Raw genomic sequence first — 40,624 nt, 5'->3', positions numbered from 1 at the left:
GTGGCTCAAGTAGTAGGCTTTATAAAGGGGAAGAGTGCAATAAGCATTGCAAGGAATTATGGTGGCCGGAAAAAGAATTTTACTGGTCAGAATTTTTGGGCAAGAGGCTATTATGTCTCGACAGTTGGCAAAGATGAGCTGGCGGTTCGAGAGTATATTAGAAAACAAGAATATGAGGACCGCAGAATTGAACAGTTAAGACTGTTTGATTAATCACCTTTAGGTGATCCCCATTTTTTACCGCTTTGAGCGGTTCAGAATTCCATGCCACCGGCTTTGCCGGTGGTCGGTGACTGCGGGCCACTCCTGTTAATACCTGGGATTTTTATTTGACAGGGCCGCAAAAGGTCAGATTTCCGTCATGCCGGCGAAGGCCTGAATCCAGAAGTTTCTGAAATACTGGATGCCGGATAAATCCCGGCATGACGCAACCTCCTTATTTTGAGTTTTTGCGAGACCATCAATTGTGGCTTTAGTCATTGAACCGTAATGGTGGGAAGGCTTTTGGCATGCGTACCCCGCGTTGTGATAATCAGGCATTAATAAAAAAACAGAGAGCTTATGAAACGACTCAATGGATTATTTGATTTTCTGGGCAGATGGAGAAGTTCACGGGACATGCTCCCGTTTCTCGTTCTTTTCAGAAAGTTCAGAAGCATACTCGAGAGGAACAACAAAATCCTCGAACTGATGAGCGACATGGGCGACAAGCTTGGCGGCGAGTATGTTTTTGACAGGCAATACATTAAGGATGCCTGTGAAATGGCCAGTGACAATGTTTTTAAACTGATTTCAGATCTTTGCATTCTGACGAAATCAGACAATGTCGAGCTTTTTGTCGCATTTGAGCGCATACAGCATGAACTTCATGAAGAATTATCCGGCCGCAGGGTTGTTCCGACTGTAAGCCCTGTCATTTCCATAGACAATGTGAACGGTGATTTTAAGGAGGAGGTTGGCAACAAGTTTGCCGTGATTGGTGATATAAAAAGTTTTTTGGGACTTCCAACTCCTGATGGGTTTGTGTTTACGACCAAAGCGTTTTTTGATTTCATGGAATACGGCGGGCATTTGAAATACGCGCAAAAACTTCTTGCCTCATGGAGGAATGAAGAACTGCCTTTTGATGCCATATGCGATGAAATTGTAAAACGAATTCTGTCATCACCTATACCAAAAGATATTATCGCAGGAATGAATTCTGCTCTTAAAGCTATTTCAAAAAAGCATAAGGGCGAAGAGCTGATGTTCGCCGTCAGAAGCAGCGCCTGGGGAGAGGACAGCGGCTTCAGCTTTGCGGGGCAGTATGAAAGCGTTTTGAACGTGTCCAAGGATGGGATTCCTGACGCTTACAGAAAGGTTGTTGCCAGTGCGTATACCCATGAGGCCTGGCATTACAGGCTTCACAGGGGATTTCGGGAACATGAGATGGCAATGGCTGTGGGATGCCAGTTAATGGTTTCTGCTGTTGCAAGCGGAGCAATGTATACTTACGCTCCTCTTCCGCTTGAAAAAGAAGCAATGGTAATAAGCTCTGCATGGGGACTTGGCCCGGCAGTGGTGCAGGGAACAGCTGAATCTGACATGTTTATCCTTGACAGGATGCCGCCCCACAAGGTCCTTTCCGAGGAAGTTGATCTTCACAAGGACAAAATGCTTGTTTCCGATTCCTCAGGTGGGACTGTATGGAAAGATACGCCTGAAAGGCTGCGAAGAAGGTCTTCGCTTTCTCCTTATCAGATAGAGTATCTTGCCCAGTCTGCGATGAACATAGAGAGATATTATAAAAGGCCCCAGGACGTGGAATGGGCGTTTGATGACAAGGGAGAGCTATACATCCTCCAGGCAAGGCCTCTCAATATAAGGCCTGAGATTCCGCAGGCAAGAACCGATGTCGGTCTTGCCACAAGGTCTGCCGAGATAATATTTTCAGGTAAGGGCACTGTGGTTCAGCAGGGTGTGGCATCAGGGAAAGTATATATTGCGCTTAAAGATGATGATCTTAATGATTTTCCTTACGGTTCCATTCTCGTTACAAGGCATACGTCTCCCAAATATGGACGCGTTATGCCGAGGGCTCATGGAATCATAACAGACATAGGTTCTCCGACAGGACATATGGCTACCCTTGCAAGGGAGTACCGCATCCCGGCTATTGTGGGAACTGATGTAGCGACCGGTCTTCTTGAGACAGGAGACGAGATTACCATGGACGCAACTAGGAATACCATATACCGGGGCTCGGTCAAGGAGCTTACCAGGTTCGAACTGGCCGAGCAGGAAGTTTTTGAGGAAACATATGAGTACAGGCTTCTTAAAAGACTGCTCAGGAAAATTTATCCACTTCATCTTGTGGATTCAAGAACCAGGGATTTTAGACCGGAAAAATGCCTGACTTTTCATGATATTACAAGATACGTCCATGAAAAGGCTGTGGAAAAGCTCATTGATCTAAGTGAAAATTATCAGAAATATCATGACAGGGTTCCCAAACGTTTCAAATCGAAACTGCCGCTTGGCCTAATGGTCATAGACATTGATGGCGGTCTTGATGCCCCCCAGGAAGCAAAAACAGTGGCTCTTGAAAATATTGCCTCCATGCCTTTAAAGGCTCTTTTGGAAGGCCTTGTAAATTCAGGCATGTGGGGAACTGAGCCTGTTTCAATGGATATAGGCAGTTTCATGTCAAGTCTCACCCGAACCCTTGTTTCAACGCACTCCTCCCAGAATAGTTCGACTGAGCGTAATCTTGCCGTTGTTTCAAGGGAGTACATGAACCTTAATCTCAAGCTGGGATATCATTATACGGTTGTTAATGCCTTTATCGATGATGAGCCCAATGATAATTATGTTTTTTTCAGATTCATGGGCGGAGTCACGGATTTCGGACGAAGATCAAGGCGGGCAAGATTTATTGCAGGAATTCTGGAGCACCTCGATTTCCTTGTTGAGCTTCACGGGGATCTTGTGGCCGGGCGTCTGAAAAAAATGTCAAAAGAGAGAATGTGTTCAAGAACAATGATAATAGGCGCACTTATAGGATACACCCGCCAGCTTGATGTTGAAATGGCCACTGACAGCCATATAGCGCATTTTCATTCTGATTTTCTGGAGAAAGTTAAACCAATGATGGAGGCATTCAATGGCAGAGCATAATATTTCCGTTAGCGGATCACAAAAGACCAGAATTTTGATTCTGGACGACGAGGCGATAGTCTGCAAGCGTCTGTCTCCGGCATTTCAGAAAGCCGGATATTCTGTCGAAACATTCAATGACAGTGCTTCGGCAAAGGCGAGAATCGACACCGACCGTTTTGATATTGTAATAACAGATCTCAAAATGGAAGGGTTGGATGGCATGAAATTCCTTGAGCATGTGAAGGAAACATGGCCCGAGACTTCTGTCATTGTAATCACAGGTTTTGCGACGCCTGATACAGCCAAGGAATCCTTCCGTAAAGGAGCTTTTGACTTTGTTGCAAAACCTTTCAAGCTGGGTGAGATTCTGGATACAGTTAAAAGACTTGAGGCAAAAATAAAGGGATAGCAGAAAGCGGGATTGTGGCTGAACATTACAGAAGCAGGATTTAAAAAACGTCGCTGCTTTTTTATAAAAATCCCAAACCCCAAAATTGATAAGATCGCAAAAAGTCCAATCCTCGTCATTCCGGCACAGGCCGGACCAGAAGTGGTTGAAATTACTGGATGCCGTATCAAGTCCTGCATGACGCCGATGCCTTTTGGGGGCTTTTTGCGAGTTCATCAAAATTCAAATTCGAATATTAGAAATTGACCATACAAGGCATGACTCATGTTCTTTCCGTTCAAAAAACAAAAAAATCAGCCTGTTGCAAATGATTTTCCTGAATCTGTGAGGGCGCTCTTCCTGAAATTCAGGCGTATACAGAAGCTGAATACCAAAGCGCTCGAAATAATGGCGGAAATGGACAGGGTTCTTGGCGGGGAATATATTTTTGACAGGGCTTTCATGGAAAGCTCGATCAGGAGGCTTGGAGAGCTTGTTTATCATATCGTCTACTGCATCAACGCAATGTCCGGAAACAGGTATATAAGGCTCTACGACCGCTTTCAGGAGATAAGGGATATTCTTGATGACATCCTTGGCGGAGGAATGGGGCCTTTTGCACAAAAGTTTGCGCTTTCATACGGAAATATCGGTTGGGAGCTGGAACCGATCGTCGGTTCTCTGAATATATGCCTCGCAGAAGCCCGTTATCATCTTGATATCCCAGCTCCTGACGGTTTTGCGGTCACAATGTCGGGATGTGATAATTTTTTCAGGCACGCAAGGCAGAATGATAAAGAGTTTATGAGCTCTGATCTTGGAAATGCAATTATCGAGGAATTTGAAGTCTTTTTACAAAGAAACAGCAAGGTTACCGAAGTACAGATCCGGGCAATTCATCTTGCCGGAGAAGATAATGAATTTCATGAAATATCAAGTATATGCCAAGCGACGCCTGAAAAGGTTCTTGCAACGTGCTGTAGAGTTCTTTTGGATTATAAAGAAAAAAATACTAAAAACGGCAACGATGAAATGCGTGTCGCTCTTGCAGTTCATGAACATATTGATGCAGGAATTGCAGGCAAGGTAAGAGCTGAGACCATGCATGGATTCCCTGCCGGAGTCATAAGAATTACTGCATCAAATCCAGGCGGGCCTGAAAATCCTTTCAAAGATACGGAAAACTATATTGTCAAAAAAATCTTTCCGTATGGTCTTATAAGGTCAGAAATCATTCCAAAGTCTGAAGATACTCCTTTTGTTTCCGCCTCAAAAGGCTTTCAGCTTACCAGCAATGGACTCCAGCGTGGCCATGCTCTTCTCAGGCCCGAATTTCTTAAATCTCTTGCTGAAAATGCCGTGAAATTCTGGAGGATGACCGGAGAAAACCATGAATTTGCATGGATAAAAAGAGAATCCGGCGGCCCTGTTTTCATTGATATTAAAACAGTAGATCCTTTGCGTGAAAAAACACTTTCAGCCTCGCAGACATTTTCAGAAGCTTATGAAGCCGAAATAATCATTTCAGGAGGAGAAACCGTTCAGTCAGGAGCTTCAGCCGGAATTATCAGTCATGTCAGGGAGGATGACAGCCTGGATTCGTTTCCTCATGGGGCAATAGCCGTTGCAAAAACGGCGAGTCCGAGACTTTTCCCCTTTTTAAGAAAGGCCTCGGCATTTATTACAGAAATAGGAAGCCCCATAGGACATCTTGCGACGGTTGCAAGGGAGCTTCGGGTTCCCTCGATTTTTGGCCTTGAAAGAGCCCTTGAAATGCTTCCTCCAGGGTTGGAAGCGACTGTTGATGCATCAGGAAAAACCATCTACAGGGGCATAGTAGAAAGCGTAATGGTCGAAGCTGGCCTTGATACAGGGCTTATGCCAGGAGATGAGGAATATGCCTCCCTAAGACGTCTCCTGAGGTGGATAACTCCGCTCGGACTTACGGATCCAAACACAGACGACTATTCAGCCTCGGGCTGCCGTACCTACCACGACATCATTCATTTTGCCCATGAATGCTCTGTGGCAAGACTCCTTGGCATAAAGTATCCTGGGGCAGGGGATTTGAGATCATATGCCCAAAAAATTGAACTCAGCGTGCCGCTTGATCTTTTTCTGATTGATCTTGGAGGCGCCATCGCATCGGAATGTTCAGACAGAATAAGGATAGACCAGATTGAGTCTGTACCTCTGAAGGCTTTCCTGTCCGGGATAAACGACAGGGAAATGTGGCTGGATTCCCCGGTTCCCATAAGTTTTTCAGACATTGTTTCAGGCATGGCAAAAATGCCTTCAGCAACAGGGGCTTCAACCGGTATTCCAAAATATTCTGGAACAAATCATGTCATCGCAGCGGACAGTTATATGAATCTCGGCTTACTGCTCGGCTATCACTACACCATCGTAGACAGTTATTTCGGCAGCTTGCCCAGCCAGAACTACATATATTTCAGGTTTGCTGGAGGTTTTGCCGACGATACTCGCAAAAATATCAGGGCAGGATTCATAAAAGCTGTTCTTGAAGAAATGGACTTCAAGGTGGATATCAAGGCTGATCTTGTAATCGGAAAACTGAAAATGGCAAAACCTGATGAAATGAAACACTGTCTTATAAGACTCGGACAGCTTTCCGCTTTCACCAGGCAGATGGATGTAGTGATGACAGATTCAGGAATCATGGAAAATCTTCTTGATGAATTCAGAAAGCTGGGTGCGCAATGAAAAAGATCATCGGTTTTCTACATTCAAAATGGACAAGATGGCGCCTGAAAAAAATAACGGCAGCCCTTTATGAGCTGAAGGCAAGATATCATACGTTCAGGATAATTCTTTCAAATAATGAAACTGCCCTTGAACTTCTTAAGTCCATTGACCAGACAATGAGATCCTCGGCAATGTCGTGGGACAGCCTTTCATCGGAAATTGATGAGCTTCTTGAGACAACTTATGAACTTGTTGACGGTCTTGTCAGAATCGGAAAGGGTTCCCATGCAGCCCTTTATGCAAGGCACAGTTCCCTGTCAGCAGAAATCAGAAAACAGCTTGAGTCAGCAATAAACTCTCACAGGGCTTCTTTCTGTGTCTTTCTTGACGATTTTCAGTCTGACATGGCAGGGGTCGCAGGCTCCAAGGCCTCAAATCTCGCATTTCTGAAAAAAGCCGGTTTTCAGGTTCCCGATGGCTTTGTACTTACTGCACCAGCATGCTCTGAGATACTTTCGTCCAATGGAATTGATTCCTTCATAAAACAGAGGCTTCAGAGAATGGAGAATGCTCCGTCCCTGAATGCTGCGGAACTTGATGCAGATTCTGCTGAAATCAGAAAGCGGATAATGGATGCAAGAATTCCTGTGGAGCTTGAAAATGAACTTCGTGTTTTCCATGAAAGACTGACCGGCAATTCAGGCAATGCAATGTCTGTCAGGAGCAGCGCCCTTGCCGAGGACAAAGCCGATCATTCCTTTGCAGGACAGTTCAAGAGTATTCTCAACGTCATTTTTTTCGAAAGCCTGAAAAATGCGATTCTGGATGTTATCGCAAGCAGTTTCAGTCCAAGGGCCATTATTTACAGGATGAACGCAGGCCTTCCGCTCGTAGGCAGCGATATGGCCGTTCTGTGCCAGCTCATGGCTGATGCGAGGGCTGCCGGTGTTATGTTCACGGTTAATCCGTCAGATAATCAGGCCGATAATCAGGCCGATAATACATCCGGGCCTGAAAAAGGAAGAATGCTCATAAGCGCGGTTCCTGGCCTTGGAATATCAGCTGTGGGCGGGAGCGCTCCGGCCGATCTTTACATGCCCTTGAGGGACAGGCCCGAGGATATTCCTTTTTCAGAATGGTCAAAACTTGCTTTTAAAAACAGGCGCTGCGTGGCTTCTTCCGGGGAAGGCATTATGAGTGAAGAGATTTCCTTTGATGCCGGAGAGATGTCGGTTCTGTCCTTTGACGAGGCATGCAGACTGGCAAGATGCGGCCGCATGGTGGAAAGCCTTTACGGAAAGCCCCAGGATATTGAATGGGCAATTGATGAATGCGGCGGGATTTCTCTTCTCCAGTCAAGGGAAATAAGGCTTGGCCCTAAAAAGAGTCAAAAGTTTGATCCTTCTCAAGGTGGGGTTCTGCTATCCGGGGGTGTCTGCGCGTCAAACGGAAGATGCGCTGGAAAGGCTGTGCTTGTGAGCTCAGCCGAAGATGTCAAGGCAGTGAAAAAAGATATTGAGACTCCCTATATTATGGTTCTTCGCCAGAGCATGGTTGATGCTGCTGCCTGGCTTGATTGCTTTGAGGGGATTGTGGTTGACCTTGGAAATCCTGCGGATCATCTTTCTTGTGTGGCAAGGGAGTATGGCATTCCTATGCTGACATCAACCGGAATCGCCTCTTCTACTCTGAAAGACGGTGACTGGATAATTCTTGATGCAGATTCCGCATCGGTCCGCAGGGCTCCTGAAGGAATAACATCATACACAAGGAGAAAAAAGACGGTCGTAAAAGCGCCGGAAGATTCTGTTTCAACTCATTTTCCGGCCCTTGCCAGACTTCGTAAAATGATTGAGCCCCTGAATCTTACGGATAGCTATGGCCCGACATTTTCGATTAAGGAGTGCAGATCCGTTCACGATATTATCCGCTACGTCCATGAAATGGCTGTGCTTTCCATGTTTGATGCCGGCGATGCCCTTCTTGAGGATGCAGGTTCCATGGTTCACCGGCTTGACGAGGGGATTCCGTTTCATTTTCTGATTCTTGACCTTGGTGGCGGTATTTCACCTGGAAAAAAAGGCATGAAAATACGACCCTCAGATATTTATTCATCGCCTTTCCTTTCTCTCTGGGAAGGAATCTCAACTCCTGGACTGCGCTGGAATCAGGCTCCGCCTGCTCCGGCCATATCCGGGCTTTTCACCAAGGCAATGCTCGATGAAAGAAGCGCAAGGCCGGTTGGTAACCAGAATTACGCCATGATCACCAGGGATTATCTGAATCTGAACGCAAGGGTGGATTTCCATTTTGCGATGGTCGACGCTGTATGCGGAATCAATCCACGGGGGAATCATATCAGATTCAGATTCAAGGGAGGAGGCACCACTGCTGTTCAGAGGGAACGCAGGGCCCGGTTTGTTGTTCAGGTAATGAAGGAATACGGATTCTCATGCCAGCAGCATGAAGATCTTGTGACGGCCTCAATTTTTGAACTCAGGGCAGAGGATATAAGGGAAAGACTCGTAATGACAGGCAGGCTGCTCGGATTCAGCCGTCTTCTTGACGCTGTCATGGATGATGACGAGGCCCCTGCAAAGGTCGCAGATGCTTTTATGAAAGGTGATTACGCTCTGGGTGGAATGCACGGAGATCAAGAAGCTCAAAAAACAGCTGAATGAATATAAACAAAACATTTTTCCAGTCAGAAAGGAGGATCTCATGGCAATTATTAGTATTTCAAGAGCGTATTGCAGCAAGGGCAAACTTATTGCGGAAAAGGTTGCGGAACGGCTCAAATATGAATGCATTTCAAGCGAAATCATTCTTGAAGCCTCTGACACCTTCAACGTGACGGAAATAAAACTGTCCGAGGCAATGTATAAAGGCCCTTCCTTTCTTGAAAAAGTTACGAGGAGTAAAGAGATCTATATCGCATATATAAGAGCGGCGCTTCTCAATTATATGAAAAGAGGCAATGTTGTTTATCATGGTGTGGCAGGCCATTTTTTTCTACAGGGAATAAGCCATGCCATCAAGGCAAGGATAATCGCAGATTTTGACAGCAGGGTTTCTGAACTGATGGCAAGGGAAAAAACAACAGAATTCCAGGCAATGAAGACCCTTGTCTGTTACGACAAAGAAAGGCGCAGATGGTCTAAATCCATATATGACATAGATACGACAGACCCAAGCCTTTATGATCTGATACTGAATATCAATCATATTTCAATTGATGACTGTGTGAACATGATATGTCATGCAGCTGCATTTTCTTCTTTCCAGCCAACTGCCGAGTCTAAAAAGAATTTGAACGATCTTAGTATGGCAGCTACGGCAAAAGCGCTGATAATTAACAAATATTTTGACGCCGTGGTCAGCTCAGATGATGGCCACCTGACTGTTTTATTTCCCAAAAGGGTTTCAAACAGGAAACAGGTTGTGGCCGGAATCGAAAATCTCCTTAAAAATATGTCCGGCATAAACAAGATGGACATAATGGTCGAAGAGGAAGTCACGGCAGGCTCGCTGATGTATATGGCAAACCGCTGATTTGAAATGGCTGTGCTTCGGTTAAATGCTGAAATCTATAAATAAATTATTTTTGACAAGGTCTCAAAAAGTCAGACTTCCGTCATTCCGGCGGGGCCTGTCCCGGTGAAAACCGAGAGCCGGAATACGGAAATAATTGAAATACTGGATGCCGGATCAAGTCCGGCATGGCCCTGAAGCTTTTTTTCGGGTTTTTGCGAGAGCATCAACGTCGGAGGCAATCCTTATTCGAATGTTTTTATGATGCCTATTTTTTCATATACCGGTCTGATCATTTTCCGTATGTCAGGAAGTTTTCTTGCAAAGACCGCAGCACAGATAATGCAGCAGAGCCCTCCTATGAAAAGTGTCTCAGGGGCGCCGATATGACTTGCAAGCGTACCGGCCCAGAGGCTTCCGAATGGAGCCATGCCTATGAAGGCCATGGTGAAAAAGCTCATTACCCTGCCGCGTTTGTCATCATCGACAATGGTCTGAAGTATCGTGTTGCTTGCAGCCATCTGCACCATCATTCCGAATCCTGACAGAAACAGCATCGTCATTGAAAACCATAAAACCTTGGACATGGAAAAAAATAATAGGCCGCAGCCAAAGAGAAATGTTGCTGAAGCTATAATTTTTCCAAGTCCGAAAACATTTTTTCGTGATGCAAGGAACAGGGCTCCGCAGAGAGCTCCGACCCCTGAAGCTGCCATGAGAAAACCGAGGGTGTGGGGCCCGCCATGAAGGATGTCACTTGCGAAAACAGGCAGAAGCACCATGAATGGCACACCGGTTAAACTTACAATGCCAAGCTGAAGAATTATCGCCTTGATCGGCATAAAACCGAAGGCATAATTAAATCCTTCTCTAAGACCTTTCAGGGCTGACTTATGTTCAGAACTAATTCTGCTCTTTATGTTTTTCATGAGTACCAGGGAAAAAATCACTGCCACATAACTGCCCGCATTTAAGAAAAAACAGATCCCTTCGCCAAAAGCGGCAATCATTATGCCTGCTATTGTAGGGCCTATCATGCGGGCAATATTAACCATCGAGGAGTTAAGCGCAATGGCATTTCCAAGGAGAGATTTGTCGTCCACCATTTCTATAACAAAAGACTGGCGAGTCGGGATGTCAAATGCATTCACCAGTCCTATAAAAAGGCTGAGAGCCGGAATATGCCAAACCTTGATGGAGTCTGTGAGAATGAGAATACCCAAAAATAGAGCCTGAAGCATGGAAAGCGCCTGGGTCAGAATTATCAGCCTGTGCTTGTTTATTCTGTCAGCCAGAACGCCTGCAAAAGGAGCGATAAAAAACGAGGGGATCTGGCTACAGAAGCCGACAACGCCTAAAAGCGCGGCTGAATGTGTCATCCTGTAAACCAGCCAGCTCATGGCTGTCTGCTGCACCCAGGTTCCTATAAGGGATACTCCCTGGCCAGCCATGAAAAGTCTGTAGTTTTTTGAAGACAGGGCGCGGAAAGTTGTTTTTGTCCGGTTCAATTCAAATTCGCCTTTTTTATTACCAAACACATTGGCCATACTCATGGCAGTCAAGTTTGACAAAGTCGCAAAAAGTCCGATTTTCGTCATTCCAGCGAAGTCCGGAATCCAGAAGTGTCTGAAAATACTATATGCAGGATAAAGTCCTGTCTGACGCCGTTGCCATTTTTAAGTTTTTGCGAGTCCATCAAGTTTATATTAATCAGGAATAATCATAAGTGCAATCAGTGTAAGAAATATATAAAGAATATAAAAATGAAGATGACCGTGCTGTAGTTTTCTGATTGCAGTGAGTCTGTCGCTTACCAGGTGAAGTAGCGGAAGATATATTTTTTCAAGGACAGTTTCAGGAACATGGCTTGAGAATCTTGAGCTTTTTGGGAAAACAGACTTTATTTCCGGCTTATGGATTGTTGGCCAGAGAACTCCGGCAAACAGCCCTATTATCGTATCTGCAAATGAAGAAGCTGTGTATTGCATTCGGGGCGTAGGTTCGGTATAGCCGCATCCCCATGTCGTGCTCTTTTCGGAAGAAGCCTTTCTTATCCTCGCAAAATATAGACAAACAATGACAGATATAAGCGCAATCGCCATGATTGATATCCATTTAAAGGGAACAGCTTCGGCAAGGGCAATGTCAATCGCGGCTGAATGGTTCCAAACCCTGACAGCTGATTCCAGAACAGGCACAAGCATAAATGGTACAACGCCGATGAATACGCATATTGACGCAAGTACGGCCATGGGTATGCGCATGCTTAGGCCCGCTTCATGATCATGTTCTTGAAGCTGAAAACGTTCGGTTCCCAGAAAAACCACACCAAAAACCTTTACAAAACAGGCAAGCGCGAGTCCTCCGATAAGGGCAAGACATGGCGCAGCAAGAGCGCATGCTGCGGCAGATGCACCGTTCCCGCGTGCGGCGCTGCTGAAAAGCCCCAGATAAATAAAAAATTCGCTCACAAAACCATTCAGGGGAGGAAGCCCGCATATGGCAACTGCTCCGGTCAGAAAAAATGCGGCTGTCCAGGGCATTTTGCGCAGGAGTCCTCCCATCCGGTCAATCTCTCTTGTACCGACAGCGTGGATGACAGAACCTGCCCCAAAAAAGAGCAGCGCCTTGAATATAGCGTGGTTCATGACGTGCAGCAGGGCTCCTGCCATTCCAAGTATAATGAGTATTGACGATTTTTCTGATATTCCGATCAGGGAAAGTCCGATTCCCATCATGATAATTCCGATGTTTTCTATACTGTGATAGGCAAGAAGACGTTTTAAATCGTGCTGGGCTATGGCGAAAACCACCCCGAGAACACCTGAAACCACACCGACAGTCAGTATGGTAATTCCCCACCAGAGAGGAATGGCTTTGAAGAATGAAAGCAGGCGTAAAATACCATAAATACCGATTTTAAGAATGATCCCTGACATTACGGCCGAAACATGACTCGGAGCGTTTGCATGTGCAGATGGCAGCCATACATGGAAAGGCATTATTCCAGCCTTGATGCCGAATCCGAAAATACCGAGAAAAAAAAGGACTGTTGCCATGAAATTTCCTGCTTCTATGGATCCTGAACCAGGGAAAGCAAATGAACCAGAGGCATAATTAAGCATTGCGAAGAGTACAAACAGAGCAAGGGTGCCAATATGTGTGCAGATCAGATACAGGATACCTGCTTCACGAACTTCTGTGTCCGAATCATCTGCTGTTAAAACAAAAAATGCAGATATGGCCATTATTTCCCAGGCAAAAAGAAAAAGAGCCGCGGACCCGGCCATTACAACCCAGAGAATGGCTGAAGCCAGGGCTCCGAAAAAAAAAGTGAGTCGCCGGATGTTTTGCAAATTATCTTTGGCCGGCCAGTATTCGATGGAATAAATGCTGGCGCAAGCAGTTATTATGAAAACAGGAATCATGAAAAATGCTGAAAGGGAATCAACGGAACATATCATGGGACCCAGCGGCAAATGCCAGTTCAATTTGATGACTGTTTCAGTTTGGCTGGCAAGAACAGATATTGCTCCTGTCAGTCCTGTCAAGGCTGACAGCACCATCAGGCCCGCAGAAATACGCTGTCCGGCAGCCGGAGCAATAATCCCGAAAAGAATTGGAATGCCAGAGGCCAAAGAAATAAATGAAGACAAAATAATAAGTAAGACAGGCCATGATTCAATACTGGTTTCCATCATTTTGGCCTCCCTGGAGAACTGTCTATTTCCTTAAAAACGGCCATGATTGTTTCCTTGCTATCCTGATTTTGAAGAACGCTCCTCAAACGTTTTTCACGCAGCGCAAAGGCAAGTCGTGATAAAAGATGCAGATGTACTTTTACTGTGGGGCTTGTCAACGTAAACAGGATATTAACAGGCTTGGCGTCAAAGGCCTCGAAATCAATCGGCGTTTCAAGAAAACAGAGCGCAATCTTGGGTTTTGGGATCCGGAGCATGATGGGATTGCGGACGTGGGGTATTGCGATCCCGTCGCCGATGGCGGTTGTCCCCATGGCTTCCCTTGTTAAAAGTACCTGAAGGATAAATTCAGGATCCAGTTTATCCGGCAGATTGAGGCATTCCACAACATTTCTGAGAACAGTCTCCTTGTCATTCCCCTTGACTCCGAAATGAATGCCTCCTGATTCAATTGCTTCCATGAGGGTTGGCATGTGAATGTTTTCGTCATCATTTACTTTGAAAATTTCAGGATCTACCTTTAATCCTCTTTCTGTTGCCCATTCCAGAAGATCTGTCCTGTTTATCATTAGCTCGCCGCTTATCATTTCCGCCGGAAGGCCGTCCTTTTTTATCCAGCTCTGAATGACATTTTCAGTGACATTTATGGCTATGGCCGCATCCGATGTTTTTAACAGCATTAGAGATTCCTGAAGGATTAGATTGATGCGCCGTCTTGAAAGCATCCTAACTCATAACAAATCAAGCTGAAGGCGCAGAGTCTTGTCTATTTTTGCCATGATCGCTTTGGGTAAAAAACCTATACGTTCACCGATCACTCTGGATTTGTTGATGGTTATAATTATATGGGAGCTTACCTTTGCATCTTTCCCAAGTCCGTTTGAAACAGCAGGGATAAATGTCTCGAATTCATAAATTCTATCGAGATTGGAAAAGGCAAGCGGCAGAATGGTGACAACTGGTGAAAATTCGTTGCTTATATTGTTGCTGACCACAAGACAGGGGCAGAGATTTTTATTGTCTTTTTCAATATTTGGAAGGCTGACCTGGTATATTCCGCAACGTTTAAACATCAGGCTTCTCCATAAAAGCGGATTCGAATTTCTTGAGGACATCCACTGTCTCTTCGACAGTAGCCATGTATCCCTCAATGAGTTTCAGATGAGCTCTGTTTTTTATTTCCGAGAGTTTCTCGTCCGCCGCATCTTCAAGAAACTGACTCAGACCGAGCTGTCCATAGAGGGCCTTGATGTCATCCGCAATGTGGGTGGGAAGGGTGATATTGAGTCTGGTATTCACCATATAAAACTCCTGGATGTCTGATATTCTTATTGACGTATAAAAAAGTATAACATATTCTTTAGTAACATGTCATTAATATTCTAAATTCTGTCAGCCAGTGAATCTTTACATGGCCTTATGGTCATGCCAAATCCTAAAGTCTTTTCGGGCAAACCGCAGGCAAATAGCATAAAGGGGGCAGCCTCATGACAGATACCATAATACATTGCCTTGTTTTGCTGACGATGCCGCTTCTGCTTCCAGGAGTCATCGCTAAAACCAAGGCCGTATTCGCAGGACGCACAGGTTCTCCATGCTTTCAGTATTATTATGATTTTTTCAAGCTGCTCCGCAAAAATTCGGTTTTCAGCGAAACAACGACCTGGGTTTTCAAGGCCGGGCCTGTCATCAATCTGGCAGCAACTATCATTGCTGCCATGCTTGTGCCGTTCGGACGCCATCATTCTCCTGTGTCATTCAGCGGAGACATTATCCTCTTCGCCTATCTTTGGGGTCTGGCACGTTTTTTCACGACAATAGCGGCCCTTGATACAGGCTCAAGTTTCGAGGGAATGGGCGCTGCCCGCGAAGTTACTTTTTCATGTCTTGCCGAGCCGACATTATTTTTCGTCATGCTGACCATGTCCAGGTTGAGTGATTCTCTCTCTCTTTCCGAAATGCTTGGTTTCGCCACTCCGGCTATATGGTTCAAGGCTGGATCAACCATGGTTCTGATAGTTATTTCCCTGTTCATTATTCTGCTTGCCGAAAACTGCCGTATTCCTTTTGATGATCCGAACACACATCTTGAGCTGACAATGATCCATGAAGTCATGGTGCTTGACCACAGCGGGCCTGATTTTGGTTATATTATATACGGGGCAGCCATGAAGCTTTTCATAATAGGATCCATATTCATGAATATTGTAATGCCGGTCAAGACAGGTAATGCATATTCGGACTGGGGGCTGTTTATAATCGAAATGCTGTTTCTGGCCGTTGTAATCGGGTGCGTTGAATCAATGATGGCAAGACTGCGTATGATTCGTATACCCCAACTTCTGATTGCGGCAACGATTCTATCCGCTTTTTCCATTATGCTGATATTGAGGTGACAGATGGTCGGATTACAAGACGGAAGTTTTTTGGTTATTTTTGCAGATAAATTTCTTGTTGCAGTTATGCTTATTAATTTCGTTATGCTCGGATCAAGCCGAATGACATTTTGTATTCGTGCGGCAGCAATTCAGGGTGTAATTCTCGGAATAATTCCAGGATTTGTCCATTCCTTTTCATGGCACCTTGCAGGCATTTCCATTGGAATTGTCGTGATCAAGGGATTTATCATCCCTAAATTATTAAATAATGCTGTCCGTGACGTCCAAATAAAAAGGGAAATAGAACCTTTTCTCGGCTATATCCCGTCCATCATGCTTGGCGCTGTTTTAACCGCACTGTCATTTGTTTTTGCCGAAAAACTTCCGCTTGCACCTGAGCACAGGGATCTTCTTTTTGTGCCTGCCTCCATATCCACGATAATGACCGGATTTCTGCTTCTGACCACAAGGAAAAAAGCCATTTCGCAGGTAATAGGATATCTTGTTCTGGAAAACGGAATTTTCATATTCGGGCTTCTGCTTACAGAAGTGATGCCTGTTATGGTGGAAGCAGGGATTCTCCTTGACCTTCTTGTGGGAGTATTTGTCATGGCAATAGTAATTAACCATATCAGCCGGGAGTTTTCATCAATAGATACTTCCCGGCTCAGCATTCTGAAAGAGGAATAACAGTAATGCTCTATGCACTGTGTCTGCTGCCCATAGCCGGGGCTCTTGCCTCCTGGATAATTACAAATGACCGGTTTCGCCCGTATATTCTTCCTTTTGTGGCCTTGCCCCATCTTGCCATGACTTTTTTTATGTCAACCAATCCTCCTCCTCCATCTGCAAAAGGATGGATATGGCTTGACCCGCTTGGGGCTATAGTGCTTATCTGTATAAGCCTGCTGTTTGCTGTCTGCTCGGTTTATTCCGTCGGATATCTGAGTTATAGACGTGAGCGGCCGAATAAGATTCTCTGCATATGCCTGTTGATCTGTCTTTCAGCCATGACCATTGTAACAATGTCCCAACACCTGGGGCTGTTCTGGGTTGCCATTGAAACCACCACCGTAACCATGACTCCTCTTATATATTACAACCGCAATGCCCGTTCCATTGAAGCGACATGGAAATATCTGCTTATCTGCTCAGTCGGGATAGCCCTGGCTTTTTTAGGCCTTATGTTCCTTGCTTATTCAACCCATGTGGCGCATAAGGACGCGACTCTCCTGATGGGGCCTCTTATGGCTTCCGCGGCGGGACTAAATAAGGGATGGCTTCATGCCTCATTTATATTTCTTCTGGTCGGATACGGCTGTAAAATGGGATTGGCCCCGCTCCATGTCTGGAAACCGGACGCTTACGGCGAAGCTCCGGGACTTGTGGGAGCTCTTCTTGCCGGAGGCCTTGTCAACTGCGCTTTTCTTGCAATCATCCGAATTTATCAGGTCTGTATTGCATCTGATAGTGAGACGGTTTTTTTTCAGAATGCTCTCATCGGTATGGGGCTCGGTTCCATGGCGATTGCTGCCGTCTTTATGACAAAACAGACCGACTTTAAGAGAATGCTCGCCTATTCCAGTGTCGAGCATGTCGGAATTTTGGCCGTAGGGCTTGGGCTTGGAAAAGCGGCGGCATTTGCCACCCTGTTTCATCTTGTAAATAACGGGCTCACAAAAGGGGTTCTTTTTCTGTCTGCCGGAAATCTTCACAGATCATATTCCAGTAAAAATATCAGCGTGGTACGGGGAGGCATGACCAGACTTCCCTGGTCTGCATGGCTTTTTATGACAGGTTTCATAGCCATTACAGGCTCGCCTCCTTTTTCACCGTTCATAAGTGAATTCGGCATTATAAGCAGTTCCTTTGTTCATGGGCATTATATCATAGGGAGTATGTTCATCTTTTTTCTGGCCGTAATATTCATTGGAATGGCAAATATAGTAATACCTATGGTCATGGGAAAACCTCCCCAGGAAATAGAAACCACAAAATACAGAGACAGATTTCTCACCGTGGCTCCCCCTCTTTTCATGATGTTTGTGATTTTTCTGCTCGGAGTATGGCAACCCAGGTTTTTGACAAGGCTTTTGAATGAAGGAGCGGAACTTTTGAAGGTGAATCCATGAAAAACATTATGGGCTTCATCTATAATGGCACGACAATTACATATAACGATATTCCTGAGCTGGAACTGACGCGATTTTTACAGACGATCATTGATGCAACGGGCCTGGGCTGGCGAGTAGTTACATATTTCGGAATTCCTGGGAATGGAAAGACATCCCTTTGCTGCATCATGGCCTACAAGGTGGAAGGGCAGCTTGGGATCATGCGGACGACTGTCTGCGGAGACAGATTCCCCTCAATAGCCGAGCTGTGCCCCCAGGTTCAGTTGTTCGAGCGCGAAATTTCGGAACAGTGCGGAATAATTGCAGAAGACCATCCTTGGTTCAAGCCTGTAAGATTTCATAAATCGTTTGTTAATGGAATAAATGCATGGGGACAACCTGCTAACGAGCAAGCAAAAGCCGGAGCCATGGATTTTTATCAGGTTAAGGGAGAGGAAGTTCATGAAGTCGCTGTCGGTCCTGTTCATGCCGGAATCATAGAACCCGGGCATTTCCGTTTCCAATGCCACGGTGAAAAGGTCTTTCATCTTGAAATATCTCTTGGGTATCAACACCGGGGAATCGAGCAGGCAATGACAGGAGGCCCGTATCCGCGCAGTCTGAGTATGATGGAAACAGTCGCAGGCGATACCACCATCGGCCATACCCAGGCATACTGCATGATAATGGAATCTCTCTCAGGAACAAGATCACCAGCCTGTGCCGAAGGGCTCAGAGGCATTGCCCTTGAGCTTGAACGTCTTGCCAATCATACAGGGGATCTTGGGGCCATATCAGGCGATGTCGGCTATCTGCCCACAGCGTCTTTTTGCGGACGCATCCGGGGCGACTTTCTGAATATGAGCGCGGTTTTGTGCGGAAGCAGATTCGGACGCGGTTTTATTACTCCAGGAGGAACGGTATTTACTCTGTCCCTTGATCAGCGCGATCACCTTCTAAAAAGTCTGGAACATGCTGGCAAAGATCTGGCAAGCGCAGTTGATCTTCTTTGGAAAACTCAGTCCGTAATGAGCAGACTCGAGGGAGCAGGCGAACTATCCCCGGTATCAGCCGAAGAACTTGGGCTGGTCGGCCCTGCCGCAAGGGCATGCGGACTCAAGCGGGATGTCCGTCATGATTATCCCTTTGGAATTTTCAGAATGTCGCACATACCAATGGCCACCGGCTATCATGGAGACGTATGCGCCAGAGCCATGATTCGCTGGCAGGAAGCACAAAAATCCATTGCCTTTATTTCAGACCAGCTTCGTCATATGCCGGCAGGAGCACACAGAAAAGAGGCAGCAGCATCCACCCTGTCCTGCGGCAAGTTGTCTGTGGCCATGACAGAGGGCTGGAGAGGTGAAATATGCCATGTTGCAGTTACTGATGAAACAGGAAGATTTTTGCGTTACAAGATAACGGATCCATCTTTCCATAACTGGCAGGGATTGGCAATGGCCATGCGGGACCAGCAGATCTCGGATTTTCCTCTGTGTAACAAGAGCTTTAACCTTTCTTACTGTGGCTTTGATTTGTAAGGTCTGGCTATATCGTCCTTTATCCGTAATCCGACATCAGGGTTTCTGATCTCAGAATTTGGATTTATGATTGATTCAGGCAGGTCAATATTTGATGGCGTCGCAAAAACTCAAAAAAGGCAATGGAGTCATGCCGGACTTGATCCGGCATCTGCGTATTTTCAGATACTTCTGGATTTCGGCCTGCGCCGGAAAGACGAAAATTGGACTTTTTGCGACCTTGTCCATATTTAACTGGAGGATAGCCAATTGAAAAGGATAATGGTTTTATGATCAGTGAGATTATTGCCCGATTCAGACAGGGGCATCAGACAACTAAGTATCCAAAAACCAAGGTCATAATGCCTGAAAGATTTCGGGGCTATCCTGTGATCAGCGCGGAAATATCTCCTGACGAATTCGGCCTGATTGCAAAAGCCTGCCCTTTCGGAGCGCTGTCTTTTTCGACAGGTTTGTCCCTTGATATGGGCAAATGTCTTTTCTGCTCTGAATGTCCTGCAAAAGAAGCCGTGTCATTCACAGATGACCCAAGACTGGCCGTGAATGACCGTGACCAGCTATTAATAGCATCAGATGGAGATCGTCATTTTGCCCGACCCCTTTCCAGGGATCTGCTCAAGCTGTTTAAACGTTCTCTTAAATTAAGGGAAGTCAGCGCAGGTGGATGTAACGCATGCGAGGCTGACACAAATGTTCTTTCAACCATAGGCTGGGATCTCGGACGTTTCGGGGTGCAGTTTGTTGCAAGCCCTCGCCACGCAGACGGACTATGGATTACCGGCCCTGTCACGGAAAACATGAAGGATGCCCTGCTTAAGACATACGAGGCAATCCCGTCACCAAAAATTGTGGTGGCCTGCGGATCATGCGCCATAGGCGGAGGTCCTTTCCAGGGGCTGCCTGCGGTGAATAACGAAATTTTAGGCGTTATTCCAGTTGATCTTTATATTCCGGGTTGCCCGCCTCATCCTGTAACGATCCTTGACGCTATTTTGAGGATTCTGGGCCTAGTAAATAAGCTAAATGAATGATTTATTGGGGCTTCAGGCGTGATAAAAAATTATTTCCGGCAGCTCAACAGCTGTAAGCATATTGCCGTAGACAGCTCCAGTGTCGATTCCTATAAGATTCTCAGTAATAAAAGGAGTATCAAAGGGGGTGTGGCCAAAGACAATTGTCTGCTTTTTCCAGATATAATCTTTCATATCCATTTTATGAGGCCTTGAGTTCAACAGGGCGTCGAGCCTTGTTTTTTCAGGCTCAAGCCCCGGGGTAATACCTGCATGTACGAAGATATAGTCTTCTGTTCTGAAAAAGGGTTTGAGATTTCTTATGAAATGTCTGTGGTTTTCAGGCATAAACAAAAGATCCCTCAGCGACCTTGCGTCTTTTTCACCATAGCATTCGAGTGTGTTTTCAATTCCCATTAACCTGAGCGTTCTGAGATCATCGGGATCAGGTTTTTTTGAATACTCGAGAAGGCTGTGCTCATGATTCCCAAGAAGAAACACCGCATGAGCCGCGATTTTTTCTATCTCAAGAAGAAAATCCATGACTTTCCTTGTTTCAGAGCCTCTGTTTATATAATCCCCAAGAAAAACGATCAGGTCATTTTCAGGATTGAATGGGATGCGTTTCATTAGATTTTCAAGCTTGTCCAAGCACCCGTGGATGTCTCCTACGGCAAATATTTTTCCTGAAAACAGGGGCTCTTCCATTTTTTATCCTATCTTGTAAGATTTCAGCTTACGCCATAGGGTTGTTCGAGGAATATCAAGAATCTGGGCTGTTTCAGCCTTGTTGTATCCTGTCTTTTCAAGAATCCTTGATATGTATCTTTTTTCAATCTCAGCCAGGGTTACAAGTCCTTCTCCCTCAATATTGTCAAACTCAAGTTGCTGAAGATCCTGGGGCAGATCCTGGGCTCTTATCATCTCGCAGTCAGTAAGTGCCACAGCTCTTTCTACTATGTTTTCAAGCTCGCGGACATTGCCAGGATAAGTGTAGTTCATGAGTATTTGCAGTGCATGGGGCTGTATATCCGAGACTTTCTTGTGAAATGCCAGGCTGAATTTTTCCATGAAATGGTTTATGAGGATAAGAATATCTTCCCTTCGTTCATCAAGGGATGGCAGATGAAGCATTACAACATTCAGGCGGTAGAAAAGATCCTCCCTGAAATTTCCTATGGCAACCTCATGCCTCAGATCACGATTTGTGGCTGCGATCACCCTTATATCCAGATCTATGGGTCTTACTCCACCAACCCTTAGAATGGATCTGTCCTGAATGACATGGAGCAGTTTCACCTGCATCGAAAGCGGCATTTCCCCGATTTCATCAAGAAACACAGTTCCACCTGTGGCAGACTCAAGAAGCCCTACTTTGCTGGCCGTAGCACCTGTAAAAGCTCCTTTTTCATATCCGAAAAGTTCGCTCGCGATCAGTTCATCTGTAAACCCTCCGCAGTTAAAACTGACAAAATGGCTGTCTTTTCTTCTGCTGAGCTGATGAATGGCCTTTGCAACCAGCGCCTTTCCTGTTCCGCTCGCTCCCTGAAGAATAACATTGCAGTCAACCGGAGCAAGTTTCCTGATCATGGAAAAAAGATCCTGCATAGGCTGGCTTACGCCAAGGATTGAGTGAAGCCCTGTTCCTCCCTTGAGCGCTTCCCTCAGTCTCAGGTTTTCCATCCTGAGTTCTATCTTTTCTGAAGCGCTCTTTGCCAGAAGTCTTATTTCATTCATATTGAATGGTTTTGTCACATAATGATAAGCACCTTCTTTTATTGCCTCTATGGCTGTTTCTATGCTGGCATATCCTGTGATTATTATTACTTCTGTCTCTTCACGGACCGATTTTGTCTTTGCGAGAATATCAATTCCGTTTCCGTCCTTGAGCTTCAGGTCTGAAAAAACTATGTCAAAAGGATTCTGTCTCATCTTCGCGAGAAATGATTCAGCCGTGGTAAAGGCTTCTACGTCATAAGCGTCTTTGGTCAGTGCCTGACTCAATCTTCGGCAAACTATTATTTCATCGTCCAGAACCGCTATTCTCATTTTGAATCTTGCCATTCCTGGTCATTAAGGCTTTCCTGTTCACATTCTCCGGAAACAGGAAGGAAAACCGAAAATACGCTGCCTTTACCTTTTTCGCTCCTTGCCTCTATTTTGCCGCCATGCCTCATTATGATGGAATATGAAACTGAAAGACCGAGTCCTACACCCTGACCAACCGATTTGGTCGTATAAAAAGGTTCGAATATACGTTCCAGAGTCTCGGATTCTATGCCGCCGCCAGTGTCTTCCACATCAAAACGCACAAAGCATGGAGGATCTTCCGATACCTTTACGATCAGGGTGCCGCCTTCCTGCATAGCATGAACGGCATTTAGAAAGAGATTCATGAAAACCTGCTGGAGATTTCTCAGATTGCCTCGTACAGCCGGAAGGTTATCCTGGATGTCATATTTAATGGTGATACCTGCGAGTCTGGTTTGGTTTTTGACCAGAGCAGCCGTGCTTGCGACAATATTTACTGCGTCAAGGTCTGAAAAATCAGGATTTTCAGATCTTGAAAAATCAAGCAGGTTTCTTACTATGTCCCCGGCTCTTTCAGCCTGATCAAGAATGTCGTTCATAAGTTCTTTTGCATCGTCATCCATTGATTCGAAATGATTTTCGACAAAAGTTTCGGCGGTCAGGGAAATATTATTGATAGGATTATTCAGCTCATGGGCTATGCCTGCGGTGAAAGTTCCAAGCGCCGCTATTTTTTTTGCATGCAGAAGATCTTTGTGATTGGTTTCTATCTCGTGGGCCATTCTGTTAAATGCCCTGATAAGTCGGGATATTTCATGCGGGTGAAGCTCCATATAAGGAGCCGGGCTGAAATCGCCCTTGGCAACCCTTCTTATGGTGTGATGCAAAGCCTTGAGGGGCTTTAAAAGTCCCTGGGATATAAGCTTTATGACAAGCATTGTTAGAAGCAGGCAAATACCAAGAAAGGCAAAGGGAAGAAAAGAAGCCCTGAAAAGTGCTCTGTGCACAAGAAGTTTTTTGGTCGCAAGCAGGTGTTCGGAAAAATCGACCATTGCTTTTCCTGCAAGACGGATTTCCTCGTTTTTTAGTCCGTTTGTCATACCTCTTGCATAAAGATCCATGTCATTTTCATAGGTTTTCAGATTAGCAAGAAAATTGTCAAAAGAAGCCTTGTCCGTGACGCGTATTATGTCCCTCGATAATTCACTGGACAGGGAATCTATCTTCTCAAGATATTCTGCTCCCTCCCTGAGGCTTTCCATATCATGGTAAAGCAGGAAGTTTTTTTCAAATCTTCGAACCTCAAGAATATTATTGAGAAGATCATAATATCGCTCACCCCTCAACAGGCTCGCTTTCACACTCGACAGACTCCAGAAATTAAGCAGAGTCAGCCCGACAAGTGAAATAAAGGTTGCTGTAAAAATAATGAATATCTGACCCTTTATTGATGTCAGTATTGTTTTAAGTTTTGAATTTCCTTTGGAACCTAATGACGACATGCTGAATTGCCTTTGGCGGCGATTAATTGCAAAACTGAAACGAATAATCAGATGTCTGCGTTGCTGGCCTGGGTCTGATAATCCGAATTTTAAGGCCTTGCTATTCGCTGAACTCGACTACATGATCAAAAACCACTTTTGCGTTTTTCACCCCTTTTACCGAAAGAGCCTTTTTTCTGATTTCACTGGAGAAGGTTTCTGTGTCAACATCCCCTATTTTGCACTTGATTGTTATTTGTCCGTCACTTGCGGTTACTTTGGAGTCAGGAATTATTTCCATGATGGCTGCTTTTACAAGTGCAATATCCCTTATTGTGGCGAGTGATTCGTTATTTGTTTCAAAAGCTTTTCTTTTTACTGCCTCGCATATTATATCAGCCGCGTCTTCGACATTAAGGCTTTTCAAGTTTATGATAAGATCGTAGAGGGATGAGTCAGAAGTATCAACGCCGTATAGATACGTGCTCCATTTAATTCTCTGATCGTCATTCTTTCTGATCATGATTTCCGCTTCCTCTGCCGAAACGTTTTCCCTCTCCATTTCAAGCCTGATTCTTTCATTCATGTCAGCCACTATCCTTACCTTTAAAACATTAGGGATATTTCTGACAAGAAAATGGCCCGCAAGCCCATGATATACAATATTGTCCTCACTTAAAAATTGCAGCAGGGCGGCTTCGATATAGGCCAGGCATCTTTCCCTCCCATAGGTGAACCTTTCAATCAGAGAAGGGACATCGTGAATGGCTTTTCTGAGTTTAAGCTCAGAAACATGGAATATTTCTGATGCGTCCAGAAGAATTTCCCTTGAAATGCATGCATATTTCAATCTTTTTGCGACCAGTTCAGCTACTTCTTTTCCTCTGCTGCAACATCCTCTTGAGATTGTAATAATTGCCATTTCATTTTCCTTTTCTGTTATGGGGAAATAATAAGCCCGCCGGTCAGCTGGCAATGACCGGCGGGATAAATTTTCCGACTGTCAGAGCGTCGCGGATCTGTCAGAAAATTGGGGGCATGGTTTTTTGTTTTGTACTAAGGACCGCGCCGATCTGATTATTGTATATTTTTAAACAGATGTCGAAGCGGCGCAATTCAGATTATATCATCTCTTCGGCTATGTTTTTGTTACCAGCCATTCCTGCTTCTGCTTTTTTACCCTTCCACATGCTGCCTAATATGATTCCAGCGCCAGAGAGCAGGGCCAAGCACATGATTCCAAAGCTTATGTTCCCAAGAAGTTTTACTGTTCCTTCACTCATTTCAATCAGGTTGAGCTTAACCAGATATTTGGGGATGGCAAATCCGCGGCTAACAGCAACAACAAGCATTATGAATGCCATTACAAATTTAATCATATGTTCTTTTACATAGGTCGTACCTATTGCGCCAAGTTGCACTCCGAGCAATGAACCTGCGAGTATTATGAGTGTCAGTCTGATATCTATCATTCCGCTCATTGCCCAGTTGATGGAGCCTCCAAATCCCATGCAGAAAGCAACAACAAGTTCTGAGGCTGACGCTACAAAACTTGATGCTCCAAGTACATAGATCATTCCAGGTACGCCGATAAAACCACCAACCGCTATTGTAGCAGCAAGCATACCCGTAGCTAATCCCACCGGAACTGTAAACCAAAGAGAAACTCTGATATTTGCGGTTTTGAAATGGATCATTGGAGGAATGTTGATGGCCTGAATTTTTTGGGCGAGTGTTACCTTTTTGCTTTTTCCGGTTTCTTTTCCTGATCCAGACTTGACTGCATCATAAAAAACGAATCCGCCAACAATGGTAAGAATTGAAAGGAACGAGATGCTTACATAAAGATCAGATCCTGCCTGACCCCAGGCATCCAGAATAAGATGCTGGATTTTGATGCCTATCTGAACTCCGACTGTTGCAGATATTGCCATTATAAGACCAAGTTTTATATCAACCTGGCCGTATTTGAATCTTTTGTACGCGCCGACAAGCGCTTTGGGAAATTTGTGGCACATATTGCTGGCAATAGCTACTGTGCCTGGAACTCCAAGGCTCATCATACCTGGCGTCAGAACGAAGGCTCCTCCTGAACCTATGAAACCGCTCACAAGACCGCCTATGAAGCCAACAACGAAAAGAAACGAAACTGACATCATATTCAGATCAATGAATTGAGTTACTTCGGGCATTATTTTTTGTCCTCCTAAAAGGCCTGTAGGTTATTTAAATTTAAAACTTATGCAGCTGCCGCCATTTCCACAACATCCATATCATCCATTGATTCGCAAGCTTTTGGGGTAACAGCCTCTATTCCGAGCAATGACCAGAGATTTCCCGCAAATGCACCGTGCACAAAAGAAAAAATGAAAACAGTTACTATGGGAAGAGCTGAATAAAGCCCTCCTTTGGTGAAATAACTCATAACGATTTCTGCATGGGTGAATACTGCCGCATAAAGAGCTACTGAAATAATTCCATAGATAAGAGTCTTGATGCCATAGCTGTTTTTGTTTTCTGAAGCTGTTTTACCCATAAAACCTCCTTTAAATCCCTTTTTAATGTTAGCTGCTGTTTTTATTTTATAAACTGGCACTGTTACGTTGCCTTTAATTCTTTCATATGCCGCGTGATCATCCGTAATTATGAAATCAACTCTCTTGAGCTTGTGACATAGTTCCCATGACGCTTTCCCCGGTTCTTCTGCCATAAATATATGTTTGAAATCAGTTCCTGCCGCCCAGGCTGTTTTTTTGAATTTTGAAATCTGTTTTTCTTCTTGTGATGCGAAAACAGCTAAGAGATTTTTTTTGATGGGCTGCTCAGCCAAGCTGACAGCAAAAATCTGGCATTCTGTCCTTCCACTCAGCTGAATGGCAAAGTCCATGATTTCATCCTGAAATCCAAGACTCGTACTGATCACAAGAATTTTTTCTTTTTCTGAAAAGATAATAGCCATGGCCCCGTGTTGATTGAATTGTTTCTTAAAAATGCTTCAAATAGTTTGAATAACAGTTTGGGTTTCTATATCAAAAGGCGTGCCATGTGGTTTGATAGGTTGTAACTATCTTGAATAATAGCTATTTGTGCTTAATTGTCGGATGGGGGAAGTTTTGTTGTCTGTGTTGCAATTTGTAACGTTCGTGGGTGAGTGAATAAAAGTAGTTATAATTAAGGATGTTATGATGGTGTTGCAATTTTAATGGTGTTGCGTTTATGCAACAGGGGCCGTTGGGGTGAAGCGTGGATGGGGAATTTATTAGGTTGTTTGTTCAATTTTATCAAGATAGATAGGCCGGTAAAGGAATCAATTGTAAATTCTTGGGTGTTGCGCATGAATTTATCTCATGATAGGAGTTTGGTAGCTTAACCGCATACAATTGGAGCTTTTTTTGACAAAACTATCTGTCTGAAGTGCATCAAGTTTGAGAAAGCAGCAAAAAGTCTGATTACTGTTATTCCGGCGCAGGCAGGAATCCAGAAGTATCTGATAATACAGGACGCTGGATTAAACCAGGCATGACGCCAATGCCCTTTTTTGATTTTTTGCGAGACCGTCAAGTTTTTATTCAATATTAAAGCGTCTTAGCTTTCTCCACAAAGAAACCCTGTCTATGTCGAGTATTTCGGCTGCCCTTGTTCTGTTTTTGCCAACCTGCTGAAGCACCCACAGTATGTATTCCTTTTCGTTTTCTTCGAGGGTCATGAATTCATTATGCCTTCTTGTTGTTATTCTGAATCCCATTTTCTGGAGGTCAGGGGGTAGCTCCTTGACGTTTATTGTTTTTCCGGCTGAAAGAGTTACGGCTCTCTCCATTATATTTTCAAGTTCCCTAATATTCCCTGGAAATTCGTAGTTCATAAGAATGTCGAGCGACTCGTCCGAAATATTTATTTCAGGCTTACCCGTAGCCCTTGAGAAATTGTCGAGGAAATGTCTGCAAAGAATGGGAATATCATCTTTCCTTTCTGATAGGGCAGGGAGGTGAAGTGTGATGACGTTAAGCCTGAAGTAAAGATCCTGTCTGAATGCTCCTTTTTCAACCTCATCCTTCAGATTTCGGTTTGCCGCTGCTATGAACCTTACATCTATCGGGATTTCCTTTGTGCCGCCGACTCTTATGAGGTTCTTTTCCTGTATGACTCTTAGAAGCTTTATCTGCATCTGCATGGGCATGTCCGCAATTTCATCAAGAAAAACAGTGCCCCCGGCCGCGGATTCGATCAAGCCTTTCTTGATTCCCCTTGCTCCTGTGAAAGCGTCTTTTTCATGACCGAACAGTTCATTGGCAAGCAGATTTTCATTCAGGGCCCCGCAATTCAGTGCCATGAATCTTGCTTCAGACCTGTTGCTGAGATTATGGATTGTTTTTGCGACAAGTTCTTTACCAGTCCCTGTCTCACCCTGGATAATGACACTACAGTCAGTCGGCGCAATTTGGGCAATGGTTGCCTTCAGGGCCTCAATTTTTTGGCTGTTTCCTTTTATGAGGGAAAAATCGTTTTCAGAGCCTATTTTACTCCTGAGATCCCTGACTTCAAGCTTAAGCGTTTTCTTTTCAAGGGCCTGCCTGACAAGAATTCTCACGTCATCAAGTCTATAAGGCTTGGGAATATAGTAGTATGCTCCGTTCTGCATGGCTTTTACAGCGTTTGAAACTGTTGCGTAACCTGTGACTATTATCACTTCGGTATAAGGATTTTTGATTTTTGCGTTTTCCAGAACTTCTATACCATCAGCCCCATCCATTCTTAGATCGGTAATGACAAGATCAAAATCAGAGGATTGAATTTCAGTTATTGCGTCGGAACCATTTGATACGCTTGATACTCCGTAGCCTTCTTTTTTAAGAACATATTCCAGATTTTCCCTGGCTATTTTTTCATCGTCTGCAACAAGAATTTTGAAACTTTGGTTCATTTTCTGATCAATCTCCGGTGTGATGAATAAATAAAGGCAATTCCACAATGAATCTTGCCCCTTTGCCTTTTAAGCATTCGGCGCTGATTTTCCCGGAATGCTGCTTTATTATTCCGTAAACAATGGATAGCCCAAGACCAGTTCCTGAAGAAGTTTCCTTTGTGGTGAAAAAAGGGTCAAATATCCTTGACAGGTTTGTATCTGAAATACCCGGCCCCGTATCATCAACCGTTATTAAAACGGTCTGGTCAAGTATGCTTGTCTTTGCCCTGATGGATATTTCGCCTTTGTTTTCACCTATGGCCTCGGCGGCATTCAGTATTATATTTATGAAAGCCTCCTGCATCTGTCCCTGATCCATATTTAAAGTGATATCAGGGATGTCGGTTTTTATTTCAATACATGGCGGAATCTGCCCTGCCACAAGCTTTAGGACTTTTGATGCCAGTTCCTTGAGTGATGATGGTTTAAGGGAGAATTCCTTGCTCCTTGAGAATTCAAGAAGCCCCCGCACTATGTCTCTCGCTCTTTGAACTTCGTGCTCGCTGTTTTCAAGCATCTGTCTTAAAAAGGCATTTTCTTTTTCGTCAAGCTCCTCAATAACAATTTGGCACGAAGTGGATATATTGTTCAAAGGATTATTGAGCTGGTGAGCTATGCCTGCGGCCATGATCCCTATGGAAGAAAGTTTCTGGGCCTGAATAAGTTGCTCCTGCCTTTTCTCAAGCTCTGATATCATTTTATTGAATGCCACCACAACTTTTCCTGCCTCGTCGTCATGCCATTTATTTTCTGAATTAATAAGGTCGAAATTGCCCTGGGCGATCTGATACGTCGCCTTTTCTATGAGTTTAAGTGGCCTGACAATTTTTCTGCTGATCACCACCGCCAGAAAGCCACCCATGATAGTCAGCACAAGAATTGAATAAATCATGTGGGTTTTCAGTTTCGCAATTATCAGAAATATTTTTTGTCTTTCTATTGTGACAAGCTCCTGGGACATTAGAATCAGATTTTTACCTTTTTCCCGGACATTTTCCTCAAATGGGGCGCATGTCGGCCCCTTTTTACCTTCTATGCATTTTTCAACACTGTCCATGCTTTTGTCATAAGAATCAAGCTCTGACTTGAGATTCCCAAGAAGCTCACCAAGGTTGTGAGCTTTTAATTCAGGCATGATTGTTCTGATGGTTTCAATGGCTTTAAGCGTATACCTGTGATTAGCCACCAGATCATCCGGCGATCCATAGAAAAAAAAGTTTTTTTCGCTTCTTCTTATTTCTAATATATTATTGCTTATGTCATCCGTGATTTCTGAAGTTCTGTGGATGTTTTCCATCTCACTCAGGTAACTGTATGAAAAGCCTCCGATTGCAGTTATAGCCACAAGGCATCCGGCCATGAAGAAAAAAACTCTCTGCCTTATATTCATGATAAAGGGGAAAGAACCTGCCATACACTCCTCTGTCGAAAATTCGAAATTTTTTAAGATGCTTCCAAGCTGTTCATAGATTAATGGAGTCAGGGTGTCTAAATAAATTTTTTCATTATAATAAAGAATCCTTGTCTTTCAATGTTTGACTTGACCTTGACAGGTGGGCTATTATGGCAAAAAAAAAAGAATCTTCTTCAAAATATTTTTTTAAATACCTAAGCCTGTTTTCTTGAAGTCCATCCACACTATTATATTGTCATAATTGGAAAAACATAAAAAATGGTGTTGTAGCTGCATAAGATAAATCTGGATTTTGGGTTCAGGCGGAGTATTCTTCTTCTTAAAGGAATCTATATGGATAAAAATCTGATAGCTCAGCCTTTTCCTGTTGCGAAATCTGACCTCAAGAAAATTGTATATGGAGCCTGTTTCTTTGCCAGCGGAGGTGGCGGTCCAATCTCCATGGCAATCGATTTTCTGGATAAAATAAATAAAACCGTCTATTTCATAAATACCGACAGATTGGAGCTTGATAAATACTGCATAGCCATTGCTGACATGGGGTCTCCCGACGCAGGGAAAGAGGGCAAGGGATATACTGCTCCTGTCAACGTTTTCAAGGTTATGGCTGATTACCTCTCGAAGCAGGGCGATGCTGTGTCATGTATTCTTCCTTTTGAACTCGGAGCTGTAAACACGCTTATTCCATTTTATGTGGCATCCCAGATGGATTCGCCAATTCCTGTCATAAACGCCGATCCTGCTGGAAGGGCTGTGCCCGAGCTTGAAATGACCCTGCTTGACATGGCCGGAACTCCGATATGCCCCGGAGCTGTCGCCTCTGATACTGCTCCTGACGGGACATATCAATCCCAGATGTTTTTTGATCTTGATCCTGATCAGTTAGAGGATGCGTCAAGGGATGTAGTTATCGGTTACGGCGGCGTTGGAGGCCTCGCTTGCTATCCTATAATATGCAGTCAGCTTGATTCCACAAAGTCTGAAAACGAAAAAAAACTTATACAAGGATCTGTGGGGCTTGCCTGGAATATTGGCGAGCAGCTTCTGAAGTTTCAGCCCCTTTCAAGTTTGCAGAAACTTCTTAGCTCCTTTAATATCAGAAGCTATATGTGGATTTCTGGCAAGATAACAAAAATTGATAACAGATCATGCGGTGGCTTTGATGTTGGTAAAGTCATTCTGTCGGCTCAGGAAAGGGAAATCTGGATCTATTACAAGAACGAAAGCCTTCTTGCATGGGATCCCCAGGCTTCAAAGCCCCTTGGAATGGGGCCGGACGGTATCGCGTTTGTGCTTGCAGAGGATCATGTCTACGAGTCAGGCACGCCTGTGAGCAATGCCGATATTTCTGAAGGGGTTTCCTACAACGTGATGGGGTTCACATCATTTGAAAAACTCCGCAATCAGACTCTGGTCAATATGTTCATGAAAAATATCCAATCCATAGTCGCGGCTTTTCCTGAGGATCATGTAAATGTTGATGTGTATGTGCCTATTGAAAAGCTCAATGCAGGCATTTAGATAGAGATAGGGTTTTCAATATAAAAGTCCCTGTTTTCCAGTTGAACGTGCGGCAGCATTTTTTTAGTCTCTGTTCCCTTTAAGTCTGGATAAGGATATATACAAATACCTATTTGATATTCAAATATAGAAAAACTGAATTTGCCACCCAAAATTAAGCCGATTTGTAGGTCTGATTTGAGCGTCCTTTGCCCATAATCCGGCATTCAGCTGGAACTTGAGCACAACGCTTTTTTAAGGGGCTCACACGGTCAGGGCAGTATCGCCTGTAATGATTTAAACCCAATTTTATGAAATTCAATCAATCTTTAACTTGCCGGGTTGTCAGCTTCCATGTGAATATAATTAAGTTGTACTTGGATAAGCCTGTTAATGTAAACGGGTAAGTACAGAATTAGTTGTACGTGATTGGACATACATACCTTATACCTGAGTGAATGAGAGTTGTTTATGGATGAATCTGGTTCCAATGCCTTATTGGCAGGCATATTTTTCAGAGAGCTGTGGGATAATTCTCCTGATAATATGTTTGTTGTCAGAAGAGAAGGCACGGATTTTTTCATTCATTCCGTAAATCCAGCCCAGGAAAGGGCTGTCAGCGCCAAAAGTTCTGAACTAAAGGGTAAAAAACTTTCAGAAGCTTTTCCTTCCACACTTTATGAGCGGTTTGCATCAAATTACAGTAAATGCCTGGAAGGGCGTATTCCTGTTCGCTATGAAGAGGCTTTCTTAAATGCAAATGGTTGTTATACATACTGGGAAACCTTTCTTCTGCCGGTTTTTACCGAAGATGACGGAGGCGAGTATGTATACGGAATATGCAAGGATATTACTTCTTTAAGGGAAACTGAACATAAATATTCTGAGTTGAGCAAGGCAGCTGAACAGGCCGGCAAGTCCAAGATTTCCTTTCTTGCCAATATGAGTCACGAAATGCGGACTCCTCTCAATGGAATAAGCAGTGCTGTATCGCTTTTTGTGGAAAGTTCAGACCAGAAGGAGAAACATGAACTTGCTAATATCATCAATTCATCTGTTGAGTCTCTTTCAAGAATCACGAATGACGTGCTTGATTTTGCAAGACTTAATTCAGGAACTTTAAGGCTTGAATTGTCTGAGTTCAGCTTTTCAGGACTGATACAGCATGTGTTTCAGATTGTCTCTCCCATGATCGCCGGAAAGAGTATTTCTCTTTTATGTGATGTTTCCGATAATCTGCCTGACGTCCTTTATGGAGATACGGTCAGAATAGGCCAGATAATGACCAATCTGATCGGCAACGCCATAAAATTTACTAATTATGGAGAGGTGAAGGCTTCAGTCTTTGTTCTTGAAGCAGATGCAGGTATGGTAAAGGTTGAAGTCTCTGTCCATGATACAGGTATAGGAATCCGTGAAGAGGATATATCCAGCCTGTTTCAGCCATTTTCCCAGATTGACAGCTCAAGTACGAGGAAATTTTCAGGCGCCGGTCTTGGCCTTGCCATAACCAGGCATCTTGCTGAACTGATGGGCGGATATGTAACAGTAAAGAGCAGCCCAGGCCAGGGAAGTGTTTTCAAGGTTATGCTTCCCCTGAAAACAGCCATTCCACTCAGTATTAGCAAACCGGAGTTTTCTGCGACAAAAAAACTGCCTGATGATTCTTCTTCGAGCCATGAGTCCGAAAAAACCGTGGTTTTGTCGGAAGTGAGGGGGCTTGTCCTGATTGTTGAGGATAATCATGTAAACAGTATGGTCGCATCCAGAATTCTCAAGAAAGGTGGGTTTGGGTCAGTCTGTGTTTTCAATGGTCAGGAGGCTGTTGATTATTGCATGAAAAAACCTGTGGATATAATTCTGATGGACTGGCATATGCCTGTGATGGATGGTCTTGAAGCAACGAGGATAATACGCAGGCTTCCAGGATGTCTTTCCCTGCCCATAATCGGGCTGACCGCAAACGCACTCAAGGAGCACATGGATTTTTGCATTGGTGCGGGCATGAATGATGTTCTGACCAAGCCTATTGATCGTGAACAGATGCTTTTAAAAGTCAGGTATTGGATGGGACTTAATTGAGCAATATTTGCTTTTGTGATCTGTTTTTTGGGGACTTAGTATGATTTCGGAAGACGGAAAAAAAGAAATCCCCCTGTATAGGGAATACAGGGGGATACATATAAAAATTACTGCTTAAAGCAGGGATCGCCTGGCTCCCCAGCACGGACTTGAACCGCGGACTTAGTGGTTAACAGCCACTCGCTCTGCCGACTGAGCTACTGGGGAATAATTTTGATTTCCTGTCCCATTTAAGGGGCGTTTCCGAAAATCTGCGTCTATATACATGAGGAGGCTTTTATATGTCAAGCATAAAAATTGAAGGCGTTTTAAAAAACTGATTAACTAAATGGAAGTTTTGTTTCTATATGAAGTCGCTAAATTTTCATTGCAGCATCCCCTTAAAATTGATGGACTCGCAAAAAGTCAAAAACAGGTGGTGTCTTCATGCCGGACTTGATCCGGCATCTTTGTATTTTAAGATATTTCTGGATTCCGGCCTGCGCCTGAATGACTGGAATCTCACTTTTTGCGACTTTGATAAAATTAATTTCTGATTAATTGTCAAATATATCCCGTTTCGGCATTTTGCTCTAATCATGTTACTGTACTTTTACCGGAGCCATCCCAATGCTCAAATATATCAAAATTATCGTGGCTGTATTTATCGTATTTATCCTGTTTCTTTTTTCGGTCTGGTGGATTCAGGAAAAAGTCGTGTTTTCAGCCTTTGAAAGACTTGAAAAACAGTCCGCCATTGATAATGCCAGAAGAATTTCCAGCGCGATACGAAAGGAAATTGACAGCCTGAACACACTGAACTCGGACTGGGCCAACTGGGACGATATGTACAGTTTTGTGAATGAACCGAACGAGGAGTTTATAAAATCAAATTTCGACTGGACAACTCTTGAGCAGGCCACAGGAATCAATCTTATTCTCATATTTGATCTTGAAGGCAGGCTTGTTCACGGAGGAATTTATTCCAGTAAAAAGGGCGGCCATATAAAACTTGATATTTTTTCAGGAAGCAGCCCTGATTTTAAATCCTTTCTTCTTAATTCACCGGCAAATATCAAAAAAATCAAAGGCTTGATGTCTACATCCCAGGGACCGCTCATTGTATCTTCCATGCCTATCCTTACCAGCAGTGGAGAAGGCCCCCCCGTCGGGACAATATTGATGGGCCGTTTTCTTGAGAGACCTTTTTTGGACTCCCTGTCCAGTGATTTTTCAGCCAGTATTGATATTACTGATTGCGGAGGGGCGGATGGAGCCCGGCCTGAATGTCATGATGTAAAAAGAGAGATCATGGGGAAGAAAAAGATTCTTATCGAGAAGGACAGGATAATAATCGATGAGATAATTCCAGCTGTTACGGGTGAGTCCATGTTTGTGTTCACCATAGCATCTGCAAGAGACATATCAATGTCAGGATTTTCGGCCCTTCTTTCATCATTCTGGCTCGGGCTTGGTCTGCTTGTTTCCGCAGCAGCAGCGGCAGGCGCTTTTTTAATCACAAAAAAACTCCTGGTTGATATCAGGATGGCCGGTTTTCAGATGGGGCGTCCCTGGTTTATCAATCTGGCATTAATAATGATCATAGGTTTTGGAGTGACATTAGGTATATTTTTTGAGGCAAGGAGACAGTCTGAAATCAGCAGAGAACTCGGCTTTCTTGATCTTGCAAAATCTTTTGCTGAAGAGCTTCAAAGAAATACAGATGAAATATGTTCGGAAATTGAATCTGTCAAAAGATTTATTGAGGAGAAAGAGAATCTTCAGGCAAGTAGTTTCAAGTCTTTTGTGAAACCATTCGTTAAAAAGACAGGTTTGAATACAGTATTATGGATTCCGAGGATTAAGGCCGAAGATTTCCCGGAATGGGAAGAAAAGTCCAGGGCTTCTGGTAATACAGACTTTAGAGTGTGGCCTGGTATTGATGATGCAGGAACGGTTCAAGAAAACAGGGCCGCAGTCATTTTTCCTGTATATTATATCGAATCTTCAGATCCATCAAAAAAGCTTGCGGGGCTTGATATTTATAAAAGGCCAGGATTAAAATCCTTGCTTAAAAAATCAGCCGAGACCGGGATTGGCGTTCTTTTGCCTGGTAATATGCTTATTGACGGATTGAAGGACGAATTTATTGCCATATCACCGGTATATAAAGGCGCTGGCGATTATTCCATAGTTGAGGAAAGGCTTGAAAAGCTTAACGGATTTGCAGTTGGTTTTTTTGACATAGGACAACTTGTAAAAAGGGCAGGCAGCCACAAAAAAGATCACGATATTGAAATAAGAATAGAGGATATTACTGACCCATCTGCAAAACCTTACGTACTATACGAGCACGAAGATTTTTTAGCTGATTCGGCTGTTGGACTTAAGCCTTATTCCGTGCTTGACAGAAAATGGGAAATAAAAGCCAGCCCTTCCGATGATTTCAGATCAATCCGCAGCAACGTAATCCACTTTATAATAATTCCTGTTGGTTTTCTTCTTACCGTATTTTTCTGCCTTTATATAGATTCGGTATTGTGGGCAAGGCACAGGGCAGAAATCCTTGCTTCGGATCTGACCTCAGACCTCAAAGATAATCTTGCGAGGGCTATGATTGCGGAAGCCGAGGCTGAAAATGCGAGGGCCTCTGCTCAGGAAACTGCCCGTGAGCAGAGACTTCTGCTTGATAGTATCGATATTCAGATATGGTATTTCGAGGACGAATCCACATATGGAATAGTCAACCTGGCGCACGGTGTATTTGCCGGCCATGCCCCGGCTGATATGGAATATAGGGATATCCATGAATTCATATCAAAAGAGGTCGCTGATGCATGGATTGAACTGAATGCACTGATTTTCAGGGAGAAAATTCCTCTTCATACCGATGAGTGGATATCCGACTCTTTCGGTGCCAGAAGACTTCTTTCCATTTCCAGATTTCCCAAACTGGATGACCAGAATAATGTCGAGCATATATTCTGCTCCGCCCATGACATGACCGAAAGATATATTGCGGAAGAGGCCCTTAAAACTGAAAGAGGGCTTTTTGTTGGTGGCCCGACAGTGGTTTTCAAGTGGGAAGCCGTTGAGGGCTGGCCTGTTGAATATGTATCCCCCAATGTCCTGCAACTTACAGGATATGATCAGAACGATTTTATATCTGGTATTGTTATTTTTGAAGACATAATACACAAGGACGATTATGAGACCGTAAAAAAGCGGATTAAGGACACTTGTGATTCCGGGGTTGAGAGTTTTGAGCTTTGCTGCCGGATGATTAAAAAAGGCGGGGATGTAAGATGGCTTTATGTATTTATAAAAGTTTTAAGGTGCAATGAAAAGATTTTGTCCCTACTCGGGTACGCCATGGACGACACTGAAATGCGTCTTGCCATGGATGAGCTGAACGAAAAAAAAGAACGTCTCCAGATGGTTATTTCAGGCACAGGTCTGGGGATATGGGAATGGCATATACCAAGCGGAAAAGTTTCTGCAAGCGAAAGATGGTTCGATATGCTCGGATATTCTGAAGCTGATCTTGTCCCGCATATCGCTACATGGGAAAATCTTCTTAATCCCGATGATAAGCCCTATGTCACCAAAGCTCTTGAACAGCATCTCCAGGGAAAGACCCTTATATACGAGAATGAATACAGACTCAGAAGCAAGTCCGGCAAGTGGGTCTGGATCCAGGCAAGGGGCAAGGTTATTGAAAGAGACGGTGATGGGCGGCCAGTGAGGGCCTTGGGCACTCATCTGGACATAACTGAAAGGAAGCTGGCAGAGGGAAGACTCAAGGAAAGCGAAGGCCGTTTTCGCGCTGTGTTTGAGTCAAGTATCGATTGCATCTGGATATGGGACAAAAATCTTGCGTGTTTATATGCTAATAAGGCGGCATATGTATATTCAGGGAAAAATGGTTTGGCACCTGAAGGTTGCTGCGGTATGAAACAATGCCTTGAAAATGTGTCCTGGCTTTATGAGCTTCTGGTTGGAAGGATTGAAAAAGTCTTTGAATCAGGAGAGCATATAAGACGCGAGGATTCATTGATGGCCTGCGGCCAGCCAATATATACGGAATCCGTCATTTCTCCTATTTGCGATTCTTCAGGTGAACTCTACGCCGCAGCTGTCGTTTTCAGGGACGTGACAGACAGAAAACTGTCTGAAATGGCTCTTCTGCAAAAAACCGAGGAGCTGGATAATTATTTTTCCAATGCTCTGGATCTTTTCTGTATCGCAGATACGGACGGGTACTTCAGGCGCCTGAACAGTGAGTGGGAAAACTCACTCGGTTATCCTTTAAAAGAGCTTCTGAACAGAAGATATATAGAATTTGTACATCCTGATGACAGGGTCGCCACCATAAACATCATGGCCACTCTTAAAAAGGAAAGGCAGATTCTAAATTTTGTCAACAGATACAGGCATAAGGATAATTCATACAGGTGGATTGAATGGAGAGCGAGCCTGAACGGGAATGTGGTTTATGCCGCAGCAAGGGACATAACGTCCAGAAAAAATACGGAAATAGAGCTGCTGAGACATGATAATTTACTTGGAGCGGTCAGTCTTCTTGCCGAACTGCTTCTCAGATCAGACGACTGGGTTGCCGATCTTTCCGGGCTTCTCGGGATAATTGGTGAAGCTTCTGGTTTCAGCAGGATTTATGTTTTTAGAAATTCTTTATCAGAATCCAGGGGGATTCTAACTGATCAGATCGCCGAATGGTGTGCAGAGGGCATCGAATCCCAGATGAATAATCCCATGCTGTATGATTTTTCCTGGAAAAAACAGGGTTTTGGGAGATGGGAGAATATTCTTGCATCTGGAAATATTGTTTCAGGAAACATCAGCATTTTTCCCGAAGAAGAGAGGCTGATGCTTGAGATGCAATCCATAAAGTCCATTCTTGTCATTCCCATCACTGTCAAGGGCAACTGGTGGGGAATGATAGGATTTGATGAGTGTAAAGGTGAAAGAGAATGGGCCCAGGTCGAAATTGATGTTCTCAGAACCGCAGCCGGAATTCTTGGCGCAGCAGTTGAGAGAAAGACTTTTGAAGATGACCTCCTTAAAGCAAAGTCAGATCTTGAAAACCTGAACAAGGATCTGGAGGAAGCCATAGGGATGTCAAACAGCATGACAGTTAAGGCCGAGCTTGCAAGCATGGCCAAAAGCGAGTTCCTTGCGAATATGAGCCACGAGATCCGCACCCCTATGAATGGCGTGATCGGAATGACCGGGCTTCTGCTTGACACCCGTTTGTCTGAAGACCAGCACCGGTACGCAATGATAGCACGGAAAAGTGCCGAGACACTTCTTGATCTCATAAATGACATACTCGATTTTTCCAAGATTGAAGCGGGCCGGGTGGAGCTTGAATTTGATGATTTCAACCTTGGAGAACTTATTGAAGACACAAGTGAGATCCTTGCGGTAAAGGCAGGTGAAAAAGGAATAGAGCTAATTCCATTCATAGATCCTTTGATTCCTGCATTTGTGAAGGGAGACAAAAACAGGCTGAGGCAGATTATTCTTAATATTGCAGGTAATGCCATTAAATTCACAAGTCAGGGCGAAGTCTATATCTGGGCCAGGGTGAGCGAATCCGATGAGAAATCCGTAAAAATAAGATTTAGTGTTTCTGATACCGGGATAGGTATTCCTGAAGATCGTTTTGAAGCTATTTTTGAGCCGTTTGCCCAGGCTGACGGAAGCACCACGAGAAAATACGGCGGAACCGGGCTCGGTCTTGCAATTACAAAAAGACTGGTCACAATGATGAACGGAGAAATCTGGCTTGAAAGCGTTTTAGGAAAAGGCGCCAGTTTTGTTTTTGATATTTCTTTTGCAACATCAATTCATAAATATTCCGGGCCTTTGTATGATTATTCAGGGCTGAAAGTAATAGTGACGGATAATAATGAAAAATGCAGGAGGAGCATAGGATCATACCTTTCTGTATTCGGCTGCTTTGTTACCCTTGTATCTGATCGAAATTCGGTAATCAATGAACTCAGAAATGCTGTTAATGCTGGAAAACCTTATGATTATGCAATTATCGGTACTTCTGATGATGACAAATGTCAGGATCCTTTGATTGAGGGAATAACTTCAAAGATTTTTGAATCCACTTCGTTCATAAATATGAAATACCCCGGACAGGAATCCGGAGAAAAAGAGGAATACAAAAATGGTTTTTTTTCCGCATTTCTTTCAAAACCTGTGAGGCGTTCAAGTCTGCTGGAATGTCTTTCAAATATGAAGGATATGGATGACCGGAATCATGGAATTCCTGTAAATAATGATGTGGCCGGCATTGAAAAGGCGCATAGAAAAATTCTGGTGGTTGAAGACAGCCTGATAAATCAGGAAGTGGCTCTTTCAATACTCAGAAAAAAAGGCTACACGGCAGATGCAGTTGCAAACGGGCTTGAAGCTGTGGATATTCTTAAAAAGGAAGCGTATGATCTTGTTTTAATGGATTGCCATATGCCGCAGATGGACGGGTATGAAGCGACAAAGGCCATAAGGGATTCTTTGACAGGTGTCCTGAATCCTCTCATTCCGATTATTGCGATGACAGCAAATGTACTTAAGGGTGATGCTGCAAAATGCATGTCCTCGGGAATGAATGATTATATCCCCAAACCTGTCA

27 protein-coding genes and 1 tRNA gene (1 of these 28 running past the window's edge) are annotated in these 40,624 nt (G+C 44.1%); 14 read left to right on the top strand and 14 right to left on the bottom strand.

Annotation, left to right across the window (positions count from 1 at the left end; genetic code table 11):
• The 6 genes from K245_RS0104535 to K245_RS0104505 all read left to right on the top strand — a co-directional run.
• Positions 1-213, top strand: a 213-nt coding sequence (locus tag K245_RS0104535) for a transposase (RefSeq protein WP_027358353.1), incomplete at its 5' end; no start/stop codon positions are given.
• A gap of 348 nt (positions 214-561) precedes the next feature.
• Positions 562-3,156, top strand: coding sequence for a PEP/pyruvate-binding domain-containing protein (locus K245_RS23070; protein ID WP_035276460.1), 2,595 nt, complete (start codon positions 562-564; stop codon positions 3,154-3,156).
• On the top strand, positions 3,143-3,547 hold the full coding sequence (locus K245_RS0104520; protein WP_051283868.1) for a response regulator: 405 nt from the start codon (positions 3,143-3,145) through the stop codon (positions 3,545-3,547). The genes K245_RS23070 and K245_RS0104520 overlap by 14 nt, the downstream gene beginning before the upstream one ends.
• 264 nt (positions 3,548-3,811) lie before the next feature.
• Positions 3,812-6,250, top strand: a complete 2,439-nt coding sequence (locus K245_RS0104515) for a PEP-utilizing enzyme (protein ID WP_027358351.1) — start codon at positions 3,812-3,814, stop codon at positions 6,248-6,250.
• Positions 6,247-8,913, top strand: a complete 2,667-nt coding sequence (locus K245_RS23065) for a PEP/pyruvate-binding domain-containing protein (protein WP_051283867.1) — start codon at positions 6,247-6,249, stop codon at positions 8,911-8,913. Before K245_RS0104515 ends, K245_RS23065 begins: the two co-directional genes overlap by 4 nt.
• A 40-nt stretch (positions 8,914-8,953) precedes the next feature.
• Complete coding sequence (locus tag K245_RS0104505) at positions 8,954-9,784, top strand: cytidylate kinase-like family protein (protein ID WP_027358350.1); 831 nt, start codon at positions 8,954-8,956, stop codon at positions 9,782-9,784.
• A 224-nt stretch (positions 9,785-10,008) separates the two neighbouring features.
• Here K245_RS0104505 and K245_RS0104495 read toward each other — a convergent pair whose 3' ends face one another.
• The 5 genes from K245_RS0104495 to K245_RS0104475 all read right to left on the bottom strand — a co-directional run bounded on the left by K245_RS0104495 (position 10,009) and on the right by K245_RS0104475 (position 14,766).
• A complete protein-coding gene (locus tag K245_RS0104495) occupies positions 10,009-11,361 on the bottom strand; it encodes an MFS transporter (RefSeq protein ID WP_198013828.1) in 1,353 nt (450 codons plus the stop codon).
• Positions 11,362-11,469: 108 nt separating this feature from the next.
• On the bottom strand, positions 11,470-13,464 hold the full coding sequence (locus K245_RS0104490) for a proton-conducting transporter transmembrane domain-containing protein (RefSeq protein ID WP_027358348.1): 1,995 nt from the start codon (positions 13,462-13,464) through the stop codon (positions 11,470-11,472).
• A complete protein-coding gene (locus tag K245_RS0104485; RefSeq protein ID WP_027358347.1) occupies positions 13,461-14,144 on the bottom strand; it encodes a PTS sugar transporter subunit IIA in 684 nt (227 codons plus the stop codon). The genes K245_RS0104490 and K245_RS0104485 overlap by 4 nt, the downstream gene beginning before the upstream one ends.
• Before the next feature lie 51 nt (positions 14,145-14,195).
• Positions 14,196-14,537, bottom strand: a complete 342-nt coding sequence (locus tag K245_RS0104480; RefSeq protein WP_027358346.1) for a type II toxin-antitoxin system PemK/MazF family toxin — start codon at positions 14,535-14,537, stop codon at positions 14,196-14,198.
• The gene (locus K245_RS0104475) at positions 14,530-14,766 is read right to left on the bottom strand and encodes a hypothetical protein (RefSeq protein WP_027358345.1); all 237 of its coding nucleotides are present in this window, start codon (positions 14,764-14,766) and stop codon (positions 14,530-14,532) included. Before K245_RS0104475 ends, K245_RS0104480 begins: the two co-directional genes overlap by 8 nt.
• Before the next feature lie 185 nt (positions 14,767-14,951).
• On the opposite strand from K245_RS0104475, the gene K245_RS0104470 reads away from it, so the two are divergent.
• From K245_RS0104470 to K245_RS0104445, 5 genes are all read left to right on the top strand, one after another.
• On the top strand, positions 14,952-15,860 hold the full coding sequence (locus K245_RS0104470) for a respiratory chain complex I subunit 1 family protein (RefSeq protein WP_027358344.1): 909 nt from the start codon (positions 14,952-14,954) through the stop codon (positions 15,858-15,860).
• A gap of 3 nt (positions 15,861-15,863) precedes the next feature.
• On the top strand, positions 15,864-16,532 hold the full coding sequence (locus K245_RS0104465) for a hydrogenase (protein ID WP_051283865.1): 669 nt from the start codon (positions 15,864-15,866) through the stop codon (positions 16,530-16,532).
• A gap of 5 nt (positions 16,533-16,537) precedes the next feature.
• On the top strand, positions 16,538-17,974 hold the full coding sequence (locus K245_RS0104460; RefSeq protein WP_027358342.1) for a proton-conducting transporter transmembrane domain-containing protein: 1,437 nt from the start codon (positions 16,538-16,540) through the stop codon (positions 17,972-17,974).
• Entirely contained in the window at positions 17,971-19,497 is a 1,527-nt protein-coding gene (locus K245_RS0104455) for a hydrogenase large subunit (RefSeq protein ID WP_027358341.1), read from the top strand. Before K245_RS0104460 ends, K245_RS0104455 begins: the two co-directional genes overlap by 4 nt.
• A 269-nt stretch (positions 19,498-19,766) precedes the next feature.
• Entirely contained in the window at positions 19,767-20,528 is a 762-nt protein-coding gene (locus K245_RS0104445) for an NADH-quinone oxidoreductase subunit B family protein (RefSeq protein WP_027358340.1), read from the top strand.
• Between the two features lie 12 nt (positions 20,529-20,540).
• Here K245_RS0104445 and K245_RS0104440 read toward each other — a convergent pair whose 3' ends face one another.
• The 8 genes from K245_RS0104440 to K245_RS0104400 all read right to left on the bottom strand — a co-directional run bounded on the left by K245_RS0104440 (position 20,541) and on the right by K245_RS0104400 (position 30,396).
• Positions 20,541-21,215, bottom strand: coding sequence for a metallophosphoesterase family protein (locus tag K245_RS0104440; RefSeq protein WP_027358339.1), 675 nt, complete (start codon positions 21,213-21,215; stop codon positions 20,541-20,543).
• 3 nt (positions 21,216-21,218) lie between these two features.
• Positions 21,219-22,571 (bottom strand): sigma-54-dependent transcriptional regulator, encoded by a 1,353-nt coding sequence (locus K245_RS0104435; protein WP_027358338.1) that lies wholly within the window; start codon positions 22,569-22,571, stop codon positions 21,219-21,221.
• Positions 22,553-24,040 carry a sensor histidine kinase gene (locus tag K245_RS23060; RefSeq protein WP_051283864.1) on the bottom strand — a complete coding sequence of 496 codons (1,488 nt, stop codon included), beginning with the start codon at positions 24,038-24,040 and terminating at the stop codon, positions 22,553-22,555. Before K245_RS23060 ends, K245_RS0104435 begins: the two co-directional genes overlap by 19 nt.
• A 100-nt stretch (positions 24,041-24,140) precedes the next feature.
• Positions 24,141-24,941: a cytidylate kinase-like family protein gene (locus K245_RS0104425; protein ID WP_027358337.1), complete on the bottom strand. Its 801-nt coding sequence runs from the start codon at positions 24,939-24,941 to the stop codon at positions 24,141-24,143.
• A 199-nt stretch (positions 24,942-25,140) separates the two neighbouring features.
• On the bottom strand, positions 25,141-26,211 hold the full coding sequence (locus K245_RS0104420) for a sulfite exporter TauE/SafE family protein (RefSeq protein ID WP_035276458.1): 1,071 nt from the start codon (positions 26,209-26,211) through the stop codon (positions 25,141-25,143).
• A gap of 47 nt (positions 26,212-26,258) precedes the next feature.
• Complete coding sequence (locus tag K245_RS28015) at positions 26,259-26,978, bottom strand: hypothetical protein (RefSeq protein ID WP_198013827.1); 720 nt, start codon at positions 26,976-26,978, stop codon at positions 26,259-26,261.
• Positions 26,979-27,584: 606 nt separating this feature from the next.
• Positions 27,585-28,940 carry a sigma-54-dependent transcriptional regulator gene (locus K245_RS0104405; protein WP_027358333.1) on the bottom strand — a complete coding sequence of 452 codons (1,356 nt, stop codon included), beginning with the start codon at positions 28,938-28,940 and terminating at the stop codon, positions 27,585-27,587.
• Positions 28,941-28,947: 7 nt separating this feature from the next.
• A complete protein-coding gene (locus K245_RS0104400) occupies positions 28,948-30,396 on the bottom strand; it encodes a sensor histidine kinase (protein ID WP_027358332.1) in 1,449 nt (482 codons plus the stop codon).
• Between the two features lie 333 nt (positions 30,397-30,729).
• Between K245_RS0104400 and K245_RS0104395 the strand changes: the two genes are divergently transcribed.
• Together K245_RS0104395 and K245_RS23055 are read left to right on the top strand one after the other, a co-directional pair.
• A complete protein-coding gene (locus tag K245_RS0104395) occupies positions 30,730-31,917 on the top strand; it encodes an S-methyl thiohydantoin desulfurase domain-containing protein (RefSeq protein WP_027358331.1) in 1,188 nt (395 codons plus the stop codon).
• 450 nt (positions 31,918-32,367) lie between these two features.
• Positions 32,368-33,978, top strand: a complete 1,611-nt coding sequence (locus tag K245_RS23055; RefSeq protein ID WP_027358329.1) for an ATP-binding protein — start codon at positions 32,368-32,370, stop codon at positions 33,976-33,978.
• Between the two features lie 131 nt (positions 33,979-34,109).
• Here K245_RS23055 and K245_RS0104380 read toward each other — a convergent pair.
• A tRNA-Asn gene (locus K245_RS0104380) sits at positions 34,110-34,185 on the bottom strand.
• Between the two features lie 402 nt (positions 34,186-34,587).
• Between K245_RS0104380 and K245_RS26320 the strand changes: the two genes are divergently transcribed.
• Positions 34,588-40,624, top strand: partial view of a PAS domain-containing protein gene (locus K245_RS26320; RefSeq protein WP_027358328.1) — the 5' portion only. Its footprint extends 473 nt past the window's final position; only the first 6,037 of its 6,510 coding nucleotides appear in the window; the start codon lies at positions 34,588-34,590; its stop codon lies off the right edge, out of view.

The organism is Desulforegula conservatrix Mb1Pa, assembly GCF_000426225.1.
In the GTDB taxonomy this organism is placed as follows: Bacteria; Desulfobacterota; Desulfobacteria; order Desulfobacterales; family Desulforegulaceae; genus Desulforegula; species Desulforegula conservatrix.
Note: the sequence above shows the minus strand (reverse complement) of the source record. Positions and strands in the feature narration are given on the sequence as shown.

Excerpts from the sequence above, each read along its gene's own strand:
- K245_RS23070 (WP_035276460.1), top strand. The coding sequence starts at position 562 with ATGAAACGACTCAATGGATTATTTGATTTTCTGGGCAGATGGAGAAGT.
- K245_RS0104520 (WP_051283868.1), top strand. The coding sequence starts at position 3,143 with ATGGCAGAGCATAATATTTCCGTTAGCGGATCACAAAAGACCAGAATT.
- K245_RS0104515 (WP_027358351.1), top strand. The coding sequence starts at position 3,812 with ATGTTCTTTCCGTTCAAAAAACAAAAAAATCAGCCTGTTGCAAATGAT.
- K245_RS23065 (WP_051283867.1), top strand. The coding sequence starts at position 6,247 with ATGAAAAAGATCATCGGTTTTCTACATTCAAAATGGACAAGATGGCGC.
- K245_RS0104505 (WP_027358350.1), top strand. The coding sequence starts at position 8,954 with ATGGCAATTATTAGTATTTCAAGAGCGTATTGCAGCAAGGGCAAACTT.
- K245_RS0104495 (WP_198013828.1), bottom strand. The coding sequence starts at position 11,361 with ATGACGAAAATCGGACTTTTTGCGACTTTGTCAAACTTGACTGCCATG.
- K245_RS0104490 (WP_027358348.1), bottom strand. The coding sequence starts at position 13,464 with ATGATGGAAACCAGTATTGAATCATGGCCTGTCTTACTTATTATTTTG.
- K245_RS0104485 (WP_027358347.1), bottom strand. The coding sequence starts at position 14,144 with ATGCTGTTAAAAACATCGGATGCGGCCATAGCCATAAATGTCACTGAA.
- K245_RS0104480 (WP_027358346.1), bottom strand. The coding sequence starts at position 14,537 with ATGTTTAAACGTTGCGGAATATACCAGGTCAGCCTTCCAAATATTGAA.
- K245_RS0104475 (WP_027358345.1), bottom strand. The coding sequence starts at position 14,766 with ATGGTGAATACCAGACTCAATATCACCCTTCCCACCCACATTGCGGAT.
- K245_RS0104470 (WP_027358344.1), top strand. The coding sequence starts at position 14,952 with ATGACAGATACCATAATACATTGCCTTGTTTTGCTGACGATGCCGCTT.
- K245_RS0104465 (WP_051283865.1), top strand. The coding sequence starts at position 15,864 with ATGGTCGGATTACAAGACGGAAGTTTTTTGGTTATTTTTGCAGATAAA.
- K245_RS0104460 (WP_027358342.1), top strand. The coding sequence starts at position 16,538 with ATGCTCTATGCACTGTGTCTGCTGCCCATAGCCGGGGCTCTTGCCTCC.
- K245_RS0104455 (WP_027358341.1), top strand. The coding sequence starts at position 17,971 with ATGAAAAACATTATGGGCTTCATCTATAATGGCACGACAATTACATAT.
- K245_RS0104445 (WP_027358340.1), top strand. The coding sequence starts at position 19,767 with ATGATCAGTGAGATTATTGCCCGATTCAGACAGGGGCATCAGACAACT.
- K245_RS0104440 (WP_027358339.1), bottom strand. The coding sequence starts at position 21,215 with ATGGAAGAGCCCCTGTTTTCAGGAAAAATATTTGCCGTAGGAGACATC.
- K245_RS0104435 (WP_027358338.1), bottom strand. The coding sequence starts at position 22,571 with ATGGCAAGATTCAAAATGAGAATAGCGGTTCTGGACGATGAAATAATA.
- K245_RS23060 (WP_051283864.1), bottom strand. The coding sequence starts at position 24,040 with ATGTCGTCATTAGGTTCCAAAGGAAATTCAAAACTTAAAACAATACTG.
- K245_RS0104425 (WP_027358337.1), bottom strand. The coding sequence starts at position 24,941 with ATGGCAATTATTACAATCTCAAGAGGATGTTGCAGCAGAGGAAAAGAA.
- K245_RS0104420 (WP_035276458.1), bottom strand. The coding sequence starts at position 26,211 with ATGCCCGAAGTAACTCAATTCATTGATCTGAATATGATGTCAGTTTCG.
- K245_RS28015 (WP_198013827.1), bottom strand. The coding sequence starts at position 26,978 with ATGGCTATTATCTTTTCAGAAAAAGAAAAAATTCTTGTGATCAGTACG.
- K245_RS0104405 (WP_027358333.1), bottom strand. The coding sequence starts at position 28,940 with ATGAACCAAAGTTTCAAAATTCTTGTTGCAGACGATGAAAAAATAGCC.
- K245_RS0104400 (WP_027358332.1), bottom strand. The coding sequence starts at position 30,396 with ATGGCAGGTTCTTTCCCCTTTATCATGAATATAAGGCAGAGAGTTTTT.
- K245_RS0104395 (WP_027358331.1), top strand. The coding sequence starts at position 30,730 with ATGGATAAAAATCTGATAGCTCAGCCTTTTCCTGTTGCGAAATCTGAC.
- K245_RS23055 (WP_027358329.1), top strand. The coding sequence starts at position 32,368 with ATGGATGAATCTGGTTCCAATGCCTTATTGGCAGGCATATTTTTCAGA.